This is a genomic window from Segetibacter sp., from assembly GCF_025963695.1.
Classification (GTDB): Bacteria; Bacteroidota; Bacteroidia; order Chitinophagales; family Chitinophagaceae; genus Segetibacter.
On the sequence record NZ_JAOQAH010000034.1, the window covers coordinates 1 to 57671 of the forward strand.

General features: G+C 39.5%; 43 protein-coding genes (1 of these 43 running past the window's edge). 20 read left to right on the top strand and 23 right to left on the bottom strand.

Annotated elements, in window-relative coordinates:
• From JWR87_RS05675 to JWR87_RS05690, 4 genes are all read right to left on the bottom strand, one after another.
• Positions 1–250: DUF2188 domain-containing protein (locus JWR87_RS05675; RefSeq protein WP_297816699.1), on the bottom strand; the 250-nt coding region annotated here is incomplete at its 3' end.
• A gap of 9 nt (positions 251–259) precedes the next feature.
• Complete coding sequence (locus tag JWR87_RS05680; RefSeq protein WP_297816701.1) at positions 260–439, bottom strand: hypothetical protein; 180 nt, start codon at positions 437–439, stop codon at positions 260–262.
• A 10-nt stretch (positions 440–449) separates the two neighbouring features.
• Entirely contained in the window at positions 450–710 is a 261-nt protein-coding gene (locus tag JWR87_RS05685; protein ID WP_297816705.1) for a hypothetical protein, read from the bottom strand.
• Positions 711–1563: 853 nt separating this feature from the next.
• Entirely contained in the window at positions 1564–1980 is a 417-nt protein-coding gene (locus JWR87_RS05690) for a PPC domain-containing DNA-binding protein (RefSeq protein ID WP_297816708.1), read from the bottom strand.
• Positions 1981–2227: 247 nt separating this feature from the next.
• Here JWR87_RS05690 and JWR87_RS05695 point away from each other — a divergent pair, with 247 nt between their 5' ends.
• Entirely contained in the window at positions 2228–4129 is a 1902-nt protein-coding gene (locus JWR87_RS05695; RefSeq protein WP_297816711.1) for a S9 family peptidase, read from the top strand.
• Between the two features lie 180 nt (positions 4130–4309).
• Here the strand turns inward: JWR87_RS05695 and JWR87_RS05700 are convergent, their stop codons facing one another.
• Together JWR87_RS05700 and JWR87_RS05705 are read right to left on the bottom strand one after the other, a co-directional pair.
• Positions 4310–4921, bottom strand: coding sequence for a GNAT family N-acetyltransferase (locus JWR87_RS05700; protein WP_297816713.1), 612 nt, complete (start codon positions 4919–4921; stop codon positions 4310–4312).
• A 90-nt stretch (positions 4922–5011) separates the two neighbouring features.
• Positions 5012–7246 (bottom strand): bifunctional alpha,alpha-trehalose-phosphate synthase (UDP-forming)/trehalose-phosphatase, encoded by a 2235-nt coding sequence (locus JWR87_RS05705; RefSeq protein ID WP_297816716.1) that lies wholly within the window; start codon positions 7244–7246, stop codon positions 5012–5014.
• A 465-nt stretch (positions 7247–7711) separates the two neighbouring features.
• Here JWR87_RS05705 and JWR87_RS05710 point away from each other — a divergent pair, with 465 nt between their 5' ends.
• On the top strand, positions 7712–9310 hold the full coding sequence (locus tag JWR87_RS05710) for a S41 family peptidase (protein WP_297816719.1): 1599 nt from the start codon (positions 7712–7714) through the stop codon (positions 9308–9310).
• Between the two features lie 74 nt (positions 9311–9384).
• Complete coding sequence (locus tag JWR87_RS05715) at positions 9385–9612, top strand: hypothetical protein (protein WP_297816723.1); 228 nt, start codon at positions 9385–9387, stop codon at positions 9610–9612.
• An 81-nt stretch (positions 9613–9693) separates the two neighbouring features.
• Here the strand turns inward: JWR87_RS05715 and JWR87_RS05720 are convergent, their stop codons facing one another.
• From JWR87_RS05720 to JWR87_RS05730, 3 genes are all read right to left on the bottom strand, one after another.
• Positions 9694–10752 (bottom strand): response regulator, encoded by a 1059-nt coding sequence (locus tag JWR87_RS05720; RefSeq protein WP_297816728.1) that lies wholly within the window; start codon positions 10750–10752, stop codon positions 9694–9696.
• Positions 10727–12316 carry a PAS domain-containing sensor histidine kinase gene (locus tag JWR87_RS05725; protein WP_297816731.1) on the bottom strand — a complete coding sequence of 530 codons (1590 nt, stop codon included), beginning with the start codon at positions 12314–12316 and terminating at the stop codon, positions 10727–10729. Before JWR87_RS05725 ends, JWR87_RS05720 begins: the two co-directional genes overlap by 26 nt.
• A gap of 340 nt (positions 12317–12656) precedes the next feature.
• Entirely contained in the window at positions 12657–14561 is a 1905-nt protein-coding gene (locus JWR87_RS05730) for a DUF4838 domain-containing protein (RefSeq protein ID WP_297816734.1), read from the bottom strand.
• An 810-nt stretch (positions 14562–15371) separates the two neighbouring features.
• Here JWR87_RS05730 and JWR87_RS05735 point away from each other — a divergent pair.
• The 5 genes from JWR87_RS05735 (at position 15372) to JWR87_RS05750 (ending at position 21546) form a co-directional block, all read left to right on the top strand.
• On the top strand, positions 15372–15584 hold the full coding sequence (locus JWR87_RS05735; protein WP_297816737.1) for a hypothetical protein: 213 nt from the start codon (positions 15372–15374) through the stop codon (positions 15582–15584).
• A gap of 23 nt (positions 15585–15607) precedes the next feature.
• On the top strand, positions 15608–15808 hold the full coding sequence (locus JWR87_RS20250; protein ID WP_366090217.1) for a transposase: 201 nt from the start codon (positions 15608–15610) through the stop codon (positions 15806–15808).
• A gap of 509 nt (positions 15809–16317) precedes the next feature.
• The gene (locus JWR87_RS05740; protein ID WP_297816739.1) at positions 16318–19293 is read left to right on the top strand and encodes a SusC/RagA family TonB-linked outer membrane protein; all 2976 of its coding nucleotides are present in this window, start codon (positions 16318–16320) and stop codon (positions 19291–19293) included.
• Positions 19294–19312: 19 nt separating this feature from the next.
• Positions 19313–21016, top strand: coding sequence for a RagB/SusD family nutrient uptake outer membrane protein (locus JWR87_RS05745; RefSeq protein WP_297816743.1), 1704 nt, complete (start codon positions 19313–19315; stop codon positions 21014–21016).
• A 68-nt stretch (positions 21017–21084) separates the two neighbouring features.
• Positions 21085–21546, top strand: a complete 462-nt coding sequence (locus JWR87_RS05750) for a SusF/SusE family outer membrane protein (RefSeq protein WP_297816746.1) — start codon at positions 21085–21087, stop codon at positions 21544–21546.
• Between the two features lie 373 nt (positions 21547–21919).
• Here the strand turns inward: JWR87_RS05750 and JWR87_RS05755 are convergent, their stop codons facing one another.
• The gene (locus JWR87_RS05755) at positions 21920–22543 is read right to left on the bottom strand and encodes a DUF4159 domain-containing protein (protein WP_297816749.1); all 624 of its coding nucleotides are present in this window, start codon (positions 22541–22543) and stop codon (positions 21920–21922) included.
• Between the two features lie 130 nt (positions 22544–22673).
• Here JWR87_RS05755 and JWR87_RS05760 point away from each other — a divergent pair, with 130 nt between their 5' ends.
• The 8 genes from JWR87_RS05760 to JWR87_RS05795 all read left to right on the top strand — a co-directional run bounded on the left by JWR87_RS05760 (position 22674) and on the right by JWR87_RS05795 (position 34864).
• Entirely contained in the window at positions 22674–23678 is a 1005-nt protein-coding gene (locus JWR87_RS05760; protein ID WP_297816752.1) for a MoxR family ATPase, read from the top strand.
• A 126-nt stretch (positions 23679–23804) separates the two neighbouring features.
• Positions 23805–24692, top strand: a complete 888-nt coding sequence (locus JWR87_RS05765; protein WP_297816755.1) for a DUF58 domain-containing protein — start codon at positions 23805–23807, stop codon at positions 24690–24692.
• Between the two features lie 2 nt (positions 24693–24694).
• Positions 24695–26179 (top strand): BatA domain-containing protein, encoded by a 1485-nt coding sequence (locus tag JWR87_RS05770; RefSeq protein WP_297816758.1) that lies wholly within the window; start codon positions 24695–24697, stop codon positions 26177–26179.
• Positions 26172–28280, top strand: a complete 2109-nt coding sequence (locus tag JWR87_RS05775; protein ID WP_297816761.1) for a DUF4175 family protein — start codon at positions 26172–26174, stop codon at positions 28278–28280. The genes JWR87_RS05770 and JWR87_RS05775 overlap by 8 nt, the downstream gene beginning before the upstream one ends.
• 3 nt (positions 28281–28283) lie before the next feature.
• Entirely contained in the window at positions 28284–30080 is a 1797-nt protein-coding gene (locus JWR87_RS05780; RefSeq protein ID WP_297816763.1) for a hypothetical protein, read from the top strand.
• A 62-nt stretch (positions 30081–30142) separates the two neighbouring features.
• Entirely contained in the window at positions 30143–31780 is a 1638-nt protein-coding gene (locus JWR87_RS05785) for a TldD/PmbA family protein (protein ID WP_297816765.1), read from the top strand.
• Between the two features lie 7 nt (positions 31781–31787).
• Complete coding sequence (locus tag JWR87_RS05790) at positions 31788–33104, top strand: TldD/PmbA family protein (RefSeq protein ID WP_297816769.1); 1317 nt, start codon at positions 31788–31790, stop codon at positions 33102–33104.
• A gap of 122 nt (positions 33105–33226) precedes the next feature.
• On the top strand, positions 33227–34864 hold the full coding sequence (locus JWR87_RS05795) for a TldD/PmbA family protein (RefSeq protein ID WP_297816772.1): 1638 nt from the start codon (positions 33227–33229) through the stop codon (positions 34862–34864).
• Between the two features lie 166 nt (positions 34865–35030).
• Here the strand turns inward: JWR87_RS05795 and JWR87_RS05800 are convergent, their stop codons facing one another.
• On the bottom strand, positions 35031–35870 hold the full coding sequence (locus JWR87_RS05800) for an MBL fold metallo-hydrolase (protein ID WP_297816775.1): 840 nt from the start codon (positions 35868–35870) through the stop codon (positions 35031–35033).
• A gap of 307 nt (positions 35871–36177) precedes the next feature.
• Entirely contained in the window at positions 36178–36993 is an 816-nt protein-coding gene (locus JWR87_RS05805; protein WP_297816778.1) for an ATP-binding protein, read from the bottom strand.
• Positions 36994–37201: 208 nt separating this feature from the next.
• Here JWR87_RS05805 and JWR87_RS05810 point away from each other — a divergent pair, with 208 nt between their 5' ends.
• Entirely contained in the window at positions 37202–37708 is a 507-nt protein-coding gene (locus JWR87_RS05810; protein ID WP_297816782.1) for a lysozyme, read from the top strand.
• A 66-nt stretch (positions 37709–37774) separates the two neighbouring features.
• Here JWR87_RS05810 and JWR87_RS05815 read toward each other — a convergent pair whose 3' ends face one another.
• The 4 genes from JWR87_RS05815 to JWR87_RS05830 form a co-directional block, all read right to left on the bottom strand.
• The gene (locus JWR87_RS05815; protein ID WP_297816785.1) at positions 37775–38380 is read right to left on the bottom strand and encodes a hypothetical protein; all 606 of its coding nucleotides are present in this window, start codon (positions 38378–38380) and stop codon (positions 37775–37777) included.
• A gap of 126 nt (positions 38381–38506) precedes the next feature.
• Positions 38507–39655: an AI-2E family transporter gene (locus JWR87_RS05820; protein WP_297816788.1), complete on the bottom strand. Its 1149-nt coding sequence runs from the start codon at positions 39653–39655 to the stop codon at positions 38507–38509.
• Positions 39656–39941: 286 nt separating this feature from the next.
• A complete protein-coding gene (locus JWR87_RS05825) occupies positions 39942–40970 on the bottom strand; it encodes a Smr/MutS family protein (protein WP_297816791.1) in 1029 nt (342 codons plus the stop codon).
• Between the two features lie 175 nt (positions 40971–41145).
• Positions 41146–42162: a zinc-binding alcohol dehydrogenase family protein gene (locus JWR87_RS05830; RefSeq protein ID WP_297816794.1), complete on the bottom strand. Its 1017-nt coding sequence runs from the start codon at positions 42160–42162 to the stop codon at positions 41146–41148.
• Between the two features lie 626 nt (positions 42163–42788).
• Here JWR87_RS05830 and JWR87_RS05835 point away from each other — a divergent pair.
• Entirely contained in the window at positions 42789–43409 is a 621-nt protein-coding gene (locus tag JWR87_RS05835; RefSeq protein ID WP_297816797.1) for a hypothetical protein, read from the top strand.
• Positions 43410–43841: 432 nt separating this feature from the next.
• On the opposite strand, the gene JWR87_RS05840 is transcribed toward JWR87_RS05835, so the two are convergent.
• Entirely contained in the window at positions 43842–44492 is a 651-nt protein-coding gene (locus JWR87_RS05840) for a TMEM175 family protein (RefSeq protein WP_297816799.1), read from the bottom strand.
• Between the two features lie 314 nt (positions 44493–44806).
• On the opposite strand from JWR87_RS05840, the gene JWR87_RS05845 reads away from it, so the two are divergent.
• Complete coding sequence (locus JWR87_RS05845; RefSeq protein WP_297816802.1) at positions 44807–45076, top strand: hypothetical protein; 270 nt, start codon at positions 44807–44809, stop codon at positions 45074–45076.
• Positions 45077–45341: 265 nt separating this feature from the next.
• On the opposite strand, the gene ppk1 is transcribed toward JWR87_RS05845, so the two are convergent.
• On the bottom strand, positions 45342–47399 hold the full coding sequence (gene ppk1 / locus JWR87_RS05850; protein ID WP_297816805.1) for a polyphosphate kinase 1: 2058 nt from the start codon (positions 47397–47399) through the stop codon (positions 45342–45344).
• A 322-nt stretch (positions 47400–47721) separates the two neighbouring features.
• Between ppk1 and JWR87_RS05855 the strand changes: the two genes are divergently transcribed.
• Complete coding sequence (locus tag JWR87_RS05855; protein WP_297816808.1) at positions 47722–48612, top strand: bestrophin family ion channel; 891 nt, start codon at positions 47722–47724, stop codon at positions 48610–48612.
• A 110-nt stretch (positions 48613–48722) separates the two neighbouring features.
• On the opposite strand, the gene JWR87_RS05860 is transcribed toward JWR87_RS05855, so the two are convergent.
• The 5 genes from JWR87_RS05860 to JWR87_RS05880 all read right to left on the bottom strand — a co-directional run.
• A complete protein-coding gene (locus JWR87_RS05860) occupies positions 48723–51194 on the bottom strand; it encodes a TonB-dependent receptor (RefSeq protein WP_297816810.1) in 2472 nt (823 codons plus the stop codon).
• 49 nt (positions 51195–51243) lie between these two features.
• Positions 51244–52002 (bottom strand): hypothetical protein, encoded by a 759-nt coding sequence (locus tag JWR87_RS05865; protein ID WP_297816812.1) that lies wholly within the window; start codon positions 52000–52002, stop codon positions 51244–51246.
• A 187-nt stretch (positions 52003–52189) separates the two neighbouring features.
• Positions 52190–55222: a PVC-type heme-binding CxxCH protein gene (locus JWR87_RS05870; RefSeq protein ID WP_297816815.1), complete on the bottom strand. Its 3033-nt coding sequence runs from the start codon at positions 55220–55222 to the stop codon at positions 52190–52192.
• Positions 55223–55386: 164 nt separating this feature from the next.
• The gene (locus JWR87_RS05875) at positions 55387–56790 is read right to left on the bottom strand and encodes a neutral/alkaline non-lysosomal ceramidase N-terminal domain-containing protein (RefSeq protein ID WP_297816816.1); all 1404 of its coding nucleotides are present in this window, start codon (positions 56788–56790) and stop codon (positions 55387–55389) included.
• A gap of 598 nt (positions 56791–57388) precedes the next feature.
• Positions 57389–57671, bottom strand: partial view of an alpha/beta hydrolase-fold protein gene (locus JWR87_RS05880; RefSeq protein ID WP_297816818.1) — the final stretch only. The gene runs 491 nt beyond the window's last position; only the last 283 of its 774 coding nucleotides appear in the window; the start codon falls outside the window, past its right edge; it ends in the stop codon at positions 57389–57391.

A 57671-nucleotide genomic window follows, 5' to 3' on the forward strand; every position in this document is an offset into this window, starting at 1 on the left:
ACTTGCCGTGAACAATAACAGCAGACTTTTTTGTTTTAGCTATAGATGTTGCTATTTCAACCGCATCCTTCTTATTATCGGTGATAACGGTGAAAGTTTTAGAGCTCTGTGTTTTTACAACCCATCCGTTACCAAGAGGAATGACATGCTGTTCACCTTTTGGTGAAACTGCCAACTGTCCCATGGTTTTCTTTGCTGCTAATTTTTTAGGAGCTTTTTTAATAACCGTATTTTCTCTTGTTGATTTCACTTTGTAAATTTATAATAATTCTCTGATTATTTTTTTTGCTGATTTTATAAACCTTTCCGCATTTTCTTTCGATACTCTCTGAATTACGTACCTGTTTTCCGGATCCCAATTAACGATTGCTTCCCATTCAAATAACAGTGTAGCCTTTATTGTTAGTGCTGCACCTGAATAAGTAAGAAGCTTTTCCAAATCATGGTTTTTAATTTCCTTTAATTGATTTGCCGGTAGGCGACGGAGTGCCTACACTATTCCAATGGGAAATATAATAAGCCAGTTCTGCCCGAGTTTCAGGAAAGCCATTAAAGAAGTTAAGTGTGCTACAAATCTTTCTTTTTAGTGCAAATTCAACCGCATATCCCATTAAGTAAACTGCAGAACTATTTCTATTATTAGATAAAAGTGTTTGCGCATCTTTTGTCTTTTGAGTTATTAAATGTTGAAACGTTGCAACAGGTATCATTCACTTAAAAATAATTAATTGATTGATTAATTCATATCCTGAAAGGCTACAAGTAAACATGAGGTAAGTGCAGGCCGAAATGATGGAGGATGTGAACCATCGTTAGAGTAAAAAATCCGAATAGTCGTTGTGTTGTTTGTCAGACACCCTCGTCAAATTGTTGTTCCTCGTATCATTTACTGCTGGAGTTGCATGGGGAACACTACGTGGAGTGGGCAAGTGTGATAATAGATGGATAGTATTTGATAATAATTATTGAGCCGGCTGTTGTGGTGCTATTAAACATTGTTGTGTCACTCACTTGTACTTTTAGTAGTTGTTTCGGCAAAAGTGAAAAGTAACAACTACCCCCTCTATTGTATGTCAGCTCAACTATAGCTGGAAATAAAAACTCGACTACAGCTGGTAATTTTCAACGGAAGTTGAAGTTATAAATTGACGTTAGAAGGTAGACCAGAAATAGGTTTTCAAAATACAGGATACAAAATGCCATATCATTTCGTCTTGGTAATTGTCCTGTGGAACGCTACGGAGAGCAGGGGTCAAAAAGATCAACGCTGATATAAACACCCCAAGGCAATACAGGATTTAAAATTGGGTAAACTGCGATGGACCGTTACCTATTGTAATCATTGCTGCTCTTTTCTTTGCCTATTGCAACGCTTTTAATCTCCTTTCGGAAGTATACCAGTAGCATCTGATAAGTGAAACGAACTAGCAATTAAATCAAAGACGGCATACATATTCAGAATAAAAAGTGTAAGTCTCATTGATTTCAAGAATAAATCGTTCTCAAAAAACTTCCCCATATCTCGCTCCCGGCCTTTTCGCTCATTCGGATGTAGCCGCGCAGTTATTCCTCTAATTCCGTTATCTGTAATTCTTCCCACGGGGTGCTTCCATCTTTTTGCCTACTAAAAATATATTTTGCAGACCCGGTTAAGATTATTTCAGCGGTGGTAAAAATTTTACACCCTTGTAGTAAATGTCCGCCGATTGTTTTTCCGGTAGTGTCGCTAATACTGATATGAAGATGAGATCCGTTTTGCGACAATGTACCAGTAAGGCTAACAATTTCAAAATGTCCCCTGCCTCTCGTACCCGCGTTTGCATTTGCAAATCTTATATTATAATCAGTAAGACTACCTACACACGCAACCACCCACCCTGCCTGAATTTTATGCTCGTTTACATATGTTTCAATATTCTCCCTCAAATCCTGCCCCGGTAAAAGTCGTAATGCGTATGACTGATCGCTTTGGTTTTGCATAGCCGTTCGTTTTTCTAATGAGGAAAAATAGTGATATTAAAACCAGAAAGTAAACCTTCGTTTCATAACTGTTTTACCAATTCATCCATTCACTCAAAAAACGCTGTCATAATGAGTGAGTGTTTCATCTGGTTGATCACCCTAAACCATCCTCTCTTTACCTCCTTAAAGCCCCTGGCTAGATCTCGGACTGTGGCAACTAAAAGGTTGACCCGTTTTTCTTATCTTTCTTTTTCAAATTCTATCAATGAAAAGAATTGTTTTATTAGCAGCATTTGTGGGTCTCTGTTTTTCGTTAGTAGCGCAGCAAACGATGACACCAGAACTGCTTTGGAAATTAGGAAGGGTTTCAGGTGTGGGTATTACAAAAGATAACGCTAATGTAGTTTTTACCGTAAGTACTCCTAATGCCGAATTGAATAAAAGCAGTAAGAAAACTTTCTTAATTCCAATGACCGGTGGAGCTGCAAAAGAAATTGCTGACAGCAATGATTACATTAAAAATGACCATATTTCGCCAAATGGAAAATTCTTACTGCTGGCAGATGATGTAAAAGTTAAGAACGTATTTGCTAAAGATTTTTATCCGGAGCTTTCAAAATCAAGTGCTCATATCTACGACCAGTTGAATTACCGCCATTGGGACGAATGGGAAGATGGCGCGTTCAGCCACATATTTGTGCAACCTATTGGTAAGGCCGGCGAACGTAAAGATATTATGGCTGGCCAGCCTTACGACTCGCCGCAAAAACCATATGGAGGAGACGAAGATTTTATTTGGTCTCCCGATGGAAACATTGTTTATGTAACTAAGCCTAAGTCAGGAACTGCTTATGCCGTCAGCACTAACACAGATATTTTCTCTTACAATCTAACAACCGGAACTACCCTTAACCTAACCCAGGGAATGATGGGTTATGACCAGGCGCCTGCTTTCTCTCCCAAGGGGCAATTGGCATGGCTGAGCATGAAGCGCGAAGGTTATGAAGCCGACAAACAAGACCTGATCGTAAACACCGGAACCAGTAAAATAAACCTGACACAACACTGGGATGGAAGTGTAGATGCCTTTAAGTGGAGCGCCGATGGCCGCAACATTTATTTCAATGCAGCAGTAGATGGAACGTTACAATTGTTTGTGGTCAACTATCCGGGCTTGACAATGAAAGTGCCTGAGGTAAAGCAAATTACTCATGGAGACTTCGACATAAGTGGCCTGGTAGCACAAGCAGGCAATACCATGGTGGTAACAAGAACCGATATGAACCACGCGGCCGAACTGTATACTGTAGATCTTACGACCGGTGCTTTAAAACAATTAACACACGTAAACGATGAAGTATATAGCAAATTAGCAACAGGTAAATTTGAGCGCAGATACGTGACTACAACCGACAATAAAAAAATGTTGGTATGGATGATGTTTCCACCAAATTTTGATCCATCGAAAAAGTATCCCACGCTTTTATATTGCCAGGGCGGGCCTCAGTCGCCCCTGACACAATTCTATTCTTTTCGATGGAACCTTCAGTTAATGGCAGCAAATGGATACATCATTGTTGCACCTAATCGCCGCGGCATGTACGGCCATGGGCAGGAATGGAACGAAGCCATTAGCAAAGACTGGGGTGGCCAGGTGATGAAAGATTACCTTTCTGCAATGGATGACGCGAGCAAGGAACCCTATGTTGACAAAGCGAGGCTGGGCTGTGTTGGCGCCAGTTACGGCGGTTATTCTGTGTTTTATCTTGCAGGCATTCATAACAACCGGTTCAAAACATTTATATCTCACGACGGCGTTTTCGATCTTAAAAGTATGAGTGGCACTACCGAAGAGTTGTGGTTTACCAATTGGGAAAACGGCGGTTATTATTGGGACAAAAATAATAGGGCGGCTCAAAAAAGCTTTAACCAATTTAACCCGATAGATAATGTTGCAAAGTGGAACACCCCTATTTTTATTATCCAGGGGGGCAAAGATTTCCGGGTACCGATTGAGCAAGGTTTACAGGCGTTCCAGGCCGCTCAGTTACGCGGCATTAAAAGCAAATTACTTTACCTACCCGACGAAAATCATTGGGTGCTGAAGCCACAAAACGCACTTGTTTGGCAACGCGAGTTTTATAAATGGTTAAAAGAGACTTTGTAACTTTATAAAGAGGAAGAGTGCTACTACTACGTACAGCACTCTTCCTTCTGCTTTAATTTTTTTGTGGGATACCAGCGGTTAATCCATATGTACCTTTTGTTGCGTCGCACTCTTGTACTTTTAAACTATAGGCGAAAGGGGGGCAGTTAACAGACTCTTGAAAAGGTGTTACAAATACCGCTATAACTGCGAAGTACTTTCTAAGGTACCAGGCAACCTTCTTAAAAAGTATAAATGAAAACCGAATATTTCTTCTTCGGAAGTGTGGTAAATTTCAAAGCCATGTTTTCGGTAAAAAGCGACATTGCTATCTTCTGAAGTCTCCAGGTAAATGCCCATATTCTCGTTATTGCTTTTGTCAATAATCTCCTTCAACATTTTTGCACCTATACCTCTACCCTGCTGTGCTTTATCTACTGCTATAAACCAGATGTAAATAAATTCCTCATCTTGCGGATGAAAAGACTTAATGTACTCCTCGCGTCGCAAAGCTTTGGCTATACCTTCTACACCTGTCACTTGCAAAACAAAACGTGCTGTCAGGTAAGCTTCTTCCAAAAAAGGCAACTTGTCATCTGACATGCTGCTGATAATCACGCCGTTCTCATCTTCATTCAGGTAAACCTGCTCTAAGTCTATACAGGCGTCAAAAGAATAATCGATTAAATGCCTGATTCTTTGTTTTCGTTCAGAATCCTGCTTTACTATCCAGTTAACACTCTTGTTCTTGTCAACACATTCGGCTAACAGTTGTATCACTCTTTCCTTATGTGCTTTACCTGCTTTAATCATAACAAGCCATTATCGTTATTTTCCAGTTTCTGCAAGGTCAAAGCTACGTTGCCTAAACAAGGTTTTAAGCATCGCGCTTATCATCGATTACTAACTACTAACCGCCTGATTTTCCTCAACCTGCTTTCCAGGCATTACTTTTTTAAGAAGCGGAAGAACTTCTGCTTGTGTTTGAATGTTGTAATGAGCAGCAGTTGCTCCGTTTCCAACTTTTATCGTGTACGCTTTACCTTCCAGCGCTTTAAACATATCCTCATCTGTAGTATCATCGCCGATACACAGAGTAAAATCAGGCATAAACTTATCAATCACTTTAAGAGCAGTGACGCCTTTATCCATTCCTGTTAATCTTACCTCTATAACCTTATTGCCGTCAACTACCTGCACCGGGCTGTTAGTTGTTAATTGCGACAGGTTATTTACAAGTTCTCTCGATCTAATAAATCCTAAACCAGGATGAGTGTTACGATAATGCCAGGATAAAGAGCTCTGTTTTTCTTCCAGGAACGAGCCTGCACATCTCCGTACATAACTCTCCAACATGGGCCTAATTTCATCTTTCCAGCTATTTGAAGCCATACTTTGCAATTTCCATTCACCTCCTTTGTAACGCATGGCCGACCCATGCTCCGCAATAAAGTTCAGTTGTAAATGGCCCAGCCACTTTTGCAGGGTATCTGCATCTCGTCCGCTAATAATGACTACTTCGTTTTTTGCATCTGTAGAAAGTTGTTTTAAAAAATCAAGTACCTCTGGTGTCGGAGCAGCCTCAGAAGGAGTTTTCTTTAAGGGAGCCAGGGTGCCGTCATAGTCCAACAGAATACATCTTTTCTGTGCCTTTTTATAATCCTGTCTCAGTTTTTCAACCGCGCTCCGGTCTACCTGTTTTACTTTCAGGTGGCTTTGCTCTTTTTTTATTTTAGATAACTGGTCCAAAAAATCATTGACCCATTGCACCACGTTATAATCAGAAAGCCGCTTTTGCATTGCCTGCATCCTTTGCTTTTGATCTTCTAACGGCATCTTCAGCGCGCTGTTGATGGTGTCAGCCATCTCCTCCGCATCAGTAGGATTAACATGACAGGCTTCGTTCAGTTCACTTGCGGCACCTGTCAATTCACTTAAGATCAACACGCCCCCGTTTTTGCAACTTGCCACGTATTCTTTGGCAACCAGGTTCATTCCATCCCTTAGCGGAGTTATTAAAGCAACGTTCGCTGCTACGTATAATCCGCACAACTCATCAAACGGCAGGTGATTATAGCGGTAAAGAATGGGCTGCCAGTGTATAGTTGAATATTTACCATTAATAGTACTCACCATTTCTTCGATTGTTCTTTTTCTTTCTACATAAGTTGGTATACTATCTCTTGATGGAATGATGTTTAAGACGAAAACAATTTTCTCGCGCCATTCGGGATACTTGACAAGAAAGTTTTCAAAACCCTGCAAACGATATGTAAGCCCTTTAGTATAATCCAACCGATCGACCGAGAAGATGATTTTTTTACCTGCAAAGCCTTCGAGAAGTTCGTCTTTGTATGCAATCACCTCTTTACTTTCCGAAGCATTTTTAAACTTGTTGAAGTCAATGCCAATCGGAAAAAGATCAGCTCTTATTAAACGATTATAGTAGGTGAGCGTGTTATAATGATTATCGAGGCTTAAAATCATTTTAGCAGAATTGATAAAATACTGTGCGTAGTCATATGTATGAAAGCCAACCAGGTCTGCCCCTAATAATCCCTGGATAATCATGGTCTTCCACTCTCGTGGAATAAGGCGGAAAATTTCGTAAGTAGGAAACGGGATGTGAAGAAAAAAACCAATAGTCGCTTCGGGGTTCCCCTTTCTGAGCATTTGGGGAAGGATCATTAGCTGGTAATCGTGTACCCAAATAACGTCGTCCGGTTTCATGATCTCAATTATCCTGTCGGCAAACAACCTGTTCACCTTGTAATAGGCTTCAAATTCATGTTTCTTATATTCTGTAAGCGAAGGAAAATAATGAAATAAAGGCCAGATCGTAGAATTCGAAAATCCGTTATAATAGTCTGAGTAGACCGCTTTATCTATGAAAATGGGTTCAATAGAAAAATCGGCGCCTTGCAAACTTTCCTTATTCCCGTTCCAATCGTCTTCCGAAAAATCGCAACTTCCTACCCATATCTTTTCGTCGAAGTCACTTTCTTTGTTGCCTGTCTGCTCAAAATAGCCTTTCAATGCCGACACAAGGCCACCCGAACTCTGTCTTATTTGTACCTGATCTCCGCTCGTATCTAAAGAAAATGGTAACCTGTTTGAAATAATCACTAATCTGCTCATACACTTCCCTGTTAAATATTCTTTGAGAAAAAGTTTCAAAAATTAAGCCACCAGAATATAGACTACGTTCAAAAAGGGCGTTTGCCACTATTGAAATACAATGAAAAAAACATGATAAAAGTTAACTATTGGTGTTTTTAGAATTTGCCGCGCAAAGCACCTAAAGCAGTTTTAAAAAACGTTAGGGACGAAAAAAATGTACAAGTGTGCGACGCAACCAATGACACCCCGAAGAACCTAAGCCGGAACCAAAATTTATATTGAGCAATATTAACGCGAAGGCGTGAAAACAAAGATTTTACTGAATGCATCATTACAATATGAAAAAAGCAGGCGACAATTGCATTGCTACTGAGACAGCAATGCCCTGAGCTTTGTATGCTTAACGTTTTTGTAAAAGCACAGCTAATAAAAAGAACTTTATCTTTTATTAGACATAATTGGTGAAATTCGCACACTATTTAAGTGAACGACAGTATGGTAAATAAAAGATTGCATGTTTGGCTTCCGTTATTGTTTTCGATAATTATGGTTATCGGAATGGTGGTCGGATACAAATTGCACGAGAATTCGGGAGTGAAGAACTTCTTTACAATTAGTAATAAAAGTCCGATGCAGGAAGTATTGGACCTGATCAGGTTAAGGTATGTTGACAAAGTTGCTGTTGATTCTCTTGGCGACCGTGCTATTAATGGCCTGCTTCACCAGCTTGATCCACATTCTGTGTTTATTCCCGCAAGCGATATTGAATACATAAACGATGATTTAAGAGGCAATTTCAGCGGCATTGGTATAGAATTTCAATTGTTTGCTGATACGGTGAATGTTATAAACGTGCTACCCGGCGGACCTTCTGCAAAGGCAGGTTTGATGGTGGGAGATAAATTTATAAAAGTTAATGACAGCATTGATATTGCCGGTAAACATTTGCAGGCAAATGATATAAGGAAATTGTTACGGGGCGAAAGTGGAAGCCCGGTGAAGTTGACAGTAATGCGTAACCGCCAACTGGTACCGATAACCGTTAACAGGGGCACTATCGCCGTTCCTTCTGTTGACGCGGCCTATATGATTACGCCTAACACCGGGTTTATTCATATAAACAAATTTGCCGAAACCACGTATCCTGAATTTATGCAGGTGCTTGAAAAATTGAAGGCGCAGAATATGCAAAAACTCATACTTGACCTTCGTGGGAATGGTGGGGGTTTACTTAGCCAGGCGGTAAACATAGCAGATGAATTTTTAGACGAAGACAAGCTGATCGTGTACACCAAAGGAAGTCACGTTCCGAAAAACGAGTACAGATGCAAGCGGCCTGGTTTATTTGAAAAGGGCGATTTGGTTTTATTGGTGGATGAAGGCTCTGCAAGTGCCAGTGAAGTATTAAGCGGTGCGTTGCAGGATTGGGACAGGGCAACAATAGTTGGCAGACGAACTTTTGGCAAGGGGCTGGTGCAGGAGCAGTTTGAACTGAATGACGGATCTGCGTTGCGGCTTACAGTTGCCCGCTATTATTCTCCCCTGGGAAGAAACATTCAGAAATCTTACAAAGAAGGATATGATAAATATGAAGGAGAGGTAACGCAACGTTTTCAAAACGGCGAGGTTTTAAAAGGTGATACAACAAAGAGATCGGGTCCGGCATTTAAGACACCTAAAGGAAGAATTGTATATGGAGGTGGAGCCATTACCCCAGACATTTATGTTCCTTTTGATACCGCCAGCATGGGGAAAGAAGTGATGAAGCTTTATTTAAAAGGAACCCTGAGCAATTTTATTTATACTTATTTTATTGAACATAAAAATGAGTTTGAGCAGTATAAAAAGACGACCGACCTTTCTGCGCGCTTTAAGGCAGGCGAGCCGGAATGGAATGCGCTGAAAGCTTTCGCTGTAAAAGACTCTGTTGATCTTACAAAAGCGTCTGTTAAAGACAAAGCCTACATCATAAAAAGAATTCCTGCCCTTATTGCCCGCCAAATGTGGAGGTACGAAGGTTATTACGAGATAATGAATCAAACAGATGAATTTGTACAAAAGGCTTTGCTAGTGTTTAAGTAAAGCGGGTATCTAAGGCGGTCTAAATGTGGTACTATTTTTATAACTTTTTAGAAAGACTTATAAAAAGACACAAGATGAAGAACTATCAATTTTCCACCGCTTTTGTGACCTTGTACCTGATCGTATATACTATGATGCTGCGGTTGGAAGTATCTCTGAATGTTTCACTATTTATGTTCTCGATTTCTCCATTGCTGGTAATATGGATGGCTTACACTATTCTGAAATATGGGCGGTACAATGGAAGAGAATTAAACGAAAACGAAGAGTATGGATACCAGGATAAAGCGACTAATTCATAGGAGAAATTTTTTTACACTAGGAGGCAAAGACAGCAAAGCCGGAAAGTTTTTCATTTTGAACCATGGATCGGGTTCTACGCCTTAGTACCTTAAATTCCTGACCTTATCCATATTAATAAACACAATCTTTCCCTTATTAATATCAATCAAACCTTCGGCCTTAAAATCGCTGATGGTACGATTTAGTGACTCGGTGGCTGTTCCTATGTATTGAGCTATCTCCTCCCTCGAAATTTCTATTGGCTTGCATGTATCTGTTACCTGAAACTTGTCAACAATATCCACCAAAGCTTTTGCAACCCTTTTTCGTAACGAACTATAGGCGAGGTTCAGTAAACGCTCTTCTTTCTCCTTCACGTTTTGCGTAATAATGTGGATGAATTTTGCTGCAATTGTAATATCGCTGTATATCATTTGCAAAAATTCCTCTTTGGGTATTTGTAAAACCTCAGCCTCTTCTAACACAATTGCAGTGTCCTCGTACATTGAGTCTTCGATCAATGCAGTATAACCAAAAAATGCCCCTTCGTTGTACAGGTTTGTGATGTATTCCTTTCCATCCTCATGCACTTTTACGCATTTTACTTTGCCCTTGTTTAAAAAGTATAAGTACCGTGGACGCTTCCCTTCGTGATAGATGGTTAATTTCTTCTCAAAAGAATACATGTCGTATTTTTCCGATAATTGCTTCAGCAATCCCGAAGCTTTTACATCCTTTATAAACTCGGTCAATCCTGAAACTGTTGATGGATATTTCTGCTCCAATAATTCAAGCCTTTTCAGCCTTGCTTCCACCGCACTTAATAACTCACTATCGTCAAAAGGTTTTGTGATATAGTCATCCGCACCCATTTCCATTCCCTTTCTAAAATCACTCCTTTCTGTTTTAGCAGTAAGAAAAATGAACGGAGTATTTTCTGTTGCGGGGTTTTTCCTCAACAAATGCAATACTCCATAGCCATCTAATTCCGGCATCATAATGTCGCAAATAATAACGGCCGGCTTTTCGCGTAATGCGATTTCAACTCCACGTTTTCCATTTTCTGCAGTAAGGGTTTTATACCCTGCCAACTCAAGTATTTCTGCGGTGTTCTCTCTTATTTCGTTGTTGTCCTCAATTACCAATATTGTCTTTGCCATTAGTTGTTAAGTTGATGGGTATGGTTACAGTAATTGTGCTTCCCTTTAATAATTCACTATCTAATTCTACTCTTCCTTTCAGTAAGTCAATATACCGCTTTACTATGTGTAACCCCAGCCCCGTTCCCTGTATGTTGACTGCATTCGCCCCGCGGAAGAAACTTGAGAAAAGATGCTGTTGATCTTCTTTAGATATACCAATTCCTTTGTCCTGCACTTCTATTCGGGCAAACTCACTGTCTACCTTACTGGCCACCGCTATATTGCTATTCTCAGGAGAAAATTTGATAGCATTGGATACCAGGTTAAGTAAAATGTTTTTCAATAACTTTTTATCCGAATTAATTACTGCTTCACCATGGTGGTTATAAACAATGTTTTGCCCACTTTTTAAAAGCCCTCTTACCTCATCTATCGTTTCATCAATAAAGTCATTCAAAGCAAAAGGACCGGGAGCAGCGGTTATTTTTCCTTCATCTAATCTTCCCAGTGAAAGAAAATCTTCCAGTATGTCATTTAGATTTTTAACTGCTTCTTTTATGCGGCCAATGTGTTTGTCGCGTTTCTCCTGGTCTTCGCCTTTCGTATACCGCGCCAGTAATGAAGCGGAAGACAGTACTGTACTTAGGGGTGTTCTAAACTCATGCGAAGCCATAGAAACGAAACGGCCTTTTATTTCGTTAAGCTGCCTTTCTTTGTCTAAAGCTTCACTCAACTCGCGCTGCGATACCTCAAGCTTTTTCAACGCTTCTTTCAAAATCAACGTTCTCTCTTCCACCTTCATCTCAAGGTCAGCATTTAGTGTTCTGATTTCATTAGAAACCTTTTCAAGTTCGTGCTGCTGCACCCGCATGCTTTCCTCTATCACCTTTCTATGCGTGATGTCTACGATAAATGCAATTACAAATCTTTGTTCGCCTCTATAGTAGTAACTCAAACTTACCTCAACCGGAAATTTTTGACCGTTCTTTTTTTGGGCATACAAGTCTCTTCCCGACCCCATTGAGCGGTGTTGCGGTTGCTGGTAAAATGTCTCACGTAGTTTACTATGGTGTTCCCTTATTTTTTGCGGAAGCAGAACTTCTACATTATGGCCAATCATCTCATTCACATGGTAGCCAAACATTTTTTCAGTGGCAGGATTTGCAAGGATAATTTGCCCGATTTGATTAGTTAGAATGATACCTTCGGTTGCATTTTCATACAGGGCGGCCATGTGCGTCTTTTCAACATTCATGTGCTGGTTTTGCCGCTTCATGTACAACACCAACAGTGTGGTAAAGAGTATCAGGAAAATAACCAGCAAATACTCAATGAGCATTTTTGTGGTTATATCGCCTTTTGAAAGAAGCATAACGAAAACAACTACGGCTACGCTAACCCCTGCAGCAACTATTGTTGATCGAAAGTCACTCACAAAAACGGACAGAAAAATCACAACGAGTAATCCACTGAGGGTAATGGTATAACCTGGCAAAATATAAAACATCACTATTGTAAAGACAAAGGCGATGGCGGCATAAACGGTTGCCTGCTTATTATTCAGTTTAACGAGTCCTTTCAATAGCTACAACAATTTATCATTTGGAGATGGAGGGGCGAAATTACTCAATAGCTTTACCAAAAATCGCCTTGTATCAAGATGAATTACCTGGTTTTAAAAACAAATTGAAAGCGCTACAATATTCCCGATAAATAATGGGAAGGTTTTATCTGTTTTATAAACCAGTTGAATAATGATGCTTTCGTCGTGACTGAACCAGCTAAAAGTATGTGGGGGGAGAATGCTATCACTAACCACACAAGCGACTGCAGCCGCTGCCCGCATGAAGTTCACCTTTGTCCTTATGCCGTCTTTGCCCACCCTAAAAAAATGGCCCTCCTTGCAGAAAAAAAGATTTGAGTTACTCTAATATTTTGGTTAAGGCTTTTTCGGGCATTTCAAGAAATTTATTATAGTCTTCCAGGTATTCCAATGGTGTGGTTTTCCATTCTGTTACCCTGGTAACATTGTGACGAACGCATTGGTAAACGAAATCGTAGAGGATGTTAACTATAGCAGGATTCGGTATTTTAGCGCCATTAGCGGCAACAAAAAAAGCGCCTCGTTTCCCGGTTTTTTCATCTCTGGCAATTTCAAGCATTGCATAATAAACGGGCAGCCGGGCAGTTTTAACGCGGTCAACAATTTCAGGAGATCCTGATACAGCTTTTTCGGCCTCGTCAAATAGTTTGTTATAAACAGTTATAAGCGAGTCGGAAAGAAAGAGTTCTTTTTCTAAAACTGGTTTTCCAAAGATTGACATTTTATACCCAGATCGTTCCATATTATGGTCATGTAACAGGTCTATATATTTCCTGACCTGTTTTGATGCCTTGCCATAATAACCGGTCAGGAAATCATTCATTACTTCGTCTACGTTCACATTAGCATCCCAAAGTAATTTATCAATAAGGTAAGCTCTCAGTTCTGCAAGTTCGCCCCCGATCTCGCGGTTACCTTGTTCAAACACCGCTGATACCCTGTTGGTGCTCATAAATTGCAGGTTAGGCTGTAAGATGCGAAGGTTGGGAAAAGGAGCAAAAAGATTTGAAAAGCGGATCACATAATCCCAGATAATGATGTTGTTGGTTAACCTGCCCCACCCTTTAAGGTCGCTGCTAAAAGAGGTATCGCCTTTTTCCATCGTAGTATTACGGGCACTTTCAATACTGCACAACATAATATTTACATTCTTAGCCGGAACAATCCCTTTAGGAGGTACACGGCTGTATTGGTAGGCGAGTGTAGAGATGATCTTTTCAGGAAACCGCTGAGCCACTTTATTTACAAAAGTTAATATTGACCCCATACCAAGCGCAGGATACTTTGAGCCGTGCGTAGAATACATTTTCTGCTCGGGAGTAAAGGCAGCATACTTGTTATCTAATGCAGCACAATTATCGCAGCGGCAATAATTTACATTATCATTCTGACTTACCGACCAATAAACAGCTTCCGGATTTTTCTTGATAGCCGCCTGCAGGTTTTTACAAACGATCTCCAAAACATCAGGATTACTCAGGCAAAGTTGCGCCTCTGGTTGTACGCCTGCTCCATCCCATGATGGTACAGTACCCGCATGGCGCTTGCCATCATAAAAACTAAAATACTCAGGATGATCCTGCCCATAGTCTTTGGGACTTAGCAGCGTTTCAAAAGTGTGAACCCAATATCCCCACTCACTTTTGCCCGGACCAACATGTGAGTCCAATTTGTGCCAAAGCTGATATTCCGGGTCAGTTGCGTCCCTGTAAAAGTTTTCGCGGTAGCTAAAAGCCGGCAACTGCATATCGTTGATCGCACCTAAAACAATGGTTTTCTTTTTAGGCACATAAGTGACAGCCGCTGAATATTTTCGACAGCCTAAATACTTTTCAAGGAATGTATAAACACTATAGATAACACCCTTATCTGAACCTCCGGTAAGAATAAGACTTTTGCCGGTATTTTTAATAAACACGCCATCTTTACCCAGTTTGTCTTTGGGCACACCCTTCAATTCGGGCCTGTTTACGTTGCCTATCAAAATTTCACCCCTTTGCTGCTTTATATTGTCGGCTTCGACCGGCAAAAAAGCTCCTGAAATTCTTTGAATATAATCCTGCAAAACCTTCGCAGCCTGTATCTCTGTAACAGTAGCTTTTTGTGGTATGACAATCCTGCTTTTCGAAGCCCCCATTGCTACCAGCGTAAGTTGTTGAGCTTGGGCTGAAGTAACAATTAAAAGAAGAAAGGCGGGAATTACGAGGGAAAGGAGTTTTTTCATATTACAAGCGATCTTTTCAGACCTTTAAATTACAGAATGAGGTGCAGATAATTTTAGAATTAATAAAACATCTGCAGTCTCTGTCTATTATAATTTGGCTCGTATAAAAATGTCCGATGTTTTTGGGGCCACGCTTTTTGGAGTTCTATTTAACATCGTTGCGTCGCACACTCAAACAGTTTTTTAGAAATTCAGCAATACAAAAACCTGCTTGCGCGCAGCACATTATTCTTTATTACGCGAATAATTATTGGTCTCGCAAAACCAATTCCTCCATGTATGAGAAGCTTTCATCTGTTCGGGCCTGAGTTGTTTTAACTCCATCTAATAGTTCGTCTCACGCTGCGGATCCACTCATTTTTAAACCCAAAACCTCCATTAAACCTTTTTCCTAATGACAGTCATTAGAAGGTTTTCCACCAAAACCCTTGCGGTTGTTTATTTCTTTTGCATAACGGTTAAGTTGAAGTTAGAAATTAGTCGTAAGAATTTCTTACGCGATGTTGAACCTTAAAATAGAGTTTACAGATAAGGAAAAACAGCATTGGGTGGTGTAACCATACTTCAGAAAACGATGGAGCAAATGTCATTTGCAGAAGTGCTAAAGAACGCTCCTTTGGCTGTTTACGGGTCAAACAGAGGTTGTGATCCCGTTCAGCACAACACTCAATTTATCATATCAATCTGGTTGGTGCTAGCAGGTATGAGCATCTTGAAGTCACCCTTTTTGATGGTGTCATACAGCAGATGTTTGGATTTGAAATCCATCGCGGTCGTCGGGCTTTTGTCCGTTATTTTCAAAAGTTTTCAATGGAAGACAATGCTGAAGTCTTCAGCTATTGGTATAAGTGGTTCTTTGGCAACCTGGCCTTTATCAACTTCACACTTGATCTGGAAATAAGACCATCGGCCTTCTCAGAACCGATACCGGCTTTTTATTCCCGGAAGATCTTTGAATTGCTTGAACACTTTGCTGCTCCTATATCCTACATCATTCGTATGATGAAGATGATGAAATCATAACCGGGCACAGACATAGTTGCTACATCCCTAACCTGGCTTCACCACCGGCAGAAATATGGCGGCTCTACAGAAACAGAGCCACTGGTGAAAACAGAATAAAAGAATTAAAATATGACTATGCCTTAGATAAGATTAATCAGCAAAGCTTTGATGCAACAGAAACAACATTAAACTTTATAATGATAGCCTTTAACCTGATGAGTTTATTTAAGCAGGTAGTGTAAAAGACAAAATAAGACCAACTTTAGAAAACATCAGGTATAGTTTCCTGGGCATAGGTTCTAATATAACAAAAACGGCAGAGACAGGATACTCAAGATGCCTCTGAACATAAAACGACGAGGCTGGATTCCTAAACTCTTGGAAAATGCAGGAGGCACTGAACCTCCTTTTATCAACATCCCAAAAGAGTAAACTGCTTTCTAATGAATATTCCGGGTTAAATTGGTGAAACTTGTAACTGCGTGTATTTTCTTATTATAAGTTCCTTAATATTGCGCTGCTTTTACGATGCCAAAACGATTTTTCATATGATTATTATGTGCTTGCTTCCCGAACACTCAATACAAAAAACGTGTTCGTCTGTTTTAAATCTTTTTTCAATCGACATTAAAACAACTAGTAAATAACAGGTTGTTCTATTTAGTCGACTAATAAATCTTCATTCTATTTCCCCGGTTTGTCATGTTTCTTATTAAGTAATTTTTCACTCTCAATAAAACTGTAATCAATAATGTTTAAACGATTAATTGCCATCGTTTTGCCTTTGTTCCTCCTGGCAACTTCGACTTATGCCCAGGACAAGCAAGTTGCCGGAAAGGTAACGGATAGTGCAGGAGCGCCTGTTGTAAGCGCCTCTATAGTAGTAAAGGGTGCCAGGAAAGGTACCCAGACATCAAATGATGGTTCATTTTCGCTGAGTGTTCCAGCAAGTGCAACCAAACTGGTTGTTTCTTCACTGAACTTTCAAAATCAGGAAGTTCCTATTGGTAATGGAGTTGTGAACGTGACTTTAAAGGCCAGCGCTCTTTCGCTTGAAGCGGTAACAGTGGTATCAGTAGGTTATGGCACGCTTAATAAGAGGGAGGTTACCAGCGCAATTACGCACCTTTCATCAAAAGACCTTTTGTCATTTGGTGGAAACTCGCCACTTACTGCAATACAAGGTAAGGTGGCAGGACTAAGTGTTGTAAATACTGCGCAGGCAGATCCAAATTCAAGTCCCAGTCTTCAACTTCGTGGGGTTTCTTCACGCAGTGCTGGTCTTGGACCTTTATATGTCATCAATGGAATTCCTGGTGGAAACGTTGATAACCTTAATCCAAATGACATCGAATCAATCGACGTGCTAAAAGGTGGTGCTGCCTCAGCTATTTATGGTACCCGTGGAAGCAATGGTGTTATCCTTATTACAACAAAAAAAGGTACCAGCGTATCGCAGGCTATTTATAATAGCTATGCTGCTTTTGATATGCCGGTTAATCGCCTGAAAGTTCTTACCCGGGACGAATTTGTGCAACGAAAACGCGGAGTAGACTTTGGTGGAAACACCGATTGGTTTAAAGCTGTTAGCCGAGATTACGCTTTTCAGCACAAACAAACTCTTCAATTTTCCGGTGGTAACGCAAGGAACAATTACTTGGTTTCATTCGACTACAGAAATGCAAATGGTCTCGATCTAAGGTCTTCAAAGGAAGAATATGGAGCACGTCTTAACCTGAACCATACTTCTGCCAACAACCTGTATTCAGTAGGTGTTACCATTGCCCCAAGGTATTTCAAGTCGAACAACGCAAGTTATAATGCTTTCAACCAGACGCTTACGTTAAACCCAACTCTCAGGGTAGAGGATTCGACAAATCCTAATAAGTATAATTTTATAAATACAGGATTCTCTGGTTCCTATAACCCTGTGGAAGAGTTGAACACTGTATTAAGCGGAACAGAAGGAAAGTATCTTGATTGGAACGCTTTCTTTAAACTGAACATTCTTAGAAATCTGTATACCCAATTTTCTTTAGGTCAGAATACTTCTGATTTCTTCGGTTTTGGTTTTACACCTTCCTATAACACCGGAGCTATTAACGGAAGTAACGGCCGAAATTCAGGTGGTAGAAACTACGATAAAAGAGATCAAAAGACACTTGAGTGGATTGGTAATTATTCCTTGGATCTTGGCAAACATTCTTTCAAGTTGTTGGGCGGCTACTCCTACTATTACTTCAACAATTCGGGAATGAATGCAAGTGGTCAAAACTTCACATCCGACGTGCTAACCTATAACAATATAGGGACTGGTACCTACAACCTTCCAATTCAAAACGGCGCTGTTGGAGATGTTACTTTTAGAAACGTCGGCTCTTATAAAAACGATTCGAAACTGATTGCTTTCTTTGGACGTGTTAACTACGATTTCGCGAAGAAGTATTATATGTCGGCTAGTCTTCGCCGCGAGGGTTCTTCGAAGTTTGGTTACGACAATAAGTGGGGTTATTTCCCGGCAGCATCTGTGGGATGGAGAATCTCTAATGAAGAATTCTTCCCTAAAATTTCATGGTTAAGCGATTTGAAACTTCGTGCTGATTATGGCGTTACGGGTAACCAGGATTTTGGAAGTTACCAGTCGCTTGACTTATATGGTCCATTTGGAACCTATACTTTCAATGGACTTTCTTACAGGGTTTGGGGGCCTCGTCAAAATACAAACTTTGACCTACGCTGGGAAAAGGCTTTGAACTTTAACGCTGGTCTTGACTTTGAAATCCTTAGAAACAGGATTTCGGGAAGTGTGAATTATTTTGTTCGTTCTAATAAAGATTTGCTGGGAAGCTACAACGTTCCTATTCCACCAAATGTACAGGGGACTACTTTCCTTAACGTAGGAACAATGAAGAACTCGGGTTTTGAACTGCAGTTGAATGGAGAAGTGATACAAAATAAGAATTTTAGTTACAATGTATCATTTGCAGGTGCTTCTAACGACAACAAATTCGTCTCATTTTCTAACGAAGCATATTTCGGACAAACTTTCTTAAACGTAGTAGGATTGCCTGCACCAGGAAGTCCCGGTACTGCTCAAAGACTTGAAGAAGGGCGCCGTATAGGTAGCTTCTTCATGTTGAAATCTGCAGGTGTCGATCCTACCGGTAGATTGTTGGTGTACAATAAAGATGGAAAAATCATTCCGGGTAACCAGGCTTCTGCAAACGATAAGCAATACGTGGGTAACGGTTTGCCTAAATTTACTGCCAGCCTTGGCAACACAATCACTGTCAAAAATTTCGACCTTGGTGTATTCTTCAGAAGTGCCTTTGGTTACAAAATATTCAACACCGTGGCGTTCTACACTGGTACTCCTGTAACACAAACAGGTGCTAATGTTCTCGCATCCGCTTACGATAATGGCGGAAAATATGCGGCCCTTACCAATGCTGCAACGTATTCAAGCTTGTCAGATTACTTTCTTGAAAAAGGTGATTTCATAAAGGTTGACAACGTGTCGTTGGGTTACAACTTCATGTCTCCTATTAAGAATATAAGCTCTGGCAGGTTGTATGTAACAGCAAGGAACCTATACACTTTTACAAATTTTACCGGTGGCGATCCTGAGACTATATCAGTTAATGGTTTATATCCGGGTATCAATAGTTCTTTATCCTACTATCCACCTACCCTGCAATTGCTGGTAGGTGTGCAACTCAAATTTTAATTATAATTTTAATTAAGCAATGAAAATTTTAAATAAATATAAAAGCGCAATAGTTGCCGCTGGTTTCACCATCTTGTTCCTTGGTGGATGTACGAAGCTTAACGAGACGCTATACGATAATATAAACTCGGCCAGTTTTCTTCAAACCAAAGATGACGTTATTCGTGATTTTTTAAGACCCTTTGAACATGGTTTCTGGTCAATTCAAGGCGGCGGTTTATTTTTCGCCCAGGAACTTCCAACGGATGAATTAATGACTCCTAATAGGGACGGCGATTGGTTTGACGGAGGTCTTTACCAGCGGGCTCATTACCATACATGGACAATTCAGGATAATTATACTTCGGATATGTGGAACGCTCTGTTCCAGGGAATTAGCCTTTCAACAAACTCATTACAGGATATCGAAGCAATTGATCCAGCCAGGTTTGGCCTTACCCCTGCAGAAAAGGCTGATTATATCGCCGAGTTGAAGACGCTTCGTGCCTGGTTTAATCTTCGTGCTTTTGATTTGTACAGGAATATTCCAATCGTTACAAAGATTAAGGGTGAAAGTTTAACCCCTCCACAATCCACTCCACAGGAAACTTTCAGCTTCATTGAAAAGGAACTGTTAGATGCGATACCCGGGTTACCTACACGTGAACAATTGGGAGTTAACGCAATTGGACGTTGGACAAAAGGTGCAGCTGCTTCTTTATTAGTGCGGTTATACCTTAATGCTAAAGTATACGTCGGGCAGGATAAATTTGCCGAATGCGCGGCCATGGCTCAGGATATCATTAATGGTAAATATGGTACCTACGCTTTAGAAACGAGGTGGGATGCGCCTTTTGATTATAATAATGCAAATTCCGGCGAAACAATATTCGGCTTCCCTAGTTCTATCGCTACACGATGGCATTATAGTGGTGACATGTATAACTGGATGGCACCGCACCAGGCCCACAATTTATTTGGTACCGCTGGCAACCGGAATACTCGTTTTGCGCTTCAGCCAGGCAGAGACGTAGACAGCGTGGAATATTCGTTTAATTTGGGAAAACCTTTTATAAAGTATCAAAGGTACCCGGACGATCTTCGCCTTAAAAAATACAAAAACCTGGGCAACAGCACCCGCGAAGGAATGTTCTTGTATGGATACCTGCCTTATTATAACAACCCCAACCAGTTTGTAAAAAGCAACCGGGGTTACACCATTTTTGCAAGGGATCAGGTGGGTTGGTTCAAAGCAACTCCTCCTGGTGAGCCTATCTCAGACAAGGTTTCTAACATGAACCATGCGGACGATAACTCGGGTGTTTGGCCGGCAAAATACCCTTTTTACCCTGTGACTGATGCTAATACGATGGCATCTGCTTATGCAGAAATAAGACTAGCTGAAATTTATTATTCTTTGGCTGAATGCAAATACCGGGCAGGCGATAAGGCTGGTGCTGCAGTACTTTTAAATGCAGTAAGAAAGCGTAATTATCCTGCAGGTTCTCCGAGCTTATACAATGTTAACGGAAGTCAGTTAACAGACCAGGAAATGCTTGACGAGTGGGGTCGCGAATTTTTAGCGGAAGGTCGTCGTCGTATCGATATGATTCGTTGGGGTGTTTTCAACAGTGGTACATGGTGGGACAAAACTCCTGATCCGGACAATCATACCCAAATTTATCCTATTGGTCAAAACGTCATAAACCTTTCACCTCAACTGAAACAAAATCCGGGTTATTAAGATCCGCGGTTATTGACGATTTGTATTGATGCGAATAATTCAGGTGACAAAACATTAAAATAACAAAAATGAAATCAAGTCTTAAAACAGCTGCGAACACAATAAAAGCAAGGGTGTCAACCTTTGTATTCTTAGTTTTTATTGCATTTCTGGCTGCATCTTGTAGCAAGGAATTAAAAGCAGGTGAACCCATATCTTTAATTTACGACAAGGCATATCTAATTGGAGATGCGAGTCCTGCCGGCTGGACAATCGCTAATGCAGTTCCGATGCTAAAAGGCACAGATCCTTATATTTTCACATGGACCGGTCCATTAAAAGCAGGTGAAATAAAATTTCCTACTGCTACTAGCTTTAGTTCCGACACCTTTGCTGCTGCTACCCAGGGCCAAACAATTACAAACAACAAAGCGCAGTTAAGTGCGAGTGGAAACCCGGATGTAAAGTGGAAGTTAGCAAGTACTGATGCCGGAACCTATAAGATCACATTGAACACACAAACGTTGACAGTAGACTTTCAGAAACAGTAACCAGGAGTAAACGCGGTTAGTTTTTTAGAGAAAAAACAAAAATGTTATCTAAAAGGGCGTTTCTGGGCTTATACTACTAGAGTTAACATAAAAAAGGAGGCTGTCTTATAACAAGAGACAGCCTCCTTTTTTTTATTTAACCCAAAACCTCCATTATACCAAAACCCTTGCTGTTGTTTATTTCTTTTGCATAACTGGTAAGTTGTATAATGCCTCATTGGTTATTGCGCCCTTACCCATGCTCCGGCGAAAAAGGCTGCTTCAAAACGGTTCCGTTACCTACCTCTCCTGAAGGTGTTTACGGGTTTCTGGCCGGTTAATGATTGTTGCGATACTAATTTTAATCTTTCCTATCACAGTTTGCGTTTTCATATCATGCTTTCATTGCATACACAATAATATTAACACCAAACTTGGTATTGTCTTCCGCAAGAAATCGTTTGTTTCTATAATCGTAATCCCACTCGCAACCATAATCTTTGTTGCTATATAAAATTGCCATGCGGCCGTTGATAGTTATAGCTTTGAGATAATCATGCACAAGATCATCTCCCCAGCCATTTAGTTCAAATCCGGTGGTAGGCGGACCTTTTTCGAAAGTAAAAAAGGAACTATAAATGTCATGGCTGTTAGGAATCTTTTTTAAAGCATCTGCTCCAAACAATGATCCCATTTGCGCTTCAAAAGATTTTGCGAACAGTCCATCTATGTCATGATTACAATCATCAACAAATACAAATCCTCCGTTCTGGACGTATTTTTTGAAGTTGTTTTTCTCTGCTGCATCAAACTGAACAAGCTTATGACCACTTAAGTAACAAAATGGAGATTCAAATATTTCACTCCCTGATAGATCAATTATCTTCTCCGTAGGATTTATTGGAATGGTAGTGTACTCGATCAAGGAATTCAAGATGTTTGAAGGCATGCGTTGATCAGTGTGCCAATCACCTGAACGATACCTTAACCTTGTGAACGTAAACTTTGATCTCAACATTTTCAATTTAATCTAACCCCGTTTTAAACCTTATTTTTATTTGTAGATGTGAATTTTCCTACCTATTGCTTGCTATATTTATTTTTTACAAATAACGGCTATTTCATTATCAATTTATAAACCGGCTGCTTTGGAAATTTCAGAAGAAACAGTACATACACTTTTAGCAAAACTCCCCCTATTAAAAAAGGAAATTCAGAAAGTAATTGTTGGACAAGACATAATTCTAGAAGAGATCCTGGTAGCAATGCTTGCAGGTGGACACTGTTTATTAGAGGGTGTTCCGGGCCTTGCAAAAACCTTAATGGTAAGAACACTAAGCCAGGCATTACATTTATCATTTAGGCGCATACAATTTACACCAGACTTAATGCCTACTGATATATTGGGTACTGAGATTTTGGAAGAAGATCATTCAACAGGCAAAAGGTTTTTTAAGTTCAACCAGGGTCCTCTGTTTGCAAATATTGTCCTGGCTGATGAAATAAACAGAACGCCTCCAAAAACACAGTCAGCACTTTTAGAAGCAATGCAGGAGTTTGAAGTTACTTATGGCGGAAAAACTTACCCGCTTGATCGTCCGTTTTTTATACTTGCTACACAGAACCCCATTGAACAGGCCGGCACATATCCCCTACCAGAGGCTCAGTTAGATCGTTTTCTATTGTACATAAAAATAGGTTATCCATCAGCACAGGAGGAAGCAAACATACTAAGCAATACAACAGGAAATAAAAAGGCTGTTATAGAACCGGTTTTAGGTGCAAATGAAATACAGCAACTACAATTAATGGTTCGTGACGTAAGTATTAATAATGACCTGGTGCAGTATGTAAGTTCATTAATTAGAGCCACAAGGCCCACTACAACATCAGTAAAATATGTTGATGAATGGGTAAGATGGGGCGCAGGACCACGTGCAGGTCAGGCTCTTATATTAACAGCCAAAGCAAGGGCTTTATTTAAAGGAAGATATGCTGTTATAATGGATGACTTACACGCCATGGCTTATCCTGTTTTACGTCATAGAATATTAATGAACTTTAAAGCCGATGCTGAAAATGTAACATCAGATAACGTAACAGAGCAATTGGTAAAAGCAGTTGAAAGACCGAAAGTGGTTTTAGGCAGATAGAAAATAGAATGTAGGAATTAGAAGACAGAAGATAGAATAGAAATCGGAAGACAAAACGAATCATCGAACTCAACCTACAATATATCGCTTGCAGCCTAACTTATAAACTCATAATTCTAAACATCATTGAGCACCCTACTCGATCCAAAAGTTTTAATGGCGATCAAAGACCTGTCATTAGCAGCAAAAACAACTGTTGAAGGCTTTATGACGGGTATACATAAAAGCAATGTAAAGGGTGCGGGAATGGAGTTCAGTCAATATAGAAGTTATCAGCCAGGGGATGATTTAAGATCACTTGATTGGAAAATGTTTGCACGTTCTGATAGATATTATATCAGAGAATCTGAAATTGAAACAAGTATATCAGTAAGGTTTCTAATAGATGCAAGTGCTTCAATGAACCATAAAGATGCAAGCTTCACCAAGATACAGTTTTCAAAATGGGTGGCAGCGTCATTAGCTTATCTAAGCCGTGCACAAGGCGATGCAATTGGATTATATATTTTTCAACAGGGAAATTTATTTGCTTTACCTGCAAGAAAAGATCATCAGCACTTAACAAGACTAATCCATGAGCTTGAGCAGGTACAGGCAGGAGGAAAATTTACAGATACTCTTAACTATAGAAGTATTTTTTCAGGAAGTCAAAAAAGAGAACTGCTTGTTTTTATCACTGACTTCTACCAGCAGGATAAGGAGATCAGTAAATTATTAGAGCTTGTTTCATCATTAAGACATGAAATTATTGTACTGCATGTAATGGGTGAAAACGAGCTTGAATTGGACTACAAAGGTTATACGACACTTGAAGATCTTGAAACAAACCAGACAATTAAAATAGATCCGGCTCGGGCAAAGAACATCTATAAACGAAACCTTGATCAATATTTATCAGGCATAAGAACAGAGCTACTGGATAGAAATATCTTTTACAAATTATTAAAGATGAACGAACCTTTAGATACTACATTAAGAGACTTCTTGAATCAACGTAATAAACTAAAAGTATAACCTTGTTTCAACTGTTACAACCGATATGGCTTTTTTCAACGGCTGCAATAGCAATTCCTGTTATCATTCACTTATGGAATATCAGGGAAGGGAAAACATTACAGGTAGGAAGCATTTCGTTAATACAAGAGAGCGCAAGGCAGCAAGCACGGAGCCTTAAGCTAAAGGACCTTTTATTATTAATCTTAAGATGCCTGATCTTAATGGCCTTAGCCTTTCTGCTGGCAAAGCCGACATGGCAAAAACAACTTACAACCACTAAGGAAAAAGGGTGGATTCTTATAGAAAAACAAGGCCTCCATGCCGCATACGCAAACTTTAAACAATCCATCGATTCATTAATAAAAGCAGGTTATAAATTTCACTATTTCAATCAAGGGTTTGAAGCTGTAAAATTTGAAGATGCAATTAAAAATGCAGGGAACAAGGCTGGAGACTACGAAGCTTACTGGACATTGCTGAAAGTATTGAATGAACAAGTACCTCAAGAGTTACCGGTCTATCTCTTCACTGATAATAAACTAAAAAGGTTTGCAGGATCAAGACCAGCAGTTTCAATGAATTTAAAATGGCTTACTTATAATTCCACCGACACATCAGGTAAGGCAATACTTACCGCTTACAAATCTTTAGCAAAAGATGTTCGCGTTATAATTGCAAATAGCAATCGCGATGCTACTTATTATTCCAGCGAAAGTGCAGCTAACAATGTTGATTTTAATGTAACAACTAACAAGGGAAATGCCTTTATTAATGTAAAGGATAGCACGACTAACCATACTTTAGTGGATACAGCTTCAACCAATATAAAAATTTATACTGATGAATTTCACCTTGATGCAAACTATGTAAAAGCTGCCTTTGATGCAATACAACAATATACTTCCCTTCCCATAAAAGCTTCCATTATTAATAACATTAACCAACTGAAACAAGAAGACAGATGGCTATTCTGGTTGTCAGAAAACACTTTGCCTACAGGAGTAAATACAGCAAATATTTTTGTGTATGAAAAGGGAAAAGAGCAAAGCACTAATTCAATTATTACGGCAGTTAATAATTCGTCTCTTAGTCAAGACCAAATTACAGTTTCTAAGATCATACGCGGTAATGGAACCGACTTTAAAGAAATTGTTTGGAAAGATGGATTTGGTCTCCCGCTTTTGAGCCTGGAAAGGGCAAATAGTAACGTTTATCGTTTCAATAGCAGGCTTAACCCGGGATGGAATGACCTTACTTGGAACAACGGGTTTGCAGAGATGTTATTTAACCTGGTGGTTAGAACTGACGAAAGTATTAAGAACTTTGATGACAGAGTTATTGATGCACAGCAGATGGAGCCTGTACTTCAAAAAAGTAAAGGCTCCGATAAAGAAAACTTTGTCGAAACAATTGACCTTTCAAAAGCATTTTGGCTCCTTGCCTTTATACTTTTTTTCCTTGAACGAAACATTTCCTTAAACCACAAAAGGGAGCTGTATGGATAATTCAAGAGGTAAACAAATGCTACTACAATTGAAGCAGAAGTGGGTTTTTAAAGCGCTCCTAATTCACCTTTTAATTGCAACCTCCTTATCTATCATCGCCACTGTTCTTGTTTATAAAATCTATTCTGCCTCTCTTCTATGGAGCTTACCGTTCTTAGTTACAGTATTTTTAATTACGATGCTGGTTTACAAAAATTGGAAACTAACCGAATGGGATGTATCAAGGTTTTTAAATGTCACAAAACCTACCTTGGAAGAAAGTACTGATCTTCTTTTAACACCTACCGTATCATTAAATTTCCTCGAACAATTACAAGCAAGAAAAGTGGAAACTGAACTTGCCGCAATCATACCTCCGGACCCTTTTAAACGGCAGTTTATTACTTCTTTGATAGTACTTTTAGTTGCTATCATTGTCGGAGGTATTTTGTGGCAGGCTCCTCTAAATTCTAGTCACTTAAATACTAGTGCAACACCAAACTCACCTATTAATTATATATCGGAAATCATACTTCCTGAAATAAAAAACACTAACCTTATTGTAACTCCCCCTGCCTACACAGGCAAAACTGCAAGACAACAAAACAGGTTTAATGTAGTTGCTGAAGAAGGGGCAATTGTATCGTGGCAAATAACAACAAACGTAGCGGCTAAAAAGGTGAAACTTATTTTTAATAATGGGTTTGTGTTAAGTCTTAACACTGACAACAAGCACTTAGTTTGGAGGACTCAAAAAGTAATAAAAGGGCCAGGCTTCTACCAGGTAAAAGTCAATAACAAGCTTTCAGAGTTGTATAAAATAGAATCGGTAAAAGATCAGCCGCCAACAATCACACTTCAATCACCTCCACCATCAACGACCATTAATTATGGTGAGCCAGAAAGAGTTGCAGCAAAGGTTACGTTGGCAGATGATTATAGCATTACTGCCGCTAACATTTCAGCAACCATTTCATCAGGACAAGGTGAAGCAGTAAAGTTTAAAGAACAGAAATTAGTATTTGAAAATTTCGCTGCGGGACGAAGAGAGTATCAACTACAAAAATTAATTGACTGTAAAGCATTAGGAATGCAGCCCGGAGATGAACTATACTTTTTTATAACTGCAGTTGACAACCATAAACAAGAAACAAGATCAGAAGTTTATATAGTTACGCTACAGGACACTACCGACTTAATGAGTATGGATGGTATGGCAACATCACTTGACATAAAGCCTGAACTGTTTAGAAGCCAGCGACAAATTATTATTGAGACAGAACAGTTAATTAAAGACAAAGCAACGATAACTCCCGAAGCTTTTAAGAATAAGAGTAACGACTTAGGTACCGACCAAAAGTTATTGCGGTTAAGATACGGCAAGTTTTTAGGTGAAGAAACGGACAATGAAATTGGTGGAGATTATCACGACGAACATGATCATGAGAAAAGCAATACAGAGAATGCCAACAAAATTTTGGATCAGTATAGCCATAAACATGACAACACTGAAGATGCAACCTTCTTTGATGCTGCAACAAAAAAACAATTGAAAGCAACACTTAACGAAATGTGGAGTGCTGAATTGAAGCTAAGAACATTTCTTCCTAAAGAAGCCTTACCTTTTGAATACAAGGCTTTAAAACTATTAAAAGACCTTCAACAAAAGTCAAGAGCTTACGTACCTAAAACAGGCTTTAAATCAACACCGCTGAAACTGGATAAAAGACTGACAGGAGACCTTACTAAAATCAATCAACCAGTAACAAAACAAAGCATTCAAAAACCAGAAGCGACAGCAACAAACACAAGAAGAGCATTAGGTATTTTGGAGCAACTAAAAGCATCAGGCGAAATAGATGCATCTTCAAAAGAAATGTTGCAACAAGCTTTTCACCAGCTAAGCATAAGAGCAGCTAACCAACCTTCAATGTACTTACTATCCCTATCAGCGTTACGAAAAGTACTAAACGAAAACTTCAGGGTAAGAGATATAAAAAATGCCGAACAGGGACTACAAAAAATGGTTGCCCCTCCTGATAAACTACCGTATCCAACCGGTAATGCAGCCATGAACTTATCAAAGCATTATTTTCTGAACTTAAACAAGGGAAACAGGTAGAATATGTACTGGAACTTCCTTGTTATAGTGTTATGCTTATTGCTGGTTGCTATCCTTATATGGCGGGAGGTTAAGCGGCGTAACAAGTTATGGTTAGCAGCAAGAATAATAGCATCTGTTCTTTCAATAATTAGCCTTGCATGTCTTGCATTACCGATTACTATACCACATACTTTAAAGGAAACAAACTCTGCTTCGTCAATATTAATAACGGAAGGATATGATGATGATAGCATTCGAAGGATTCTGCATGATAACCCTGGAGCAAAAGTTTATACAACAGATAAAAATATCAAGTACTCAAAAGCAACTTACACCCCCGATGTTAATACTATAAATTCCGATAACTCAGCTCCAATACATATTGTTGGCTTTGGGTTAAGAGAAAGCGAGTTGAACTTATTGAAGAAGTCCTCAATCCTGTTGCATCCTTCGAATATTAAAAATGCAATTACATCCGTTACGTGGAGGCAAAAAATTGTATTAGGTGGGCCATTTATTGTGCAAGGACGTTTTAATAATACGGCCAGTTCGCCAGTTAAAATTGTTTTGTCAGGCTTCAATACAAATCTCGACTCAACAACAATTGCTGCTAATAAAGCAAGCAACTTTCAATTAACTACCATACCTAAACATTTAGATAAAGCTGTTTATAATATTACAGTTTTATCTAGCACCGACACCTTAGAAAATGAGCCTGTTCCTATTGAAGTAAATTCCACTCAGCCTCTAAGTATTCTTATGCTTGCTTCATCTCCAGACTTTGAAAATAAATTTCTTAAAAACTGGCTTTCTGCAAACCGATATAAGCTTGTTGTAAGGACAACTATAACCCAGAACAAGTACGACAAAGAGTATCTAAATATGTCTCCCATTTCTTCAGATCGCATCACTCCCTCCCTTCTCAACAACTTTGATGTTATTATTGCCGACGCATCTACCCTCAAGTCTTTACCTGCTTCTGACCTTGCAACAGTGAAAAATTATATTGATAACAAAGGGGTTGGACTAATAGTAAAAGCAGATACACTTATTGCCTCTTCGGCCTTTTATTCAAGATCATTTCCATTAATAGAAACAAGAGATAGTATCGGGCATGTGGTAAAACTAAACGTGAATGATACAGGCTTAACATCTACACTTAAAATAGAACAACCGCTGTATATACGAACTGTAGCAGGTACACAACCTTTAATTAAAGATCAGCAATCACGTGTTGTTGCAAGCAGTAAATTGCAGGGGTCAGGAAAAGTGATATTAACAACAGTCAATAATTCCTTTTCGTGGCAGTTAGCCGGTAACACTCAAGATTACAGCTCTTACTGGACTTTATTATTAACAAAGGCAGCTAAAAAAGTTCCGTTAGAAGAAGTTTGGAGTGTGAGCCCTTCCATCTCTCAAGTTGATCAAGAAGTTCATTTAAAATTACAAATTACAAAGCCAGGAATTCCACAAGTACAAGCAGGGGCAGACGTAGTGCCAATGGAGCAACACCCCTTTTTACCATACAAATGGACGGGCACTTATTGGCCACAAAAAACAGGTTGGAAACCTTTGATTAATCAACAGGGTGCAACTACCTGGTGGTATGTGTATGACAAAAATGACTGGAAAGGAGTTATTGCAACAGATAAAATAAGGGCTACGAAAAGATATGCGGCAGATCATCCTTTCGATAGTACCGAACTTTCAATTTCGACTACAAAAACAACTACCGAAATTCCAAAAACTTATTTTTTTATCCTTTTTGCTATCAGCGCTGGTTTTCTTTGGTTCGAAAAAAAGTTCAATAACAAATAGCTATTTGAATAAAAAACGATAGATTGCTACATCTTTAATCCATCACTTTTAAGAGAAAAATTTTGAAAAGAAAAGACTTTCTTCAACTATCGGCAATGAGCCTTGGCGGCTTGTTGCTACCAAAATTCGCACTCTTAGGTAACCCCATTGATCCGTTACAAGCATTACAAGATGGAATGGACGTAAGCACTAAAAAACTGCTTTCAGACGTTGCACTAAATACTGCTAAGGCTAAAGGTGCGAGCTATGCAGATGTAAGAATTGGACGTTACCTAAACCAGTTTGTTGCCACAAGAGAAGACAGGGTGCAGGGTGTTGCAAATACAGAATCTTTTGGTGTAGGCATTCGCGTACTTGCAAATGGGTGCTGGGGCTTTGCTGCATCAGACAATGTTACTAAAGACAACATTGCCAAAGTAGCTGAAAGAGCTGTTGCCGTTGCAAAAGCAAATGCAAAGATCCAGGGTGAAGCTGTACAACTTGCACCTCTAAAAGGTTTTGGTGAGGTAAGCTGGAAAGCACCCATTGAAAAAAATAGTTTTGAAGTACCTGTGAAAGATAAAGTTGACCTGCTATTATCAGCAAATTCGGTAGCAATGGCGAACGGTGCAAACTTTGTTAACTCACTAATTTTTGCAGTCCAGGAACAAAAGTATTTTGCTTCAACCGATGGTTCTTATATCGACCAGGATATTCATCGCATCTATCCAACATTTACTGTGACTAAAGTTGACAAAGCCACCGGGAAGTTCGATACAAGAAACTCCTTTAGCTCACCAATGGGTATGGGTTACGAATACCTTACACCATTAGCTAACGAAAAAGTTACAGGTGTTGTAACAAGATATAAAAATCGTTATGACATGCTGGAAGATATAAAAACAGCCACATCAGATGTAACTGAAAAGATTAAAGCAAAAACTGTTGAACCGGGAAAATATGATCTTGTACTTGATCCCTCACATCTTTGGCTAACTATACATGAGTCTGTTGGTCACCCTACCGAGCTTGACCGTGTTTTAGGATATGAAGCTAATTATGCCGGTACCAGCTTTTTGACATTGGATAAATGGAAATCAAAGAACTTTAACTTTGGAAGTAAACTTGTAAATATTGTTGCTGATAAAACCCAAACAGGTTCTTTAGGTGCTGTAGGTTGGGATGATGAAGGAGTAAAGTGTAAAGAATGGGATTTAATAAAAGATGGTGTTCTTGTAAACTATCAATCAATAAGAGACCAGGCACACATTATTGGTTTAAAAGAATCACATGGATGCTGCTATTCTCAAAGCTGGTCTGATGTTCAGTTCCAGCGTATGCCAAATGTTTCTTTACAACCGGGTAAAGAAAAGCGCAGCGTTGATGACATGATTAAAAACGTTGAAAAAGGTATTTACATAATGGGAAACGGTTCTTTCTCCATTGACCAACAACGCTACAACTTCCAGTTTGGCGGACAAACATTTTACGAGATTAAAAATGGTAAGATTGCAGGTATGTTAAGAGATGTTGCTTACCAGGCAAACACGCAGGAATTCTGGAACTCTTTAACTGACGTAGCAGATAAAAGCGATTATCGTTTGGGCGGCTCATTTAACGATGGTAAAGGACAACCTCCCCAGTCCAGTGCCGTATCTCATGGCAGTTCAACTGCTCGTTTCAATGGAGTTAACGTAATTAATACAGCAAGAAAAATCTAACTAATCAATGCCTATATTAAGTAAAGAAGAAGCACAAACAATACTAAAGAAAGCAATGGCCTTTTCGAAGGCTGAAGATTGCACAATAAGTTTAAGTGGTTCCGAGGGCGGAAACATTCGCTATGCCCGTAATGCTGTGTCAACTGCCGGCGATATCAACTCAATGTCCCTAGGTGTAACATCTGCGTTTGGCAAACGAACAGGTACTGCAACTATCAATGAATTTGATGATGCATCACTGCAAAAAGTAGTTCATCGGGCAGAAGAGCTTGCAAAACTTGCTCCTGAAAATCCCGAATACATGCCTCTCCTTGGGCCTCAAACTTATCCCGAATCTATTACCTATAATCCTGCAACTGCTGCAATCAATCCTGATAAAAGGGCTGATGCAGTTGGAAAAAGTTTGCAGGTAGCTAAAGAAGGTAAACTTGAAGCAGCAGGCTTTCTTGAAAATGGAACAGGCTTTAATTCATTTATGAACTCTAAAGGTTTGTTTGCTTATAACAAGGATACAGATGTTTCCTTTTCCGTAACGCTGCGCAACGAAGCTGGTACAGGGTCGGGCTACATCAGCAAGAGCTATAATGATGTGGCCCGCCTTGATACTTTAGCCCTCACTAAGATCGCTGCTTCCAAAGCAAACGGATCAGCAGGAGCAAAAGCAATAGAGCCGGGAAAATATACTGTAATACTTGAGCCTTTAGCAGCCAGCGACATGGTGGATAATATGTTTAATGGCTTTGATGCACGAAATGCAGATGAAGGTCGAAGCTTTATGAGTAAGAAAGGCGGTGGTACTCGTATGGGTGAGCAGTTGTTCGATCCTAATGTTACCATCTATAACGACCCTATGGATCCTATTCTGCCTTCCTCTACCTGGACCGGCGACGGCCGCCCACAAAGAAAAACAGTTTGGGTAGATAAAGGGGTCGTAAAGAACCTTGCTTATTCACGTTACTGGGCACAGCAAAAAGGTGTAGATGCAGTTCCGCCGGCAAGACGTATGATAATGCAAGGCGGCACTTCTTCTATTGCAGATATGATCAAGAACACTGATAGAGGGATTTTGGTTACCCGCTTTTGGTACATTCGCTTTGTCGATCCACAAACATTATTGCTTACAGGCCTTACCCGCGACGGAACTTTTTATATTGAGAATGGAAAGATTAAGTTTCCAATCAAAAACTTCCGTTTTAATGAAAGTCCTGTAATTATGCTTAACAATGTTGAAGAGCTTGGTAAAGCTGAAAGAGTTGGAAATTTAGTAGTTCCCCCAATGAAGATCAGGGACTTTACTTTCACGTCTTTGTCTGATGCTGTTTAAAAGCTATTGGTTTAAACAATTACGGCGACTATTTATAGTTGCCGTAATTGTTTCTATACAACTATCAACCTGTACATTTATGTTTCTCGCATTGCATTATATGATTAGTCAACATTGATCTCATGAAAAGAAGAGATTTCCTACATTATACCGGCCTTGGTTTAGGTGCAGCTATTCTTTCAAATATTCCATTGCCAGGAAAAGCTGTTTCACCTGAAGTGTTATTAGATAATCCTATTGATACTACAGTAAAAAAACAACTTGCAGATGTTGTGCTGACAACTGCAAAATCTAAGGGAGCATCTTATGCAGATGTACGCATTGGAAGATATTTACGACAATACATAACCACCCGGGAACGCAATGTGGAAAGCATAACTAATACAGAGTCCTACGGTATTGGGATTCGTGTAATAGCTAACGGTAGTTGGGGTTTCGCAGCAACAGATAGGATGGATAAAGAAAGTATTGCAAAAGCAACAGATACTGCAGTTGCCATTGCTAAAGTAAACGCAAAGCTTCAAATTGAACCGGTACAACTTGCACCGCAAAAAGGATATGGAGAAGTAAACTGGAAAACACCAATCGAAAAAAATGGACTTGAAGTTCCGTTAAAAGAGAAGGTTGACTTATTACTAGCGGCTAACAATGTTGCTCTCACAAACGGAGCAAGCTTTATAAACAACTCTTTGTTTTTAATTAATGAGCAAAAGTATTTTGCTTCAACTGACGGCTCTTATATTGACCAGGATATCCATCGTATATGGCCAACATTTACTGTTACAAAAACAGATAAAAAGTCAGGCAAGTTTGAAACAAGAAATGCATTAAGTGCACCAATGGGTATGGGGTACGAATACCTTATGCCAAGAGAAGAAGATAAGATTAAAGGCATTATAACACTGTATAAAAACAGGTATGATTTATTGGAAGATGTAAAGACAGCAACACTTCATGTTGATGAAAAGCTGAAAGCTAAACCTGTCGAACCCGGTAAGTATGATCTTGTACTTGATCCTACCAATCTATTTTTAACCATTCACGAATCTGTCGGCCACCCGACTGAACTAGATAGAGTGTTAGGATATGAAGCAAACTATGCAGGAACAAGCTTTGTAACATTGGACAAATGGAAATCAAAGAATTTCAATTTCGGAAGCAAGCTTGTAAATTTTGTAGCAGACAAAACCCAACAAAATTCACTAGGCGCAGTTGGATATGATGATGAAGGCGTTAAAACAAAAGAATGGGATCTTATTAAAGATGGCATTCTTGTTAACTACCAGGCAACAAGAGACCAGGCACATATTATCGGTTTAAAAGAATCGCAAGGTTGTAGTTATGCTGATGATTGGAGTAGTGTTCAATTTCAACGGATGCCGAACGTTTCCTTACAAGTGGGCAAGTCTCCGCTACAGCCTGCAGATATGATTAAGAAGATCGAGAAAGGCTTATACATGTTCGGTCGCAACTCCTACTCTATCGACCAACAGCGTTACAACTTCCAGTTCAGTAGCCAGCTCTGTTACGAAATTAAAAATGGTGCAATAACAGGGTTAGTTAGAGACGCAGCATACCAGGCAAACACACAAGAGTTCTGGAACTCATGCTCTGCTATTTGCGATCAAAGTGACTTTCGTTTAGGTGGTTCTTTCTTTGATGGCAAAGGTCAGCCAAGCCAGGTAAGTGCAGTATCACATGGATGTGCAACTTCTAAGTTTAGTGGCGTTAATGTTATTAATACGGGTAGGAAGATCTAGGCTGTATGATTCCGTCATGGAAGGAGGGCTGACGAAGCAAATCTGATGATTGAATAAAAGCTGTTTAAGAAGAACCTCTACCTTCCACCCTCTACCCTCTACCTTCCACCCTCTACCTTCTACCTTCCACCTTCTACCCTCTACCTTCCACCCTCTACCTCATCCCTTACTTCACAAACCTCCCATGCTCAGGAACAGCAACTGTATTAAACTCTTCAACCAATGTCTTCAATCCCTCCGTTAGCTCTTCACCTTCCATTGCAGTACCATGACCAGGAACAACAATCTGTGGGTTGAGTGCAGCCAACTTCTTTACCGAATCATAGGCAGCATGCCAGTTAGTAGTTAGATAAACAGGAGGGCCACATACTTCTTTCTTTTGCACCAATACTTTATACATCGAGTCTTGCTTAACAGTTATAATGGCGTCGGCTGAAATAAGGGCTGCATCACTTTCCCTGAATAAGGCTACTTGTCCCGGTGAATGACCTGGAGTATGGATCCATTTCCAACCTTCCAGGTGTGGAATGGATCCATCACCAGGAAGTCCCTTAAGAGCAGGTGTTATATCAACGGGTTCATTAGGATAGATAGAAGATATTTTTGCAAGCATTCCTCCTTCAACTGATGTATCAGGTTCAGGATAACTTTGCTGACCGGTTAAAAACGGAAACTCAAGTGGATGGGCATATACGGGAACATTCCAATGTTCAATTAGATGAACAATGCCACCAACATGATCAAAGTGTCCATGAGTTAGAATGATAGCATCAGGTTTTGCGTTTGCCCCAAAAATGTCTTCTGCAACCAGGCGAATTTCTTCTCCGCACTTTGGCATGCCTGCATCTACCAATACCCAACCTTTGGCCGTTCGGATAAAAACTACATTTACTATTTGATTCGTGTAATAAGAGACATCACTCCTTGCCTCCCTTACTTTACCACTAGACACCGAGGTCATCGGAATAAACTTATCGTCCCCGCTTTGATGCATTTCCCTTTCCATAAATAGAAATTAATAATTAGCGTAATATCAGTTCAACTCTCAATTGTTATACCAATAGAATTATGGGTATTTTGGGGATTTTTGAGATAAAAAACAGCGCAATTAAAAATCTTGGTTATTGAAAAAATGATACAATAAAAAAGTGGCTATTGAAATGATATCAATAGCCACTTTTACGCTGTTGGTATTGCACACACCATGTACTCCTAATTTACTGCGAGTATTAATTGCCCATAATAACATTTTAAAATCAGGCTAACCTATAAATCCCTCTAATCGCACAAATCCCTGACCAGGCAAAATACCCCTACTGCAACCTATAAGCAGAAACAGTCTTTCCAAAAAACGTGGGCACATAAACAATCCTCTTAACCGCATCATATCCTATATCGGCGGTATTCTTTTTTTGTGGAGTTGTATCCAGCACTGTTTCTACTTTACCGTCTGCTGATACGTAATAGATCTGTCCGCCCCAGGCTGTCGCTATGAAGTCTCCATTTCCAATAGGCTCTACTCCATCACCACCTTCGGGTAGTGTTGCAACAAGTGTAATTTTCTTCTTTAAATCCGCTTTTACAAATGATTTTCCTGATGCTATATACAATTCATTTCTTACTGCTCTCAGACCATTTATACCTTGCATATTTTCGAGATACAACTTGGGCCTATCCTTTTCAATTTTCCAGACGGTCGCCTTTTTCGAATCCGACACAAACAGTATTCCCGTGCTTGTAACTGTCACGTCATTTAGACCTTCAGCACCTTCAACCTTAATCTTCTTTACCACTTTTCCAGATGCAATATCTATGACAGCAACTTCAGAAATATCTGCTACATACAGTCGGTTTCCAACTTTTGCCATTCCTTTCGGTGCATTAAGTCCATGTACCCAATACGGGTTTACGACTTTTCCATTTGTTTGAATTTTTGCAATTCCACCTTTGCCATCGGCACCCCATGGATCGCCATCTATCAATGCTACATATAAGATATCGCCAACAGGTAAAACAGACTCAGGAACCGCAATGATGGTGTCCGTTTCCCATAACTTAACCAGTTTATGATTTTGGGCAGAGGCTGTACAGGCAAGACTAACCAACAATAAGGTGAAAATATTTCTCATAATATAATTTCATATAAATATAGAATAATGAGGTTGAAAAGCAACGACACGTGTGCTGCTGAACCACCCTCTATATGCTGCTACCAACCCTATTATTTCTCATTATAAATTTACCTCGTCATCTCGAAACATTCCCCCTACATTATGACTTCTCATTTTTCAACTTTATCTTAAAGCAAACATTTTATGAAATATTAATACTTACACTATGGCTACTTCAGTATCACCAACAATGCCTACCCGTCCGGTGTCCATTGTTACAAAAAACGGAATTGAGTTAATTAAACATTTTGAGGGATTGTTCTTAAAAGCATACCTGGACCCAATTAAAATACCAACGATTGGTTATGGAACAATTTGTTACGAAAACGGGGCTAAAGTAAAAATAGGAGATGTGATCTCTACAGAGAGAGCCGAAGCATTGCTTTTTCATGAAGTAAATAAAAAGGTTTGCAGTATAAGCGATATGATTAAAGGTGTTCCTTTAAATCAAAATCAAATAGACAGTTTAAGCTGCTTCGCTTATAACGTTGGTTGTGGCGCGCTGGCGGGAAGTACGTTATTAAAAAAAGTAAAAGCTAACACAAACGATACTACCATTCGCAATGAATTTATGAAGTGGAACAAAGCAAGAGATCCAAAAACAAAAAAACTGGTAGAGTTACCAGGATTAACGCGCAGGCGAAAAGCAGAGGCCGACTTGTACTTTTCTTAAATTCCAACTATCTTTTCTCAAAGCGCAACGGTCGGTTGCACTTTAATTTTATCTATCCAAACATACTTACTCCTTCGTATTCTCGTACACATTATTTACTTTTTTTAAATCCTTTTTTCGCAACCATCCTTTTGTTGTTTGTCCCAAATGATTTTTAAATACAACGTATATAAATCCATTCTTTTCATCAAGTGGTTTTATGGAAGCATAGGAGTTATTCCAGTAATTAATAAAACCCTTTCTTCGGGTTTGCACATCGGGCTGGCTGTAAAAATGGGCGACCTTAACAACCAGATAGTCGGTCTCCGGCGATTTACTATCTCTTTTTAAAGGCGTCACCACTTTTTTAGCTTCGGTTTTTTCAAAGTCGGGTTGCCTAATGTCTCGCTCTTGAGGTATAACCGGTCCTTCGTAACCGGGAGGAGCAACATCTGTAATTGGCTCACTCCTTTGATTGCTGCTTTTCTGTTCAGCCGTTTGGTCCTTTTCAGATAAAATTTTTCGCGCTAATAAAGTATTTTCTATAGGTTCTAGTGCAGTAATATCATCAGCTTTGCGGGAGTCAATAAAAAAATAAGAAGTAGCTACAAGCCCAAGAAGGGCTGTGCTAATCATTGCAATCCTGAGTCTTTTCTTAGCTCTTCGTTTTTTATCGCGACCGTAATAGTACATGTTTCGGAAATGTAAGAACCTTACCAGAGTGTTTTGAAAATCATGAATTACTGATACTTTTGACACAGGGATAGAGGGTGTGTGTAAGGTACTATAGCAACGTCTAAAAAATTTAAATCCGTGCTTTTATTTTTTAAGAGGAGGTTCAATACTGTTATCCCTCTTAAGCTGTTCTTCCACTTTTTTCGCCTTTTTTCTAAATATGGGAAAATTCATTGGGCTTTGCTTGGGTTGTTCATCACCCAATAATACCCCCCATTGCTTCATACTTTCAGAACGGTCGAAAATAATTTTAAAAACGGCCAATATAGGCAGCGATAAAAACATGCCTAACACACCTGCAAGCGCTCCGGCAATCACCACGCCTACAATGGTCGCTAATGCGTTTATCTTAACTTTCGAACCCACTATTCGGGGCATTAAAATATTGTTATCTAAAAATTGCACCACAGCTATTGTAACCAAAACAGTAACGATCGGCAAGACCTCCTGCGAAGAAGTTAGTGTTAGCAATACACCTATAATGTTACCCAGTAAGGCGCCTACATATGGGATCAGATTAAGAAAGGCGAAAATTACTCCGATCAATAATGCATGTTTAATTCCAAAAAGAAGCAAAGTAACTCCCAGTAAAATAGCTATATACGTTATCTGTATTAGCAAGCCGATCAGGTAACTTTTAATAATTATTTCTGTCTCGCGCATCGCGTCTTCCACTTGTTTCTGGTTACTCTGCGGAAACCATAAAAACACGAAGCGCAACAATAAATTCTTATAAAAAAGTAACAGAAATACGTAAATAGGCAACAAGCCAACAAACACAAAAACAGATGTTACGGAAGAGGCTGCACCACTCAAAACCCCACCGGCATAATTAACCAGCTTTTTACTTTGGTCATTAATAATTTGTACTTGTCTTTCGGTAGAAAGATTGGTTCGCCTGTCAACCCAATCGCTAAGCGTATGAAGGTGAGCTGTGACGTTTTCTTTAATTCTTGGAAAATCGCTGACCAGGCTACTTATTTGTGAGGAAAAAAACCATAGGATGGCCACCACCAATACGATTAACAACGTGATAGCTATTGAGATGGATAAAACTTCAGGGAATTGTTTTCTTTTAAAAAATCTATAAACAGGTAGCAAAACAATACTAATGAAGAAGGCCAGAACCAGGGGCATAATAATACCTTTTCCTGCAACAATTATTACCCCCAAAAAATATAGCCCTATTAGTTCCAAAGCTCTTCGAACAGTAACAGGCATGTCCTTATTCATTACACTGGTTTTACGTGGTAGTTACAAAAATAACACTACAATGAAAACTGGGCCATCATTCGTTTTCAGGTTGCATGTTCTATAATCTTCGAAAACCTTTCCTAAAGTATTCGATTAATGAGGAGATGTGCGCTGCAGGAAAAGCAAGTTGCCTTTCCTGCCATTGTAGAAAGCAGAACTTATTTTTTGGTACCGGCTTAATGTTCGCTGATGTTACATTGTTGCGTCGCAATCCGTTCATCTAAAGCACAATTATTAAGCTTTTTTCAATTTTTGTTACAAACGCTTATGTGTATTGAAAAAATATTTCAGTCGCTCCATATCCAAAACGCTGATCATATTGATTAACAAAAAACCGCACCTCTTTCTTTGTTTTCAATATGTCGTGGATTTCATCTTTTAATTTACCTTTTCCTACACCGTGAATAACAATAAGATCTGGTTGACGATGTGCTATGGCCAAATCATACCACTTATCAAATTCTCTCAGTTGAATTGTAATGATTTCGAAGTTGCTTAAACCCTTCCAATTATCAGTTATTTTTTCAATGTGCAAATCTACTACGCTTCTTGCCGGCTCTAAATGATGTCTCGCCTTACCGGCATCGTATACCTTAAATCCTGCAGAAGATAATTTTGACAAATCAAGCGAGTCATCCACATACACTTTATCCGGATACTTTTCAAGCAGCAGGTGATTAATTGAAGGAAGGTTTTTTTCTTTCAGCTCCTCAATTTTTTGAAACATCTGTTTCGGCTTTATCTTAAAATGAGCCTCGCAAAATTCAGCCTTGTATTTCGAAGGTTGCAGTAACTTAAATTCAAAATCAAAAGAGGGGTTATCGTTCAGTGTTTCAAAAGGTACATCGTGCAGGTAAAAGTCTTTGAACGATTGCATCTCACTGGTTATTTCAAAATCCGTCTTGCCTAAAAAACTCAGCTTGTAAGTAAACTCATAGCCCACATCAGTCCTGTTAACAAGGTATACCTTAAACCTGTCTACAATATCATCGCCAAACAGATCTGTTTCAAATTTCGGAAAAAGCATTACCCAGATGCCATCCGCCACCTTCACCTCATCCCGACGCTTTTCTTTCTGTACCTGGTCCACATAAACTTTTGGCTTTCTTTGTTCGGGGAACAGCTTTTTCTCGGAAAATCTTTTGAAATATGGAAAATCAATCTGGTCCATATAAGCAGGAAACTTAACGCCCTTCACTTCTATCAAAACCATCTTGTCATTCAAAATCTCAATCACCTTTCCGGGGTCGTTGCTGTGAACAACTATAATATCGTCTCCTACCTCGTACTTCATTATAATTTTACATTAAAAAGCAAAGTTACAGATAACAAAACCTATTAAGGTTAATGAAACAGACGCGCTTTACATTTTTAAGGAAAGTTGTGAAATGTAGCCTACCCGGTAAAAAGGTTGCAAACCGTCTTATACCCCGTAAGCTGAAAAAGGGGTAGAGGTGCCAGATAACAACCTATCCAAGTGTAACCATTGCTTTAATGACTCCGTTGGCTGGGTCTAGCCATTGTTCAAAATGGTCCTTTACCTGTTCAAACCTTACAGTGTTAGTAATGTAAGTCGTTGGATTTACGTCCTTCTTTTCCATGGCAGCAATAACACTTTCAAAGTCTTCCCTGGTTGCATTTCGACTGCTCATTAAAGTCGCTTCTCTTTTGTGAAATTCAGGATGACTAAAAGAAACCTCTCCTTTTTGCAATCCTATCAATATATACCTTCCACCATGTGCCATGTATTGAAACCCTTTATTAATAGCTTGCTGATTACCGGTAGCATCTATGACAACCGTTGGCATATCGCCTTTTGTTATTTCCATTAGCTGCTCTGTTACATGCGAAGCTGAGGCATTAATGATGTGTGCCACTTTCAGCTTGTTTTTACAAAACCCCAACCGGTGATTGTTTATATCAAGCGCTATTACCTTACCTCCAGCAATGCGCGCAAATTCCATCGTTCCCAATCCTATAGGGCCCGCTCCTATCACCAACACATATTCCCCTCTGTGTATCGATGCTCTGCGAACACCGTGTGCACCAATTGCTAAAGGCTCTACCAGTGCAAGCTCCTCAAAGCTCAGACCTTGGCCGTGAACAAGAGAATAAGAAGGTACTGATAAATATTCTACCATCCCGCCATCACAATGTACCCCTGACACTAAAATCTTACTACAGCAGTTCGGTTTCCCTGCCCTACAGGCAATACATGTTCTGCAGTTGAAGTATGGTATAAACGTAACCGCTTCGCCTATTTCAAAACCCGGCGCATCATCAACCTCTACTAGCTCTCCAGCTACCTCATGCCCTAAAATTCTCGGGTATTCAAAAAAAGGTTGCGTTCCTGTATAAGCATGCAGGTCTGTTCCGCAAATACCGATGCGTTTAATCTTTATTATTGCATGGCCTTTTGTTAATGCAGGCTTTACTCCTGTTGTATATGCTAAGCGTCCGGGTTCAATACAAACCAATGTGTTCATCTATAATAATTAACTGAAGTTGCTTGGTAAAAAAAGAGCATCGAGATAAAGAATAATTTTGAGTTACCACACTTAACACTTTTTAGCTGATGCCCGGTGCGGATAAAATTATAGCAATTTGTTGTTTCGTATAAGACCTACTTAAAGGAACCGGGCGAGAGGAAGATACCAGAAGAAAAGTAATTGATGTGATCATAACACCCGCAATAGTATCAGCTCTTTTATTTTCGGCGCCATTTTACACAGTATACTATAAAAGACGATGCAAAGGATGCAGAAGCGTTAAGATAGAGAAACAAAGAAAATGGAATAGTACCCGTAAAACGCCCCTCGCATACGATTTTTAAAAGAACCTACGAAAAAAGGTATTGAACAACATTTTCAATGCCTAACAAGACTATTTCTTACAAAAATAAACGCGTAAGCTATAAAGGCTTCCTGTTAAGAATATTGCGGCGGCCTTACTGCCCTTTTAGGCATTTGTTCTTCATTTTCCTTATTTTCAACTTCCCTCATCATCTTTGCATTACTAACTCCCTTTAATGAGGCTACTTTACATTTATATAGTTTTCATACTGTTTATTGGTTGCAGCTGTAGCGCAATCCAGGAAACTTCGAAGCACCAGATGGAAAAGGGACTGTATAATATTTCTAATCAACACAACAAGAAATTTTACACGTTAATAGAAGAAGATAAAATAACACTTCATCCGGCAATAAAAACAAAAGATGGCTGGTTGGCGAATACAGATTCAGCTTCTGCGATTTATCTGCGACCAGATCTGGCCAATAAAGAGCCTGTCAAATTTATCACCCGTGGCTTTGACCTCGACGTGCTAACAATCCTTTTTAAGTATCGACCTTACACTGCTGGTTTCCCAAATCAGTTAAATACCAATTTCAATGCTGCAGGCTACATCGGTCACCGTTCTGACTATTACCTGCTCTTCTACGATAAAAATCCATTAAACGCCTATCAGCGAAGGATTAGTCACTTTGCTTACAGCCTTGGTTTTTTTGGTGGCATAGGTGCAACCAATATCAACCCTTTTGTTACTTCAAACCAGATTCAGTCAGAGTATGATGGAGTAGTAATTACAAAAGGAATAGTAGGTTTAATAGGTGTAGGCAATCTAACTTTTGGCGCTGCTATTGGTTTTGACCATTTAATGGATAAAAACCATAAACTTTGGATATACCAAGGCAGGCCGTGGGCAGGCTTTACCGTTGGACTTAATGTTAATTGACATTAGACACAACCAGGATTAAGGAATCGGGCCACTTCGCTACTTAAAAACAAAGTACAAGCCTTCAACTTTTATGCAACTAACCCGTTAATATAGAAGCTTGAGTATGTAGGCCAATTTTAATAAATACAGCAATGCACACCTTGTCATGGAAATAGTAATTACAATTTCGCGAATATGACATTCATTTATGCGTCGAGAAAATCTAAAAGCGGTTGTAAATGTGGCCATTCGGAAGAAAAGCTCCTTCTATTTCAATGCAGCCATTGATAGCCGGCGTGCTAAAAGTTGTATTTAAATAAAAAAAGGCCTTGTAAATAACTGGAATTAAGAACAGTAGCCACCTATAGTTCTACCTTAGAAAAAAGATGTAGCTGCCGATGCGCGCCCAAATATTTTGTAGCTGCAGAAAACAACTTGTCACAGTAATGCTTACGCGTTCTTTTCTAAAACCTTTTCTGCCAGCTCCTCATTATCTATTCCCTCTGGTATAAAGAAAAGAATAGGCGGAATAACAAAGCAGATGTACGAAAAATATACACTTACATATGCTGCCGGAATCGAGATCAGGTAAATAACCGTTGCTAGTATTGCTTTTGATCTTGCCTTGAGCGATACTTCAAATATTTTATCAGTTAAAGCTTTATTGTCGTCTTTATGCACCAGTTTTTTACGAAGACTATAATGGCGCATTATTAAAAAAGCCAGATTAGTAAATAACATTACAGATCCGTAGATGGCAGGAGATATGGCAATAAGAGGGTTAGCACCAACTATTGCAGTTGCAAAGGGAATTAGGCTTAACAAAAACAAGAATAAAAAATTTTGCCACACAAGGCGTTCATCAGTATTTTCGAGAAGGTGAAACATGTGATGATGATTAGCCCAAAATATGCCAATCATCATAAAGCTGAAAGCATATGTAATGAAGTAAGGAAACAGGTGTTGTAAGTGATCGACGGTTTGCCCGGTTGTGCTATTCTTACTAAGATCAGGGAGTTTAAGTTCTAAAACCATTATAGTAATAATAATAGCAATAACGCCGTCACTTAACGTTTCCAACCTTGTAGTGCCAATTTTCATACAAAAAGGTGTGTACTTTAATCGTATTACTGAAAAGAAACTCAATCAAAACTTAAAGCAATTTCTACACCACTACTTAAATTTTATTTTACATGAAAGCGCGTCAATTTGGATACACTTTTAATACTAATCCAACCGCTCTTTCATTAAACACGATTGCTATTATGCGTATAACAGTTGAAAAATCTCTACTAAATTATTTTTCTCAAATATTCTTATAGCTTTCCTGTTCATGTTATGTAATTGTTACCAAGACAAAAGAAGTCGAAAAAGTGAATACTTTTATTTTTAGAAATAAGTAAAACTTTTTAGCCATGCCAGATGAAAAAAAATCTTCAGGAGAAACCATTACTGAATTAGCGCACCGCCACTTGAAGGATCAAACTCATACTACAACAGATGAAGAACTAAGAAATGTAAAGTTGGAGCTAGACCGCCCTTTTTCAGAGTTGGTTGAAAATTCTTCCCACTCCGACAACAGTATTCCGCCACCGAAAAAAGAGGAAAAATCAGAAGATGAAGAAGAAACTGAACTATTCAAAGAACAAGGACATCCACCTAATCCCTATGATGTATTAGGATAAAGAGGTAATTAAAGTACGTTGAAATAAACTGGCGGTTGCTTTTAAAAGTGATGACCAAAAGATATTTTTTGCTTTTCACACCCCCTCTTTTACCTATTATAATCTGTCCCCCTATTCGCTTTAATTAATAGAGCGGCTTTCTATTTTAATCATTTATCATATGTAACCTTCCCGGCTTGCTAAATGAATACCAGATACGCATGAAGATTTAAGAGCTTATTATTTTTTCAAAATCCTTTTTTTTTCTTCCGCCTGGCTAATTCGCTCAAGTACCCTTAGACTGATAGCTTGCGAATTTGTTATAAATTTCCTTTTGAGATTGAACCTGTTTACCATCGCTTATCACCCTGGCATTTTGCGATTTTTCATTTATAGCAACTGCTTTCGAATTGTCGTGCAACTGTATGTCTATTAATTCCCGTATTTCCGTCTTTAGCTTTTCGTCGTACAGAGGAAAGCAAACTTCAATTCGCTTATAAATGTTCCGGTTCATCCAATCTGCTGACCCGAGAAATATCTCATTCTTACCATTATTGTGAAAAATATAAATTCTTCCATGTTCTAAGTAACGGTCCACAATCCTTCTTACCGTGATATTTTCGCTCATACCCGAAACTCCGGGAACTACACAACAAATGCCACGTATAATTAATTGAATCTCTACCCCAGCATTCGAAGCATCATAAAGTTTTCGTATCAATACTCTCTCCTCAAGGTTATTCATTTTGAGAATGATATGGGCACGCAGACCCTGGCGGGCATTCCTCATCTCGCGGTCAATGAGCTCTAAAAACGTCTCCTGCAAATTGTATTGGGCAACAAGCAAATGTTCAAATACAAATCTTTCCTTTGGCTTTACTTTTTCCTCTAACAAGTGAAAAATTTCTTCAGCTTCCTGCAACATTTCGGTATGGCTGGTTAGTAAGATATGGTCAGTGTAAAAACGAGCAGTACTTTCGTTTAAGTTTCCCGTCGCAAGTAAACCTGCGTAGTTAATTTTGCCTCCGATTTTTCTTTTAACTATCGCAAGCTTAGCGTGAACTTTCAAATCGCTGGAGGTGTAAAGAACGTGCACACCGGCCTTCTTCAGTTTTTTAGCCCACTTCAGATTATTTGCCTCATCAAAGCGCGCCTTTAACTCGATCAAAACTGTTACTTTTTTCCCGTTATGTGCCGCAGACAAAAGCGCATTTACAATTCTGGAATCACTGGCTACACGATACATTGTGAGGTAAATGTGTTCAACATCAGCTCTTATCGCAGCTTCATTAAAAAAACGCAGCACAGTATCGTACGACTGATAAGGCGCATGTAACAAAATATCCTGCTTTCTTATCTGCTCCAACAAAGAGCTATCATTTAAGCCGGAAAGTTGAATAGCGGGCCACTTCAAATACTTCAGCTTTGGCAGGTTTACCGAAATGCTGCTTAAGTCTTTCAGATTATGATAGCGGCCTCCCTGCATAATTACTGCTTCCGACAGGCCAAGCTTATTAACTAACGCCGGAAGGATTTCTTCCGGAATACCTGGTTCATGCAAAAAGCGGGTAGCCAGGCCTAAGTCCCTTTTTTCAATTTGCTTTTCAATCTTAATAGCTATATCTTCTTCATACTCGTCTTCAAGGCCCAATTCTGCATCACGTGTTACCTTAAAGCTGTAACAAGCCTCAACAGTTATTCGAGGTATGACGTGTAAGTGAGCCTTAACAATATCGTCAAGAAAAACGACGTAGTATTTCCCTTCCCATTCCACTTCAAAAAACCGGGAAAGATGGTCTGTTGGAATATTTACAACTACTATTTCATTTGCTTCTGCCTGCCCTTTACCCATGAGCGCCAAATAGAGATTGTTGTTTTCAGGAAAAAAATGGCCAGCCCCGTGCATTAAATAAACCGGCTTTAAAAAGGTAAGCACCTGGGTAAAAAAGTAATGTGAAACCTCCCGCATGATTTCGATCGGAATGGAGGTGCCGTAGACAAGGTGAATTCCATGTTCTTGTAATTCCGGTATAATCTGGTGTAATATTTTACCAAAACGTGTTTGCTGTTCGTAGATAATTCCTTTGGCTTTGCCGGCTACATCTGCATGTCGGCTGGCTGTTTCTTTTTTCACCTTTTGCTTTTGGTAAAGCTTCTGCAAGGCGGTTAAAGCAGGCATGCGAACGCGATAAAACTCATCAAGATTTGAAGAATAAATGGATAGAAAACTAATACGTTCCAACAATGGTACACTTTCGTCTTCGGCCTCCATTAATACACGTTCATTAAATGAAAGCCAACTTAAGTCGCGGTCGAAGAAAAAATAATTTGCTGCAGCTGCCATGTTTAACTGGTTCTTATTTATAGTATTTCCATTCAACAATAAAAACGATCGCGGATATAATCCAGGCGGTGGCATTATATACCGGGCCTAACAAAACTCATATTAGCGCAATCAAGATCGGCCAATGTAAAGAATTGTGAAGGGTTCACCGCAAAACGCCCTCGCACAAAGAAAAGCTTTTTGGACAGCCCGTGTCTGCGCATCGGCAAATTCTTATCGAAAAACTATTATCAATATTGACTTTGGTATTATACGGCACAACTTTTTATTTGGCTTATAAATGACAAATAAAATTGAACGTTAACACGAATGAAATAGAAAGATGATACTTGAGAAAAAAATTCCCTTTTATTATATCTTCAATAAAATTAAGTACGACATCATAGTTGTATTTATGGTAGGGTTTGTTACCAATCTTCTTACCCGTCAATTTAATCCCTTACTGCCTGAAATGCCGTTAGGAGTGCCTGCTCTTTTAGGTACGGCCATTTCTATTTTACTTTCATTTAAAATGAATCAGTCTTACGACAGATGGTGGGAAGCCAGGAAAGTATGGGGAGCTATTGTAAACGACTCAAGAAGTTTTGTGATACAGCTGCAATCCTTTTTGCCCAGTGGTAATGAGGCAATCAGAAGGATGTCATACCGCCAGATTGCCTGGTGTTATTCACTGTCGCAATCACTAAGGGGGCTTGATGCAACTGTAGGTTTAGATACTTTGATAAGTGAAACTGAACGTTCAGAAATTGCAAAACACAACAACAAGCCGCTGGCAATTTTGCAACTGAATGCCAGAGAAATTCAAGAATTAAGATTTGGTAACAAATTAGAAGTCTTTACCCATTTACAACTCGATAATACTTTAGTCAGGTTATGCGACTCCATGGGAAAAGCAGAGAGGATTAATAGCACCATTTTCCCTTCCACATACAGGCAGTTTTTACACTTTATTATTTACCTGTTTATTGTCACCCTTTCTATCGCGTTAAGACAGGTTAATATGATATTTGAAATTCCACTCCTGATGTTTATTGCCGCCGCTTTTTTTCTGATTGAAAAAAGCGCCTATCATTTACAAGATCCTTTCAAAAACCGGCCAAGCGATGTTTCCATAACCGCTATTTCCAGGACAATTGAAATTAATATACGGCAACTATTAGGGGACAACGAGGTGCCAGAGCCTGTAAAGCCCGAAGGCTTTTACATTTTATAAGTATTCAAGTTAATTCAGGCTTTTACCTGCCAAAGACTTGAGGTATATAGCCGCCCATATAAAAACGGCCCACTCGCAAGCCTGTCTCAAAAACTGCAACAAAACCCCTTTTAGAAAGGCATAATCAACTTTAAGCAAATATTTCTCCCCATATTAAATATTCCAAATTTACCATTGGCGGAGCTGGTATAATACTCAAAATATTTTAACCGACTTAAATTGGACTGGTATGCTTTGTCAAATAAGTTGTTGATTTGAAACTGTAGTTGCAAAAGCTGATTTTCCGAATATTTAATCTGCGTGTTTACCGAGATGTTTAATAAGGCAAAACCAGCGGTGGCAGTTTCGGAATTATTCAACGCTAAAAATCTGTTTTGCGAACCACTTACTTCTGCTTCCACCTTTAAATTGATCGCTTCAATCGTTTTTGATTTTGGCTTTAAAATTTGACTAATGCTACTAATAATTTTTAAAGGAGGAATTAACGGCAAATACTCTCCATTTACCCCTTTCCCCTTGAAGTTTGATTGTTTGTTGTAGCCATAAGTAATAGAAAAAGCATTATCAAACGAAAGACCTTTCAAAATGGAGGGCTGAATATTAATCGTCGCTTCAAAGCCATACAACTGCGCTGACGACTGCTGATACTGGTAGGTTTTATTCCCTTGAGCATCGGTTAATGGATTACCGCTTGCATCAGTTACCTGCGTCAGGTAAATATAATTTTGAATGTTATTATTGAATATGCTTGCTGTAGCTAAAAAATTTTTAAAATGAGCTTCGGCTCCAACATCTTCCTGCAGACTAAACTCAGGAACAAAATCCCGATTTCCTAAATAAATAATGTGTGCTCCAGGATCGAGGCCATTAGAAGCAAACTCAGTAATACTTGGTGACCTGTAACCCCTTGCTACGTTTGCTTTAAGACTAAATTGCTCAGTAAGCTGATAGGTAACCCCGAGGCTCATGGAACTTCCGGAAAATATTTTTGTAAAAGAGGGAAACTGTAAGTATGCCCCTACAGTATCAGGTAAAAAAACCCGGCGGTCAAAACCAGTTACACTATTTGTGTTGGTATAAAAATTATTGCCCCTCAACACACGTCTGTCGTACCTAAACCCACCACTTACTGTCCAGTTGTCTTTCTTCCATTTGGCATGAACATAACTACCGATATCAAACAAATTATAATCTGGAATTGGAAAATCGGTGGCATTTTTATTTTTGTTACCCTGGTACATTCCATTTAAGCCAAAGGTGAAATCTGTATTAAAAAGCGTTGGAGCATTGTAGTTAAATCCATAGTTGAAGGTATTTAGCCGAACATACATTCCTGCCTGTTTTGGTGCAGAGGGGTGATTGAACTCGATACGGACATTTTGTTGCAATGCCAGTAGAAAGTCAACGTCCCCCCTTAAAAACCTGAAATGATTATTGGTGTAAATACGATAATGTTGAAGGTGCTGGTGTAAAGGACTTAGATGATAAGAGTTTTGTTCGTGATGGGTAACGAAGGGCCTGGTAGTTACATCGTCTGCGCTGCCTTCGTACATTTGTTTTGTAAATTTTCTTGTAACCGAATCACGACTTCCGTCCGGAATTCCCTGTCGGTTATTGTACACGGTAAAATTTAATACAGAGTATCCTTCATCGCCCGTATACTTAATACTGCCAGAAGCATTCGCTTCACGAAAACCTGTGTTGTACACGCTGCCATCGATACTATTCTTATAATTTTTTGCTACGCGATAAGAACCTCGTAAAGCAAAACTTACCTTCCTGCTACCAGAAATCAGCCTGAGTCCGTTTCCTATTAATCCGTTATTGCTTTGATATTCTGAAAAGTATTTACCTTTTAGCTTCCCCTCGGTATTTACCGGCATGGCAGGTAATAAACTTACAACGCCAGCAAGGGCATCAGAACCATAAATAAGGCTTGCCGGCCCTCTTATTACTTCTCCTTTTTCAATATTATATGTGTCCACTTCAATTCCGTGCTCATCCCCCCACTGTTGCCCTTCTTGTCGTATGCCATCATAAAGGGTTAGTACTCTGTTGTAGCCCAAACCCCGTATAAATGGTTTTGAAATATTCGGACCCGTTTTAACCGCATTTAAACCTGGAACATTTTTTACAAATACATCAATAATGTTACTCTCCGTCGCTTGCTCTATTTGCCTTGCAGAAACAACAGAAACCGAAACAGGATTCTCTCTCACTAATGTTGCTTTTGAAACACCTGTAACGACCACTTCGTTCATTGCACCTAAGGCAGGTTTCAATTCAATTTCATAATTTGTTTTCTCTACAAGTACTTGTATCGTTTCACCGGTATAACCTAATGAAGTAATAACAAGCCGGGGAGAAATGAGGCCCGCTGGTATCTTAATTCGAAACTTTCCTTCGTTATTGCCGACTGTGCCCGTTCTTGTATTTAACAGTGAAATGCTGCAACCGGGAACCGGTTGTTTAGTTACTCCGTCTTTTACCGTTCCAATGATAGTTTGACCTTGTGCCGACAGTTGTAAGGTTAGCGTTAACAGCATTAGTACTTGCAGCGGGTATACCAGAAATGCATTCATAATAAATTTATTTCCAGAAAAAGTACAAGTTAGTGTTTCCGATACTTTTTTAAAACCTTCTGCCTATGAGTAGTTTAAATATTGATTGATTGGAATTTGGTGTTAAGCCAAAAAGAAATCCTGTCTGTAACTCCCAGTCGGGATAAGCAAGTAAATCGAACATGGGTCCAAGTAAATGTTCTTGTTGCGCTACCGGCCGGAAGTTATTGAAACTTCCCAAGCCAGAATAATATTCCACACCCAAACCAACTTTTTGTTTAACGTTATAAAACGTTTTGAATTGCGGAGAAAAACCCCACTCTTTATTTGGACCTGAAACAACAAAATCAATGTTAGGATTGAAGGACGCGTACACACTTCCAAATGTTTTATCAATGATTGGACGAATTTCACCCTGCCAATAAAAAGGAATAAAAACATTGTCACGAAAGCGACCAAATTCAGCAGACAGGCTTGCACCAAAAGGAAGCTTCCATCTTTCAGGTGCCGTAACTCTTGGCCTTATTTGATTTCCTAAATATTGATATTTTCCGTTGGGAGATAAAGCAACAAATGTGTAAAAGCCAATTTCAACATTTTTAGCTAATCCGCGTGTGATTTCTAAAGTGTGGTTTACCCACCTTGCCGATTTACGATCCGCCAAATTTTTAGAGCCATTGAAAGTGTAGTTATTATGAAGCTCCGCGATCGTTCTTTTCTCTCCTATTGTTGGAGAAGCATATACCTGTATTTCATTTTCTGCCTGTGCAGTTGCAATAGTTGAACTTGTAAGACTACAAACTATAAGAAAACATTTAAACCACTCCATTTTAAGTATTTTAACGAAAATAATTAAACAAGAATAGTTAATAAAATAAATTGAAAGACCATGATCAGGAGGGGGGCGTAATGTTGTTTAATGATAAAGAAATAGAGCTAAAAGAAACTGAAGTTGCTAATGAGTAAAGGTCTTTGTACTGGAGTTGAAGAACCAGTTCCCTTTCCGCTTTAATTTTTCATTTGTTCTGCTTTAAATATGAGATTAAATCAGCCATCTGCTGCTGGTTGATTTGCTTTTCTAAACCGCCGGGCATAGAAGACATATTAAGCGATTTAAGAGATTTAACCTCAGAACGTTTGATAGTTCTTATTTCGTTGCCAGCATTCTTTAGCGTGATAGCTGTAGGCGTCTCCGTTGATATTACTCCCTGGAACGAGCCGCCGTCTTTCAGTTCAACCGTCCAGAGATCAAAGCCACTTGAAATGGAGAGGTTGGGCGCCAATATATTTGCCATAATTGCTTCAGCTGACCAATTGTGTATTGTTCCAAGATCAGGTCCGAACTCTACTCCCAGGCTTCCCCTGATTTGATGGCAGCCTGAACAATTCCTAAAAAAAATTTGCTTACCATTTACAGCATTGCCACTTAAGCTAAGGGCGGGTTGGTAATCTTTATTAACCTTCATGCTTTCACTTTCATCTTTCGTAAGCAGTGCTCTTGCCCTGTCTCGAAGCCTAAAGTCTCTTTGTGCCATTAGCCTCACGCTTCGCGGCCATCCTATTGCTGATTTTTGAATTGTGCCTTTTTCAAGGGCATTTAATAATATTGTAATTCTTGCCGTATCGGTTAGAAAAGTATTGATGGCTTCATTGCGGATATCAGGAGTGAGATCTGTCCATTTGGTTAAAAGGTATTGAGAAACAGTAGTTCCTGCCAATGCACTTAATGTTTGCATAGCAGCTACCTGAATAGATGGATGCTCGGAAGAAGAAATTAAGTCTTTCAACAAACTGGCATAAGGAGCGGGATTACTCAGCGCAATAAAATGGATGGCTTCTACTCTTTTTTCCGTTGGCTGTTGGGGGTTACCGGCAAGAGCGGCAGCCCATGTTTTTGCTTTATCTGTTGTCGCATTACTTTCGAGTCCGATCACTTTAAAAAGATCCAGAACGCCAGCCCGAACGGGTTTAGAGGAATTTGCAAACAAGGCATTTAAGAGTTGCCCTTGTTCTTCCTTTAGAGCGGTTTTTAATTGTTCGTTTTTAATACCCCGGCTAAGCCCCTTCAACAGCGCTCCTTTCCAAATCGCAGCGTTCCCGGTTCCCCGGGCTACTGCTTGCTGAACAAGTTGACGAACGACTTTAGGTTTTTCACTCGTTGCAATCATGGTGCTGAGCCGTTCGACGAGAGATGTGTAAGCGGGATTAGTATTCCTGAAACTGTCTATTACTGCTTTTAATAATGCAGTAGAGTGCGAACCTCCTGCCGACAAAGCAGCTACCTGTACCCAGGGTTCGTTTAAATCTCTAAATAAAAGTGTATTGCGAACCTGTGAAGCTTCAAGTGTATTAACCGACCCTAAAGTACAGAGCAGTTGAAATCTTACTTTCTTATTCGGATCATCCCGTAATGCTAATAATAAAGTTTGCAATCCGGGAGAATGGGAAAAATGTAGCTCAGCAAGTTTTATTGCATTTTCCCGTACACCTGCAATGGGATCCTTTAGGGCTTGTTCAATCACTCCTGTAGTTAATTCTCCTAAGCCTTCCAGAGTCCACATGGCGTGTAAACGACCGTAAGGAGATTTTGTATTACCAGCCATCTGAATAAGTTCGGGAACCCCTTTTTTGTCTAAACGATCTACCAACAACCGTTGTGCATTTAATCTCCACCAGATATTAGGATTGGCAAGTTGCTGTATCAATTCACCTGTACTAAAATCTCCTAACCTCAGGCCTTTTATCCATGCGGCAGGAGCTGCATTTTTAAGGGTAACACGATAGATACGGCCTTTATCTGATCCGTTGTATAGTTTACCTGATTTTACCACCTCCTCCCCCATCCATTCCGGATGTTCGATGATTTGCCGGTAGTAATCAACGATGTACAAAGCTCCATCGGGACCGACATACATATTTACCGGGCGAAACCAGGAATCGGTTGAAGCAAGAAACTCTTTGTTTGGATGACTACGGCTTGCAGTGAAACTTACTCCATTTTCTTTTATTCTGTCAACATGAACGAGGTTGCTTACAGGCTCTGCTACAAAAGTGACATTGTTAAAAGGTGCAGGAAAAGCACCACCGAGGTAACTTGTGATGCCGCAGGCTGAAGTGATGACACCAACATCGGTTAGCAACTGGTGCTGTGGATTTTTGGTAATAGGGAAAACCTCAGCAGCATTTTGATGATCTGATATGGATTGGGTAGCATTAGAAACTACCAGTTCGGGATTGCGTTTCAGGTAGGATGCTGATATCACTTCCTGAAAAATATGGTTGGCATTACTAACAAGGAAATAGTGGCCCCATGCATCGAAGGTGTGGCCAAACTGGGTGTTACTTGATACTGTCTCCAGCAAAAACTTATCGGGTTGAAAGCGAACGGAACGGCCACTGGCATTTCTGGCTAAACGTGGACTTTCAGGATGACGAGGATAGTACACTTCACTTCCGGGGTCTCCGAATTCTTCTTTATAAGATTGGGTACCTACGGCTCCTTCGTGAGCTAAGTAAATCCAATTATCTATTCCGTAAACGGGGTTATTAAGGTTATGTTGCGGATTAGATAAAGCAAAGCCAGTGAGTAATGTATCTCTAACGTCGGCGCGACCATCGTTATCGGTGTCTTCAAAATAAAACACATAAGGAGCATCGGTTACTATTACACCTTTCTTCCAGCGAAGGATGCTATTAGGTAAGGTTAAGCTATCGGCAAAAACAGTGCTTTTATCCATGCGGCCATCTCCATCGGAATCTGTTACCAGTTTTATTTTCCCCGATCCGGCTTTATCTAAAGGGTACCCATGCATTTCAACTACATACATACGGCCGTATTCGTCAATCTCCATGTCGACAGGATCAGAGATTAATGGCTCATCGGCAACAAGCTCAATTTTAAAACCTGGTTCTAATTCAAAAGTTGAAAGTGCTTCTTTACCTCCTCCCTTGGTCTTGGTTTCATAATTTTTCCAGCTAATAATAATTACGGTTGAAATAATTAGCAGATAAAATATTATGTGTCTAACAGGATTACAGTATCTGCTCATTTTATTTCAAAATTTTTCAATCGTTTTCGGGGAATTTAAAACAAAAAGTACACGAGTGCGACGCAACAATGTTTAATAGAAACTCTTTTGTATGGCAACGAAAAATCTCCATCAAATTTCTGCAATAAGCTACACCTATATTTATTAATCTACTCCTAACCTCTCTATTTCTTCATTTTGCCCTTCATTGGAGGCTGAGTATTTTTCATTTCCCCTTGCAGATAACTGACGACAGCCTCTGTTACATCTTTTGCTGCTGACGAGGTAAAGGGAGAAACAGTTTCTACTTCGTAACCTCCATGTTGCCAGGCTTCTTCATTTGGCAAGTAACCAAACCAACCATTGGTGTAACCAAAATAAAAAGTGTAAGGAAATGGAGAACGGTCACGAATCTCATTTGAAATTTCACAAAAAAGTTCAACAGGGGCGCTCCAGATTGCTACATCCTCATTAATCTTAAACATCCGGATGGGAAGCCGTACCATGTTAATACCGGCTTTAGTTGTTGTGTACTTGCTCATGTCTGCTGACCATCCTAATCCCGGCTTCCGCGGTGTTTCAACGGTAAGCGATGCAGTAAACAATTTAACGGTATCGGTAGTAAAAACAATTTTTCGATTCGCTTCTACAATCTTATCGCCCAGCAGCACTTTAAATTGACTTAAATGACCGGCGGCAGGTGTTGGATTGACACTATAAATGGGCGCAATATTACCAGCAGCTCCGTTGATAAAAAGAACAGGTGCTCCAATTTTCGCCTCTACATATTCTGACACAATACCCGGCGCATCACCACTTACCTGCAAAAATTTTTCACCCAGCACAGTTCCGTGAATGGGGTAGTTGGCAATTAAGGCAAGGGGTTTTCCATCTGTTTTATCGAGCCGCAACAAACCAATACGGCGATCAACCGGTCCGTCGGGATTTAGGCCAAGAGAAGCTTTTCCATCAACATCTATAGCACGGCGATTGATATTAGCTTGTGAAAATCCCCAGCCCACACCGAGGCGCGCAGGAACAAGCGTTTTTTTCGCCTCCACGATTCCATTTATCAAAGTTCGCTCTATCATGGAAGTATAGGCGGTATCAATGGAGTGTTGAACGCGATTGCCCATGTAAACACCGTAAATACCAGGCGGGCCAACTTCGGGAGCTGAATGCGTATGCGTAACAGACCACCATACATTTAAAGGATTGATGCCGTGCTGCTTTTGAAGTTTAGTAACAACGTTATCATATTCGGAAGGAGAAAAAAGACAGATTTCTGATGAAATCAAATAAAACTGGGTTTTACCATCATCGAGAGCTACGATGCGGTGATAAATGCGGTCGTGAATACCTGTAGACTTTCGCTCGCCATAACCGACGAGGTATTGGGAGTCGGTGGGCGAGATATCAACCTTAACAACGGAAGCCCTTAATTGTGCCGATGAAGTATAACCTGATAAAATGATGACAAAAATTATTGGAAGCAACCGCAGAAAAGAATAAAAAAATACTTGAAACGTTACTGATAACAGGAAGTGGCCAGGCATATTGTGGCGAAGGCAAGTAATTCGATCATTCATAAGAGTTAAAATTATACTTCTTTATTCAGTTAAAAATTGACCCGCGGGACAGTATTCATCGCGGCAAGAGCCCGGAGAATAAAAGTATTTGGTAAGTTAATGCATTGAGTGAGCGCAATTTACCTTCTTCTGCTTTCATTTTCCACATTTGCCTGGAACAGGAACAATAATTGGTGGATGGAGTTTTATTTGCTGTTAAAAGCGAACTAAAGATATTTTGGAGTGGCTGTTAATATTTATTTTTAATCAATCTTTTTATCCAATTTCTGTATGTCAAAAGCTATCTTAAAAGAAGGGTTGCACAGATCTTTAGGGCTGGTAATATGTGCCCCAATTATTTTTCTAATTTATCTCCTGTTGTACTCCTGCTACTTCATCATAAAAAAATTATACTTCTTGTTCGAGTAACAACAATTGCTACTCTAAACGGCTTTCGGGAAAGAAAGTGATGGATATCAATTTAATTTGAACAATTAGGTGATATAGCGAACGTAGCGACGGTGATTGTGGTGGTAGAACAATTGGCAGCCCGGCCGCCGACTGGTTGTATTTAAAGGAATGTCGCTTCCTTACCTGGTTTAGCATTGTGCCCGAATGTCTATTCTTCCAGCATCACTCCGGTTGCAAGCCAATTGTAATAATCGGCGAATTTATTTCTCCAATGATATTCGTGATGTTCTCCCTCGGGATCGACTTCTACATCAACTTCATATAAAGGGTATTTTTTTAGCAAATTCGCTATTGTATTAATATGGCCTACCATATTTTCTCCTTCTTTCGCCCCGCCGTAGAAATAGAACCTTTGTGGATATTTTTTGTTTGCCTCTGCTACCAATTTTAGCTGGTCCTTAGCATCGGGCACCAGCCATAATGATGGTGAA

Coding starts and splice junctions, on each gene's coding strand:
- JWR87_RS05685 (WP_297816705.1), bottom strand. CDS start 710: ATGATACCTGTTGCAACGTTTCAACATTTAATAACTCAAAAGACAAAA.
- JWR87_RS05690 (WP_297816708.1), bottom strand. CDS start 1,980: ATGCAAAACCAAAGCGATCAGTCATACGCATTACGACTTTTACCGGGG.
- JWR87_RS05695 (WP_297816711.1), top strand. CDS start 2,228: ATGAAAAGAATTGTTTTATTAGCAGCATTTGTGGGTCTCTGTTTTTCG.
- JWR87_RS05700 (WP_297816713.1), bottom strand. CDS start 4,921: ATGATTAAAGCAGGTAAAGCACATAAGGAAAGAGTGATACAACTGTTA.
- JWR87_RS05705 (WP_297816716.1), bottom strand. CDS start 7,246: ATGAGCAGATTAGTGATTATTTCAAACAGGTTACCATTTTCTTTAGAT.
- JWR87_RS05715 (WP_297816723.1), top strand. CDS start 9,385: ATGAAGAACTATCAATTTTCCACCGCTTTTGTGACCTTGTACCTGATC.
- JWR87_RS05720 (WP_297816728.1), bottom strand. CDS start 10,752: ATGGCAAAGACAATATTGGTAATTGAGGACAACAACGAAATAAGAGAG.
- JWR87_RS05730 (WP_297816734.1), bottom strand. CDS start 14,561: ATGAAAAAACTCCTTTCCCTCGTAATTCCCGCCTTTCTTCTTTTAATT.
- JWR87_RS05735 (WP_297816737.1), top strand. CDS start 15,372: ATGGAAGACAATGCTGAAGTCTTCAGCTATTGGTATAAGTGGTTCTTT.
- JWR87_RS05740 (WP_297816739.1), top strand. CDS start 16,318: ATGTTTAAACGATTAATTGCCATCGTTTTGCCTTTGTTCCTCCTGGCA.
- JWR87_RS05745 (WP_297816743.1), top strand. CDS start 19,313: ATGAAAATTTTAAATAAATATAAAAGCGCAATAGTTGCCGCTGGTTTC.
- JWR87_RS05750 (WP_297816746.1), top strand. CDS start 21,085: ATGAAATCAAGTCTTAAAACAGCTGCGAACACAATAAAAGCAAGGGTG.
- JWR87_RS05755 (WP_297816749.1), bottom strand. CDS start 22,543: ATGTTGAGATCAAAGTTTACGTTCACAAGGTTAAGGTATCGTTCAGGT.
- JWR87_RS05775 (WP_297816761.1), top strand. CDS start 26,172: ATGGATAATTCAAGAGGTAAACAAATGCTACTACAATTGAAGCAGAAG.
- JWR87_RS05780 (WP_297816763.1), top strand. CDS start 28,284: ATGTACTGGAACTTCCTTGTTATAGTGTTATGCTTATTGCTGGTTGCT.
- JWR87_RS05790 (WP_297816769.1), top strand. CDS start 31,788: ATGCCTATATTAAGTAAAGAAGAAGCACAAACAATACTAAAGAAAGCA.
- JWR87_RS05795 (WP_297816772.1), top strand. CDS start 33,227: ATGAAAAGAAGAGATTTCCTACATTATACCGGCCTTGGTTTAGGTGCA.
- JWR87_RS05800 (WP_297816775.1), bottom strand. CDS start 35,870: ATGGAAAGGGAAATGCATCAAAGCGGGGACGATAAGTTTATTCCGATG.
- JWR87_RS05805 (WP_297816778.1), bottom strand. CDS start 36,993: ATGAGAAATATTTTCACCTTATTGTTGGTTAGTCTTGCCTGTACAGCC.
- JWR87_RS05810 (WP_297816782.1), top strand. CDS start 37,202: ATGGCTACTTCAGTATCACCAACAATGCCTACCCGTCCGGTGTCCATT.
- JWR87_RS05815 (WP_297816785.1), bottom strand. CDS start 38,380: ATGTACTATTACGGTCGCGATAAAAAACGAAGAGCTAAGAAAAGACTC.
- JWR87_RS05820 (WP_297816788.1), bottom strand. CDS start 39,655: ATGAATAAGGACATGCCTGTTACTGTTCGAAGAGCTTTGGAACTAATA.
- JWR87_RS05825 (WP_297816791.1), bottom strand. CDS start 40,970: ATGAAGTACGAGGTAGGAGACGATATTATAGTTGTTCACAGCAACGAC.
- JWR87_RS05830 (WP_297816794.1), bottom strand. CDS start 42,162: ATGAACACATTGGTTTGTATTGAACCCGGACGCTTAGCATATACAACA.
- JWR87_RS05835 (WP_297816797.1), top strand. CDS start 42,789: ATGGAAAAGGGACTGTATAATATTTCTAATCAACACAACAAGAAATTT.
- JWR87_RS05840 (WP_297816799.1), bottom strand. CDS start 44,492: ATGAAAATTGGCACTACAAGGTTGGAAACGTTAAGTGACGGCGTTATT.
- JWR87_RS05845 (WP_297816802.1), top strand. CDS start 44,807: ATGCCAGATGAAAAAAAATCTTCAGGAGAAACCATTACTGAATTAGCG.
- ppk1 (WP_297816805.1), bottom strand. CDS start 47,399: ATGGCAGCTGCAGCAAATTATTTTTTCTTCGACCGCGACTTAAGTTGG.
- JWR87_RS05855 (WP_297816808.1), top strand. CDS start 47,722: ATGATACTTGAGAAAAAAATTCCCTTTTATTATATCTTCAATAAAATT.
- JWR87_RS05860 (WP_297816810.1), bottom strand. CDS start 51,194: ATGAATGCATTTCTGGTATACCCGCTGCAAGTACTAATGCTGTTAACG.
- JWR87_RS05865 (WP_297816812.1), bottom strand. CDS start 52,002: ATGGAGTGGTTTAAATGTTTTCTTATAGTTTGTAGTCTTACAAGTTCA.
- JWR87_RS05870 (WP_297816815.1), bottom strand. CDS start 55,222: ATGAGCAGATACTGTAATCCTGTTAGACACATAATATTTTATCTGCTA.
- JWR87_RS05875 (WP_297816816.1), bottom strand. CDS start 56,790: ATGAATGATCGAATTACTTGCCTTCGCCACAATATGCCTGGCCACTTC.